Below are 57,671 nucleotides of genomic sequence, written 5' to 3'. Positions count from 1 at the left end.
AGGAATGCTGCTTTCAGTTTGTGGTCGATCTAACAAACCAAAACTTAAACGATTGGTGAGACTGCGTTTTTCCCCATCTGCAGAGCTTTGTTGCTGCTCTGCCTCTGTTGAAGTCTGCGCTTCACGTCCAAATACACCTAAAGTTGCGCGGTTAATCCAGCTGCCTTCACTGCGTGCAGCACGAAGATTCACGCTACCATCCGCTTTAACCAGGTTTGGATAATTGAGCTTTAACACTTCAATATATTGCTTTGAAGTTTGAGTATCACCTAGTTTGTCATAACCATAGGCAATTGTGGCTAAAGCTTCAGGCACTTGCGGCGTTTGTGGATAGTGTTCAACCACCCATTGTGAGCGTTCAACTGCAGCTAACCATGCCTTGCGTTTGATATTAAAACGCGCTGCATTCATCTCGGCTTCAGCTAACTCTGTACCAATAAATTTCATACGCTGTGCTGCATCGACTGCATAGGTGCTCGATGGGAAGCGACGAATGAAATCGACAAAGTTTTGATAAGCCACTTTTAAATAGCTGACATCACGATGGGCCTGCTTTAATGAGGTATAACGTAATAGACCCTCATAGTTTTGTTCCATATTCGCGACACCACGAACATAGTAGGCATAGTCCACATTTGGATGCTGTGGATTTAAACGAATAAAACGTTCGGCAAGGGCAATTGCACCTTCATAATCTTTTTGTTGAAATTTAACGTACAACAATTCTAATTGTGCTTGTTGCGCATAATCACCTGTAGGGTAATAAGTATCTAACGCTTCAAGGTGCTTAGCCGCGTCAGTATATTGACCACGTTCAAGGGCTTTTTCAGCTTTTTGAATATAAACTTGCTCGCTAGATTGTGGTCCTGTGTCCACAACATCTTTCTTTGGATTACTGCTACAGCCCACTATTGCCGACGCAATGCCTAAAGATAAAGCAAGCATTGTCATTTTATAACGTGGTAACGACATAAAAATTCCTCTGTTAATACGGGCAATGAGCTACAATTGCACTATTAAACCACTTTTGTCTGAATGAGCAAATGAGTCAAGCACAATCTTCTAATTCTAATTTCCCTGAAACTGATTTCAATTTACTTGAAGATTCTGAGGATGCAGATAACCATACTTCAGACTCAACTGCAACACGTTTATCGTTGCAATTTCAATTGGATGAAAGCTATTTAGGGCAACGTATCGACCAGGTTGCAGCTCTGGTTTGGAACGATTTTTCCCGTGAAAAATTGAAGCAGTGGCTGAAAGATGGCCATTTGTTGGTAAATGGTAACACTGTCAAGCCCAAGTATAAATGTGAAGGCGATGAGCTTTTAACACTCAATGTTGAGTTGGAAGTTCAAACCAAAAGCTTGCCTGAAGATATTCCATTGAATATTGTTTATGAAGATGACGACATTATTGTCATTAATAAACCGGTCGGCATGGTGGTTCATCCAGGCGCGGGCAACAGCTCGGGTACCTTGGTCAATGCCTTGTTGCATCATTATCCTAAATCGGCTGAGTTGACACGTGCGGGCCTCGTGCACCGTATTGATAAAGACACCAGCGGTTTGCTGGTGGTTGCGAAAAACCTGGAATCTCAATTTTCATTGAGTAAGCAGTTGGCGAAGAAAACCGTCTACCGTATTTATGATCTGGTGGTTTACGGCAAAATTATTGCCGGTGGCACCATTGATGAGCCAATTAAACGTCATCCGGTTGATCGGATTAAAATGGCCATCTTGCCGGGCGGTAAGGATGCGGTAACCCATTACAATGTGAAAGAGCGCTTCCAGCATTTCACTCGTGTTGAAGCACGTTTGGAAACGGGTCGTACCCATCAAATCCGTGTGCATTTTAGTTATCTTGGATATGGCCTTGTCGGTGATCCGGTGTATATGAGTCGTGTACGTGTTCCTGCAGGTGCTTCTGACTTGCTGGGTGATACTTTACGTGGCTTTAAACGTCAGGCCTTACATGCATCAAAACTTGGCTTGGTTCATCCACGTTCAGGTGAAGAGATGATGTTTGAAGCACCTTGGGCAGATGACTTTGCTCAGTTGGTTGAAGTGTTACGTAGCGAAAACAAAGCCTACTAAGCTATTTTATCGCCTGCTATGAATCATAAGGAAAGAGACATGCAATTTGTTCAAGGGCTTCCACAATGCGTATTTGTTGGGCAGACACGAGTGCATCATCAAAAAACTCAACCCTCTGCTCAACCTGAACTTGCAGGATTTAACCTGGCATTGCATGTCCATGATGATGCAAAGCGTGTACAACAGCATCGTATAGCGTTACTACAGGAGTTTGCTGAATTCGGAGTCGATAAAGTCACCTGGATGACGCAAACGCACAGTACCATTTGTCATACCATCAATGAAGAAATTCCTTTTCAGGCACTTGAAGGTGATGGTCTGGTCACCCAGCGTAAAGCGCATGCTTTAATGATGATGACTGCGGATTGTTTGCCTGTCGTGCTTGGCAATGCGGATGGCACGGAAATCGCGAATCTGCATGCCGGTTGGCGAGGTCTGGCCAATGGTATTGTTGAAAATACTATTGCGACCATGCAAAGTCAGCCGACGTGGGCATGGTTAGGTGCTGCGATCAGTCAGCCATGTTTTGAAATTGGTGAAGAAGTCAAATTCGCTTTTTGTTCAAAATATCCTGAACTGGAGCGTGCTTTTAAAGGCAGTGAAAAACCCGCCAAGTTTTATGCTGACTTGTATGCTATCGCACGATTTATTCTGCAGCAACACGGTGTTGAAGTTGTACTTGGTGGTGACCAGTGTAGCTACCAGCAAACGGAAGAATACTTTTCTTATCGCCGTGAAGCAAATACTGGACGCATGGCCACATTCGTGTTTATGGCTTGAAACTGTTAAACTTGCTTAAAATTTACTGCTTTTATTGATATGTCTTTATCTTCGAAATCTCTTGCCATCGTTTATCACAGTCCCTATGGACATACTGCAAAAGTTGCCTCTTTTATTGCGCAAGGTGCAGAGCAAACAGGCATTCATGTACATTGCATGAACATCGAACATGTCGATTGGGATGTACTAGATCAAGCTGATGCGATTGTTTTCGGTTGCCCAACTTATATGGGAAGTCTAACTGCTGCTTTGAAGTTATTTATGGAGCAGTCTTCCAAACGCTGGTTGGCACGCACATGGCAAGGCAAAATTGCAGCAGGTTTCACCAATGGTGGTGGATTGAGCGGTGACAAGTTAGCAGTATTACAACAGATTAATTTGTTTGCCATGCAACATGGCATGTTGTGGACAGGCTTGCCGATGATGCCCACCGGGCGGAGTGCGCAGGATTTGAACCGGATGTCGAGCTTTTTAGGCTTAATGACCCAGTCTGATAATGCCCCTGTAGAAATAACCCCGCCACAAGGTGATTTAGATACGGCAATCTGGTTTGGTGAATATATTGGCTTATTGATGAATAAACTAAAATAAACCCAGATTGATTTAAATATTAAAAAACCTCCAGATGGAGGTTTTTTGTTTTATAGATAAAAAATTATTTATGGAAAATTCGAGCCTTATCGCGTTGCCAGTCACGGTCTTTTTCAGTGGCACGTTTATCGTGAAGTTGTTTACCTTTTACTAAAGCAATTTCAAGCTTGGCATTTGGCCCTTTCCAGTAACAGGCCAGTGGAACGCATGAATAACCTTTTTGGTTAATCGCACCCATCAGCTTTTCAATTTCACGTCGGTTCAACAAAAGTTTACGTGTACGCGTAGCTTCAGGGACTACATGTGTCGATGCGCTCAGTAAAGGCTGAACCTGTGCACCAAACAAGAAAGCTTCACCATTTTTAAAGGTAATATAGCTTTCTACGATGGTCATACGACCTGCACGCATTGATTTGACTTCCCAGCCTTGCAATGAAAGACCAGCTTCAAACTTCTCTTCAATAAAATAATCGTGGCGGGCACGTTTGTTGAGTGCAATAGTTCCGCCGTTATTTTTTTTAACTACAATACTTGCTTTCGCCATAATCTGATACTTCCAATCTTACTGCTATTGTACCGCAACTCGAACCAAGATGAAGTTTTTTAAATTTATGAGGATTATTCACTAAAAAAACAAGTTTTTGTTAAAATAAGCATCTATACAATAAACTAGAGTACAAATGGATGTCTAAAACTCGCGTTATTTATCCGGGCACATTCGATCCAATTACCAATGGTCATATCGATTTAGTGTCACGTGCAGCGAAAATGTTTGATGAAGTTGTGGTTGCAATTGCCATTGGTCATCATAAGAATCCAGTCTTTAGTTTAGAAGAGCGAGTGGATTTAGCGCAGAAATCGTTAAGTCACTTGCCCAATGTAGAATTTGTCGGCTTTGATGGTTTGTTGGTAAATTTTTTCCGGGAACAAAAAGCCACTGCAGTGCTTCGTGGTTTACGTGCAGTATCGGACTTTGAATATGAATTTCAATTGGCCAATATGAATCGTCGGCTTGATTCAAATTTTGAAGCGGTGTTTTTAACCCCTTCAGAGCAATATTCTTTTATTTCATCTACGTTGGTACGTGAAATTGCCCGTTTAAATGGTGATGTGACCCAGTTTGTACCGCAAGCTGTGGTTGACGCCTTTAAACGGAAACAGCAACAAGGTTGGTAGCGTGTCTTTATATATTACCGATGAATGCATCAATTGTGATGTGTGTGAGCCGGTGTGCCCGAATGAGGCCATTTTCATGGGTGAAATCATTTATGAAATTCACCCCGATTTATGTACCGAATGTGTCGGGCATTTTGATGAACCACAGTGTCAATTATTCTGTCCAGTCGATTGTATTCCAAATGACCCAGAGCATGTGGAGTCGCAAGATCAATTGATGGATAAATATAAAAAACTGATTGCTCAAAAAAGCACAAGCAATTAGTGCTGAAGTTTGATAAGATGCGCCCCGAAGTGAGCTAGACGATCGCTGCTGTGTAGATCTTCGTGATTGAAACAGGGGAGGAAAGTCCGGGCTTCATAGGGCAGGGTGCCAGGTAACGCCTGGGCGGTGAAAGCCGACGGCAAGTGCAGCAGAGAGTAGACCGCCATCTTTGCAATTTCCCTTCGGGGAGACCAAGAGAGATGGTAAGGGTGAAAGGGTGCGGTAAGAGCGCACCGCGTGTCTGGTAACAGTTCACGGCAAGGTAAACCCCACCAGAAGCAAGACCAAATAGGAATCCTGAGGCACGGCCCGTGCTGGATTCGGGTAGGTCGCTTGAGCGTACGAGTGATTGTGCGCCTAGAGGAATGATCGTTCACGACAGAACCCGGCTTATCGGCTCACTTCACCAATTTTTTTACAATTATTGTGTGATATTTCTTGACATACAGTATGTTGAAATAGATAATACGCGCACAGTTTTGGCTATGTAGCTCAGTTGGTTAGAGCACCGCACTCATAATGCGGGGGTCACAGGTTCAAGTCCCGTCATAGCCACCATTTTCATAGGTCACGCTTCTATAAGCGTGACTTTTTTTTATGCCTAAAATTTATATTTAAAATAATTTATTCACACTGGATGGTGCTTGCTGCTAATTTAATTTTTGGAAATTCCTGATGGTATTTTTCTAGAATAGCGTCTTTCTTCTCTGGACCGAACACCATCAATTGTAATTGACTAATTTTATGTTCTGTTAAATGCTGATATGCACAATGGAATGCAATCTGGTTTTGCGTGGCAATCGCTAATTTTTGATCTTCTGGAATTTGTTCAATTCGATACAATTTTTGTTGTGCTTTACTGAGCTGTACCAAGCTACGCTTTTGTTGCATGCTTAGCAGTTGTTGATTGTTGATCCAGCGTGCCACATCCATACGTACCCCATTATAATCTACGAATATTGGGGAAATCACTTGGCAGGAGGTAGTGATGAAGGTCATTAAACCGATAGCGATTAATTTGCATGGGTTCATCTTTATCTCAATCTTTCAGTGTTTTAATTTTGCGGTTAAATTGAAAATAGCATGAATAAATAGCCGTTTTGTTTAAATATTAACTGAAAAATTTTAAATTGCTTAAAGTCTGAACACTTGTAAAATAAAGGGCTTGACGCTACTCGCTGAAATTTAGATAATGCGCACACAGTTTATGGCTATGTAGCTCAGTTGGTTAGAGCACCGCACTCATAATGCGGGGGTCACAGGTTCAAGTCCCGTCATAGCCACCATTTTTATAGACCACGCTCTCAGCGTGGTCTCTTTTTTTGTGGGTCAAAAAAGTATTGGCTTATATAAAAATAAAAAAGACGAGAAAAGAATTACAATTTATCTTGGATATATTGCTCAATAAATTGATGTGTGGTCTCGCTTAAATAAAAAGGCGAGATTAGTTGCTGCAGAATCCCGTCTAATAGTCCTTGTTGTTCTAGAGCCTGAATGGTATGCGGCAAGAAGCGTAATGCTTCCTGATGCAAATCAGCTTCATTTAAGCCAACAGACTGCAATAATTCCTGCATGTTGTAATCGGCAAAATAATCATAAAAAACCGCCACAACATCCAGAATAACCTGTTGTAAGTATTCACCTTGTCTCAACTGTCGCCATGTTTCATAGACCAGTATGAAAAACTCTTCAAAGTCGATGGCCTGGAATTGAGAGAAAGTTTCTTTTAAAGTTCTTTGTTTAATATCATCCCATAAATGCAGGCTGATATCGGCAAGTTCTTCATTCGGCAATAAAATGATGTTGCCTAGCTGTTTTACTAAGGTTTGAGCAAGTTGCTGTTCAAGTTTGAGTTCAATATTTTGTTGCTGGTCTTGAATAAAACTCAGTATTTTGGAACCTAGGCCATATTTGTGCGTATTGAGTTTGCGTAAATGATCGAGCCAAGGGGTGTTGCTTTCAAGGATTTGATTGGCTAGCTGCAAACTCACGTGGTTTACTTGTGGATTGTGCTGCAGGTTGGCTTGGATGTAATGACGCAACTGGTCTAATTCAAGGAGCTTGTACAGCCATAATTCAAAAGACTCATCAGAAAATAGCTCATTGATTTGAGTGTGGCTATTAATGGCAAGATGATGAATTCTTTGTGCGATAAGGCCGATAAACTCTAAAATTTCTGCGCCTAAATTCAATTCAAAAGCATATTTTTGAACCACATCTTGTAAGGCTTCAAGTTTAATACATTGTTTTAAGAGTATTTGATCTGAATGGGTATAAATGTGATGAATAAATTTTTCTATATATAAGTTATTTTGTTCTGCGAATAATTGTTTTTTAATAAAGCGAGTTTGCTCAAGCATAAGCGCTTGAGCAAACTGTTGAGCAAAGTCCTGCTTAAGCACCCGGTGCCCATCCATTCATGATTGGATAACGACGTTCACGGCTAAATGAGCGTGAGCTAATACGCGGGCCAATCGCAGCTTGACGACGTTTGTATTCGTTACGGTCGACCAGTCGAATGACTTTTTCAACCACTTCTTTTTTAAAGCCTTTAGCAATGATGTCATCTTGGCTCATATCTTCTTCAATATAGGCATAAAGAATCGCATCAAGTACGTCATAGGCAGGTAAAGAATCTTGGTCTTTTTGGTCAGGGCGAAGTTCGGCAGAAGGTGGACGAGTAATCACACGTTCAGGGATTACTGGGGTTTCTGAAATGCTGTTACGATATTTAGCTAGTTCAAACACAATCGTTTTATAAACGTCTTTGAGAACGGCATAACCGCCTGCCATATCGCCATACAGTGTGCAGTAGCCTACAGAAAGTTCTGATTTGTTACCGGTAGCCAATACTAGATTGCCGAATTTATTCGATAATGCCATCAACAGTGTACCACGTGAACGTGCCTGTAAGTTCTCTTCAGTCGCATCCGCAGGGCTGTTGCCGAAGAATGGATACAGGGTTTGCATAAAGCTGTGAACAATAGGATTGATTTCGGCAATACCGAAAGTCACACCCATATTCTTTGCTTGTGCGGCAGCATCTTCAACACTGATTTGAGCGGTGTAAGTATACGGCATCATCACGGCTTGGACTTTATCTGCACCAATCGCATCAACTGCAATTGCAAGTGTTAATGCAGAGTCGATCCCGCCAGATAAACCGAGAATCACACCTGGGAAGCCAGAGCGTTGAATGTAATCACGAGTCGCTAAAACCAGACCTTGATAAATTTCAGCCATGGTATCTAAAACAGGAGTTACGGCTCCAACTTTATAAGCTTGTTGTTCAGCTGCATATTCAGCGTAATAAAGATCTTCTTTAAAGCTTGGTGCCTGTAAAGCAATGCCGCCATCTTTATTGATCACAAAACTGGTGCCATCAAAAATAAGGTCGTCTTGACCACCGACTTGGTTGGTATAAACCAAATTAATGTTCAATTGTTTAGCAAGCTCGCTCATGGTGGTAAGACGATGTTGCGGTTTACCCACTTCATAAGGTGAAGCATTTAAGACTAAAGCGGTTTCAACATTCAGTTGTGATAATTGATGTACGGTACTCAGCGACCAGATATCTTCACAAATCAAAACGCCAAATTTATGACCTAAGTATTCAAAAACAAGGTGTTGATGTCCTTCGCTGAAATAGCGTTTTTCATCAAATACACTATAGTTTGGCAAGTTCTGCTTGTTATAAATACCCAGTACTTGACCATCTTTCATGACAGCTGCCGCATTATAGCGGTGACCATCTTCTGTTTGATTGACAAAACCAAAGACCATGACTATGTCTTTCACTTGGCTAAGTTGCTCAAATGCTTTTTGAGTACGTTTAGCAAGGCTAGGGCGGAGTAATAAATCTTCCGCAGGATAGCCAAGGGTTGAAAGCTCTGGGAAGATAATTAAATCAGCTTTTTGTTTTTTGGCTTCATTTACCTGTTCAAGCATTTTTTGAGCATTTGCTTCGATATTGCCAATATGCGGAGAGAATTGTGCAAGGGCAATTTTAAAACTTTTCATTCCAACTTAATCCTATACCTATAGGGATATATACACAGACTTGTGATTTATTATGGCTATTGGTTCAACGCTGTGTACGCGACGATAAACAAATAGATGTTTAATCAATAATTAGCAATTCGATACTATATACGAATTGCGGCATTTGTTGAGAAAAAAACAAAAAAAAATCCGAATTTAGACAAAAAAACTACAGCGGTTAATGGGAGAATAAGAACGCTAAAATGCATGATTATTGCCCGATCAGATGACATTATTTATGAAACCTATATTGCATACTTTGAATCAGTTGTTTGAAGTTAAAAATCGTAAATTAACCCCCGGTGAAAGGCAGCTTGCACAGTCTGTTTTTGGTACGCATTTGCAGCTGGATGCAATTAGAATTGTGGCGCATCGGGCTGTTTTGAAGAATTATGCGATTAGTCCAAATGGATATATTTATTTCAATCCGAAAAACTGGTGCGAAGACTTCTCGAAACTGTCCTTAGCTAAACAGTCATGGTTAATTCATGAACTGACTCATGTTTGGCAAATTCAGCAAGGTTTGGCTGTGGTACGTAAGGCAATATTTGACCGTAAATATCGTTATGTCTTGGAGCAGGGTAAGTTGTTTTTGCAGTATGGCATTGAACAGCAGGCGCAGATGGTGCAGGATTATTTTATTAAAAAATCACGCGGGCAAGAGTGTCAGGCCTATGAGGACTGTATTCCGTTTTTGTCTCAAAAAGCGTGAGCTTGGATGAGCTTAAAATAACAAAGTGGTTTATTGGGTATTAAGAAAAATTAAAGCATTTTTGCGTCATAAAAAAACCGCCCGGAAGGGCGGTTTTTTTAAATCGTAGAATTCTTTCGAATTAACGACCTTGGATGTCACGTTGAACTTCACCAGTGTAAAGTTGACGTGGACGACCAATTTTGTAAGCACCGCTGTGCATTTCTAACCAGTGGCTGATCCAGCCAACTGTACGTGCAAGAGCGAAGATTACAGTAAACATTTCAGTCGGGATACCAATCGCTTTAAGGATGATACCTGAGTAGAAGTCTACGTTAGGGTATAAGTTACGTTTGATAAAGTATTCGTCAGACAACGCAATACGTTCAAGTTCCATAGCAAGCGCAAGTTGTGGATCGTTGATGCCAAGAGCAGCAAGAACTTCATCACAAGTTTCTTTCATTACTTTCGCACGTGGATCGAAGTTTTTATAAACTCGGTGACCGAAGCCCATAAGTTTAACTTCTTTAGTTTTCACTTTTTCCATGAAGCCAGCAACGTTTTCTACAGAGCCGATTTCATCAAGCATCTTAAGAACAGCTTCGTTCGCGCCACCGTGAGCAGGACCCCAAAGTGCAGAAATACCCGCAGCGATACATGCGTAAGGGTTAGCACCAGTAGAACCAGCTAAACGTACTGTAGATGTAGACGCATTTTGTTCATGGTCAGCATGAAGCGTAAAGATACGATCCATTGCTTTAGCAAGAATTGGGTCAACTTTGTAATCACGATCTGCAGGAGTCGCGAACATCATGTGAAGGAAGTTTTCAGCGTAGTTCAAGTCGTTACGTGGGTAAACGAACGGTTGACCGATGGTGTACTTGTAGCTCCAAGCTGCCAAAGTAGGAACTTTAGCAATCAAGCGGATTGCTGTAATTTCACGGTGGTCAACATTTTCGATGTCTAGGTTGTTGTGATAGAACGCAGAAAGCGCACCCACTACACCAACCATGATCGCCATAGGATGCGCATCACGACGGAAACCATTGAAGAAACGGCTAACTTGATCGTGAACCATAGTGTGGTTACGAACTTTAGCGTCAAATTCTACTTTTTGTTCAGCTGTTGGGAGTTCGCCGTTTAACAATAAGTAGCAAGTTTCTAGGTAGTCTGCTTTAGTTGCTAACTGGTCGATCGGGTAACCACGGTGTAAAAGAACACCTTTACCACCATCGATGAAAGTGATTTTAGACTCGCATGCAGCAGTAGCCATAAAACCAGGATCAAAAGTGAAGTGACCTGCGGCCAACACATCTTTAACGTCGATTACATCTGGGCCCAATGTGCCGCTGTAAATTGGTAATTCAATTTCTTTGCCATCAAGCTGTAAAACGGCTTTTTTGCCAGTTGCTTCAGACATTCAATAGATCTCCTGTCCTGGTGAATGTTTTATCTGACTCGTAGTACTAATCTTTTAATGCGCGAATCAGATGGATCAAAAATTTGCTATAAGATTAGTGAGTACTGAAATTTTGTCAATTATACTTATGGATAAAAAGAGACGCTCCCACAGGGGGTGGTCAAAAAACAATCCGGTAAGCACACGGAAAATATCAGTATCGACGCAGTATAATAAGTCATATAAAGATAAGTTGCAGAAAAAAATATGCATGCTGTTGGAATTGTAAGCAATTTTTAATTGTTAAAAACTCTAGGTGTTTTGGGTTTTTAAGATTTCTTATATAACTAAACTATTCTAATTACCATAACTTACCGATATTGCTTTAAGGGAAGTGTTGCTTTCTTATTCATAATAAAAAGCGATTAATCATTCGAAAAAAAGCGTGCGTTTGTATAAAAAATAACTTGTTTAATGGGGTGTAAATGCCTATTAATTCATCAATTGTGTAAGAATAAGTCACTTTTTTGTTTAAAAGTTAAACACAATAAGAATGAAATATGGAGTTATGCACAGACTAAGTGGTTATTTCGTTTCATGATGTTGCTCATATGTGCTTTTGCATAAATACCCTATATTTATTTAAAAAATATATAGGCAATCTTCCTCATTTATCATTATATAAAAGGATAACAAGCCATTAGGGTGATTTATTCATCTTTAGTCTAAATATATTGATTTAATTATAAAAGCAAAAAACGATCAATCAAATAGTATTTTAATTAATAAAAACCAAGCATATAGCTATGTTTTGTTAGATGTATTTTGTCTACTTTAACAGGGTAATTCATGTTAATGATTCTTATTTAGTGGTTTTTTGTAGAAAAGGTAAATGTGATTGTTTGTATTTTAATAGTTCACGTTTTATAATTCCCTGTCGTTTTAAGTTTAGGTATTGCTGGATACTGCAAATACCTAACAATGCTAGCTTTCCTTCGAATTAATTCCAACAAACTCCGGATGGAGTTTTTACTTACAGGATGCCCGCTGTGAAAAGCAACAGACCTGTCAATTTGTCCATGGGTCAAGTTTTAGAAGTAAACTTAAAATCCCCTGTGGCTATTGCATCAATTCTACACCGTCTTTCTGGTGTCATCGTATTTTTACTCGTACCGGTACTTTTGTGGCTTTTAGACAAATCATTGTCTTCGGCTGAAGGTTTTGCTCAAGTTCAAGCAATCTTCGGTAGCTTCATTGTGCGTTTCATCGTATGGGTATTTGTAGCCGGTTTAATATTCCACTTTATTGCGGGTGTTAAGCATTTACTTGCAGATATCGGCGTTGCCGAAGAACTGCAAAGTGGTCGTATAGCAGCTACTATTTCATTGATCTTGTCTGCAATTGGTATTGTTGCAGCATTTGTATGGATTGTTCTCTAATGAAAAGTGCTACAGGTTTTACGGGTTCAGGTTCTCGCGATTGGTTTATCCAACGTGTCAGTGCTGTTGTATTAGCTGTTTATACTGTTGTGGTATTTGGTTGGATCCTTCTTAATGGCGGATTTAACTACGAACAATGGTTTGGCTTTATGATGACATTACCAATGAAGATTTTATCTTTGTTGGCAGTCTTATCTCTTGTCGCACACGCTTGGATCGGCATGTGGCAGGTATTCACTGACTATGTGACTACTCGTCAAATGGGTCCTTCAGCTTCAGGTTTACGCCTAGTGCTGACATCAGCAGTAATTATTGCTGTATTTGCATATGCAATCTGGGCGATCCAGATTTTTTGGGCGAATTGATAGGAAAATATCATGGGCGCGATAACCCCTAAAGAAGATTATACAAACATTCAACACCTCACTTTTGATGCAGTCATTGTTGGTGGTGGTGGTTCAGGTATGCGTGCTTCATATCAACTTGCTCAAGCGGGTTTGAATGTTGCAGTACTGACTAAAGTATTCCCAACACGTTCGCACACTGTTGCGGCGCAAGGTGGTATTGGTGCATCTCTTGGTAATATGCAAGAAGATAACTGGCACTACCACTTCTATGACACGGTAAAAGGTTCGGACTGGTTAGGTGACCAAGACGCGATCGAATTTATGTGTCGTGAAGCGCCTAAAGTTGTTTATGAACTTGAACACATGGGTATGCCATTTGACCGTAATGCGGACGGTACGATTTACCAACGTCCATTCGGCGGTCACTCTGCGAACTACGGTGAAAAACCAGTTCCACGTGCATGTGCTGCAGCTGACCGTACAGGTCATGCGCTTCTTCATACGCTTTATCAAAGCAACGTGAAAATGGGTACGCAATTTTTCGTAGAATGGATCGCGCTTGATCTGATCCGTAACGAAGAAGGCGATGTGCTGGGTGTAACTGCAATTGACCAGGAAACTGGTAATATTGCGGTATTCCAAGCAAAAGCGACATTGTTTGCAACGGGTGGTGCGGGTCGTGTTTACCGTGCATCTACCAATGCGTATATCAATACTGGTGACGGTCTTGGTATGGCGGCGCGTTCAGGTATTCCATTGCAAGATATGGAATTCTGGCAGTTCCACCCAACGGGTGTTGCGGGCGCAGGCGTATTGTTGACTGAAGGTTGTCGTGGTGAAGGTGCAATCCTTCGTAATAAAGACGGCGAACCGTTCATGGAACGTTATGCTCCAACTTTGAAAGACTTGGCACCACGTGACTTCGTATCACGTTCTATGGACCAGGAAATTAAAGAAGGTCGTGGTTGTGGTCCTAAAGGTGATTATATCTTGCTTGATATGACGCATTTAGGTGCTGATACCATCATGAAACGTCTTCCATCTGTATTTGAGATTGGTAAGAAGTTTGCAAACGTAGACATCACCAAAGAGCCAATTCCTGTAGTACCGACAATCCATTATCAAATGGGTGGTATTCCAACGAATATTCATGGACAGGTTGTTGTTCCTGAAGGTGTTTCGGATACTAACTTTGCAGCAGGCTATGACAAGAGTGGTGACGTTTACTCAAGCAATGGCGGTGAGCGTAACTATACAAAACCTGTTAAAGGCTTCTATGCAATTGGTGAATGTTCTTGCGTGTCTGTACATGGTGCAAACCGTTTAGGTACGAACTCACTGCTTGACTTGGTTGTATTTGGTAAGGCTGCCGGTGAACACATCATCGATTACGTGACTAAACATCACGGTGATGAGTATCAACCGCTTCCGACGACTGTGTTTGAAAATACAAGAAAGCGTATTCGTCATTTGGATGAGTCAACTTCGGGTGAAAATGCTCAAGAAGTTGCTGATGCAATTCGTGACATCGTTCAAGACCATGCAGGCGTATTCCGTACTCAAGCATTGCTTGATGAAGGTGTGAAGCAAATTCTTGCGCTTGAACCGCGTGTTCGCAACATTCATTTAAAAGACAAATCTAAAGTATTTAACACTGCACGTGTTGAAGCTCTAGAAGTTGAAAACTTGTATGAAGTGGCTAAAGCAACCTTGATTTCGGCTGCTGCTCGTAAAGAATGTCGTGGTGCACATACTGTTGTTGATTATGAATTACCAGCAGATCACCCAACTTACTCTTACGGTCGCCGTGATGATGAATGGATGAAGCATACTTTATGGTTCTCTTCAGACAATCGTCTTGAGTACAAACCAGTCCGTTACAAGCCAGTATCGGTTGATGCGATTCCACCAGCACCACGTACATTCTAATCAGGAGAAGTAAGATGAGTAGAGGTACTCGTACATTTAATATCTACCGCTACGATCCTGACAAGGATAAAGCACCGTACATGCAAACTTTTAAACTTGAGTTGACTGACAAGCACCGTATGTTGCTTGATGCTCTTCTTGCGTTGAAAGTACAAGACGAATCTTTAACGTTCCGTCGTTCATGCCGTGAAGGTATTTGTGGTTCTGATGGTGTAAACATCAACGGTAAAAATGGTTTGGCGTGTCTTTGGAACCTAAATGATTTACCGGAAGTGATTACCATTCGTCCTTTACCGGGTCTACCTGTAGTAAAAGACTTGGTTGTTGATATGAATCAGTTCTACGACCAGTACAACAAAATCCATCCATTCTTGATCAATAATCAGCCTGCGCCAGCGAAGGAGCGTTTACAGTCTCCTGAAGAGCGTGAGCATTTAAATGGTCTTTATGAATGTATTCTTTGTGCATGTTGTTCAACTGCATGTCCATCATTCTGGTGGAACCCGGATAAATTCTTGGGTCCTTCAGCATTGTTGAATGCATACCGTTTCATTATTGACTCGCGTGATACAGCAACTCAAGATCGTTTGGCTCGTCTTGACGACCCATTCAGCTTGTTCCGTTGTAAAGGCATCATGAACTGTGTATCAGTTTGTCCTAAAGGTCTTAACCCAACTAAAGCGATTGGTCACATTCGCAACATGTTGTTAGACCAAGCAGGCTAATCTGTCGCAGTCAAAAAAAAGCACACCGTATGGTGTGCTTTTTTTATGTTTTAAATATCGTAATGATTTATGGGTTTATGCAAAAAATGTATGCAATGGGTAGGGGTGATTAGCATGTGCATCGAATCAAATGACTAGTATTGTTTAAAAATAAATCGAAATGACATGAAAGCTTAATTAAATTGTAGTTAAGTTGTTCGAATTGATAATTAAAGCGTCAATCTCAAGTTTGAATCTACAAAGTTGAGATTAAAATGTTAAGATATAACGTAAATAAAGAGGGCCAGTTTAAATATTGTGCTCTCTTTTATTGTATTGGGTTTGCTGGCTTAGGACTATGGTCTACATTGAATCCAATTATTAAATAAAGCACCATAGGTTAGTTGAAAAATCTAAGTATGTATTTCGCTAATTTATGGAAGGTATGTGTCAAAAAAATTAATTGTAACGAGATAACATGTTACGATTTGACACATCGCTATATTTAAAAAAAGCGCCTTATTTATGTACATTTTTTCAACATTTTAGAGTGTATATAAGGTTTATAAATAGAGATTAACCGTTTTAGAAAAAATAGGTCGCGTAGTTATTTTTTCTAAGTCGATTTGCAAAAAATTGCTCGGTTTCGGTCGAGTATTTAAATGAGTGATGATGCCAATGAGGGCGTTATGATTCATTATTCACATTGGGTTATTCCTGATGTAGTGATAACGCCTCATGGCTTATGCCTTATGGGGACTAGTGTCATGTTACCAATTTGACATTATTAATCATGGGTTCGCTTAAAAAGCATCCTGAAAATGTTTTTGCAATAGGAAATGGGTCCACAAATGCAAGAAGTTGCTGACGCTTTGCGTCTTGACACTGAACTAAGCGCTGACAGTGCAGCGTATATTGAAGAACTTTATGAACATTATTTGACGTCACCAGACTCGGTTGGAGCTGACTGGCGTGAATATTTCGATAAATTCCCTAAAGGTGATCAACCACATAGCAATGTACGTGAGCAATTCCTTTTATTAGGTCGCAATTCAAGCCGCGTACAACCTGTTGTTCAAAGTTCTGTAAGTTCTGAGCATGAACGTCGTCAAATTGGCGTTTTACAACTTATTGCTGCTTATCGTAATCGTGGTCATCAAAAAGCAAAACTGGATCCACTAGGTTTGGCAAAACGTGAAGACGTGCCTGACCTTGATCTTGCTACGCACGGTTTAACCAAATCCGATCTCGATACAGTATTTAACACAGGTAACCTTGCACTAGGTAAAGCAGAAGCGACGCTTGGTGAAATGGTTGAATCAATGGAAGCCGTTTATTGCGGTTCTATTGGTACTGAATACATGCACATCGTTGACACTAAAGAGAAACGTTGGATTCAACAACGTCTTGAAGGTGCGAAAGGTCAATTTAACTTTACTGCAGAACAGAAAAAACACGTCCTTGAACGTTTAACTGCAGCTGAAGGTCTGGAAAAATTCCTGGGTAACAAATACGTTGGTGCTAAACGCTTCGGTGTTGAAGGCGGTGAATCATTTATCCCGATGGTAAATGAAATTATTCAACGTGCAGGTGCTGTAGGTTGTAAAGAAGTTGTGATTGGTATGCCACACCGTGGTCGCCTTAACCTTCTTGTTAACATCATGGGTAAAAACCCGGCAGATCTTTTTGGTGAATTTGAAGGTAAATCAATTCATAAAAAAGGTTCTGGTGACGTTAAATACCACCAAGGCTTCTCATCTAACGTAATGACTCCGGGTGGCGAAGTTCACTTGGCATTGGCGTTTAACCCATCACACTTGGAAATCGTTGGACCTGTAGTTGAAGGTTCTGTACGTGCTCGTCAAGTGCGTCGTAAAGACATTGGTGGCGATGATGTATTGCCAATCATCGTACATGGTGATGCAGCATTTGCAGGTCAAGGTGTAAACCAAGAAACCTTCCAGATGTCACAAACTCGTGGTTATACAGTGGGTGGTACCGTTCACATCGTGGTAAATAACCAGGTGGGCTTTACAACATCTGATCCACGTGATGCACGTTCTACAGAATACTGTACCGATATCGCGAAAATGATTCAGGCACCGGTATTCCATGTGAATGGCGATGATCCAGAAGCTGTGATTTTCGTGACTCAATTGGCACATGATTTCCGTCATACTTTCCGTAAAGACGTTGTAATTGACATGTTCTGCTACCGTCGTCGTGGTCATAACGAAGCGGACGAGCCAGCAGCAACACAGCCAATGATGTACCAAGTGATCAACAAAAAAGTGACTACACGTACACTTTATGCAGATCAACTGGTTAAAGAAGGTGTTCTTGACCGTGCAGCTGCTGATCAAATGGTTGAAAATTACCGCGCAGATCTTGAAGCAGGCAAGCACGTTGCCAACGCACTGGTATTAGAACCAAATACAAAAATGTTTGTGGATTGGACCCCTTATTTAGGTCACGAATACACAGATGTTTGGGATACCACTTTCCCAATCGAACGCTTGAAAGAACTTGGCGCGAAAATGCGCGAGCTTCCTGAAGGCTTCGTGATGCAACGTCAAGTCGCGAAAGTGATTGATGAACGCTTAAAAATGCAGACTGGTGAAATGCCATTGAACTGGGGTGCTGCTGAAACTTTAGCCTATGCAACCTTGCTTGATGAAAGCTACATGGTTCGTATTACAGGGGAAGACGTAGGTCGTGGTACTTTCTCTCATCGTCATGCGAAGCTACATAACCAGGTGGACGGTTCAACCTATATTCCGCTTTGTCATATCAAAGAGAACCAGCCACGTACTGCAATTTATGACTCGCTTTTGTCTGAAATGGCCGTACTTGCATTTGAATATGGTTATGCAACCACAATTCCACACGGTTTAATTATCTGGGAAGCACAATTTGGTGACTTCGCGAACTGTGCACAGGTTGTGATTGACCAATTTATCGCTTCAGGCGAAACCAAATGGGAACGTGTATGTGGTTTAACCATGTTGCTTCCACACGGTTATGAAGGTCAGGGTCCAGAGCACTCATCTGCACGTTTAGAGCGTTTCTTGCAGTTATGTGCTGAAGACAACATGCAAGTGATTACACCGACTACACCTGCACAGATTTTCCATGCTTTACGTCGTCAAGCGGTTCGTCCAATCCGTAAGCCATTGATCGTGACTTCACCGAAGTCATTGCTTCGTCACAAACTTGCAACTTCTACTTTAGAAGAGCTTGCAACGGGTACATTCCAAACTGTGATTGATGAAGTAGATCAAATCAACCACGCTGACGTGACTCGTTTAGTCCTTTGTGGCGGTAAGGTTTACTACGACTTGCTTGAAAAACGTCGTGCAGAAAATTTAAACAACACTGCAATCGTTCGTATCGAACAATTGTATCCATACCCAGAACAACGTATTGCTGAAGTACTTGCTTCTTATCCAAACCTAAAAGAAGTGGTTTGGACTCAAGAAGAGCCGAAAAACCAAGGTGCTTGGTTATTCATCGCACCGCGTCTATATGACGATGTGATGAAATCTGCTAAACAAGTTCGTATCAGTTACGCAGGCCGTCCAGCATCTGCTGCGCCAGCTTGTGGTTCACCTTATTTGCATGCAAAACAACAAGCTCAGCTAGTAAATGACGCATTGGCGATCGTAGCTGAACAATCAGGAGATTCTAAATAATGGCAACCGAAATTAAAGCACCGGTATTCCCAGAGTCAGTTGCAGACGGTACGATCGCAACTTGGCATAAACAACCAGGTGAAGCTGTATCACGTGATGAAGTGATCTGCGATATTGAAACTGATAAAGTTGTTTTAGAAGTTGTTGCTCCTGCTGACGGTACAATCGCAACCATCATTAAAGGTGAAGGCGAAACTGTTCTTTCTAGTGAAGTGATTGCTCAGTTTGAAGAAGGTGCGGTTTCTGGCGCTGCTCAAACTCAAGCAGTTCAGTCTGAAGGACAAGTTGAACAAGCTGCGTCTCAAACTGAAGCAGGTGCTGCACCTGTTGTTGAACGTGCTCAACCTGTTGCTGATCAAGCACCTGCGGTACGTAAAGCATTAACTGAAACTGGTATTGCTGCTGGTGATGTTACCGGTACTGGTCGCGGTGGTCGTATCACTAAAGAAGATGTTGCAAGCCATCAAGCTAAACCAGCAGTTCCTGCTGCTGCGCCATTAAGCGTTGCTGTTGGCGAGCGTATCGAAAAACGTGTTCCAATGACTCGTTTACGTAAACGTGTTGCTGAACGTCTTCTTGCTGCTACACAAAGCACTGCAATGTTGACGACGTTTAACGAAGTGAACATGAAACCAATCATGGAAATGCGTGCTCAATACAAAGATGCATTCGAGAAACGTCATGGTGCACGTCTTGGCTTCATGTCATTTTTCGTTAAAGCGGCAACTGAAGCACTTAAACGCTACCCAGCGGTAAATGCTTCAATTGATGGCGATGATATCGTGTATCACGGTTACTATGACATCGGTGTTGCTGTATCTTCTGAACGTGGTTTAGTGGTTCCTGTACTTCGTGATACAGACCGCATGAACTATGCTGAAGTTGAAAACGGCATCCGTGGTTTTGCTGCAAAAGCACGTGACGGTAAATTGGGTATTGAAGACATGACTGGCGGTACGTTCACTATTACTAATGGTGGTACTTTCGGTTCATTGTTATCTACTCCTATCTTGAACACGCCACAAACTGCAATCTTGGGTATGCACAAAATCCAGGAACGTCCAATGGCTGTCAATGGTCAAGTTGAAATTTTACCAATGATGTACTTGGCACTTTCTTATGACCACCGTTTAATCGATGGTAAAGAAGCTGTAGGTTTCCTTGTGGCAATTAAAGAATTGTTAGAAGAGCCAGCTCGTCTTATCCTTGATCTTTAATTCTAAAGAATAAATCCATGGGCTTAGGGCGATCCTCTAAGCCCATTTTTGGAGATAAAAATGTCTCAACAATTTGACTTAGTTGTAATTGGCGGTGGACCAGGTGGTTATGAAGCGGCGATTCGTGCGGCTCAACTTGGTTTCAAAGTTGCGTGTATCGAAAAGCGTATTCATAAAGGCAAACCATCTTTAGGTGGTACTTGCTTAAACGTGGGTTGTATCCCGTCTAAAGCTTTACTTGATTCTTCACATCGTTATGAAGATACAGTTCAGCATTTAGATGACCATGGTATTACTACCGGTGAAGTTAAATTTGATCTTGCTAAAATGCTGGCTCGTAAAGACAAAGTTGTAGATCAATTGACTGGCGGTATCGATCAATTACTTAAAGGTAATGGCATCGAGTGGTTAAAAGGTACGGGTAAACTGCTTGCAGGTAAAAAAGTAGAATTTGTGTCTCACCAAGGTGAAACTCAAGTTTTAGAGCCTAAATACGTGATTCTTGCGACGGGTTCTGTTCCTGTAAATATTCCAGTGGCTCCTGTAGATCAAGATTTGATCGTTGATTCTACTGGTGCGCTTGAATTCCCAGAAGTGCCTAAGCGTTTAGGTGTGATTGGTGCTGGTGTAATCGGCCTTGAACTTGGTTCAGTATGGCGTCGTTTGGGTGCGGAAGTTGTTGTATTTGAAGCAATGGATGCATTCTTACCAATGGCTGATAAAGCTTTGGCAAAAGACTTCCAAAAACTGTTGACTAAGCAAGGTATGGATATCCGTATCGGTGCAAAAGTTGCAGGTACTGAAATCAACGGTCGTGAAGTAACGGTTAAATACAACCAAGCTGGCGAAGACAAAACTGAAACTTTCGACAAGTTGATCGTTTGTGTCGGTCGTCGCGCATATGCTGAAGGTTTATTGGCTGATGATTCAGGCATTAAATTGACTGAACGCGGTTTGGTTGAAGTAAATGATTGGTGTGCAACTTCTGTTGAAGGCGTATACGCAATTGGTGACTTGGTACGTGGTCCAATGCTTGCGCATAAAGCAATGGAAGAAGGCGTAATGGCAGTTGAACGTATTCACGGTCATGCTGCACAAGTGAACTATGACACGATCATTTCTGTAATTTACACACACCCAGAAGCGGCGTGGGTAGGTTTAACAGAACAGCAAGCGACTGAAAAAGGTCACGAAGTTAAAACCGGCCAATTCGGTTTTGCTGTGAACGGTCGTGCTTTAGCTGCGGGTGAAGGTGCTGGTTTCGTTAAGTTTGTTGCTGATGCGAAAACAGATCGTCTACTCGGTATGCACGTGATTGGACCTGCTGCGTCTGATATCGTTCACCAAGGTATGATCGCGCTTGAGTTTGTATCTTCAGTTGAAGATCTACAGTTGATGACTTTCGGTCACCCAACTTTCTCTGAAGTGGTGCATGAAGCTGCACTGGCAGTCGATGGACGCGCAATACACGCGATTCAACGTAAGCGTAAGTAATTAGAAAAAAGAGCGACTTAGGTCGCTCTTTTTACATTTCATGGTTGTTTTTATTGGAACAATCATCTAAAAATAAAGATAACGATTTTAAAAAATGCCAATACTGCTTTGACGGACGTCTGGGTATTGGTGGGTCATAACAAAGCAAAGAAGTAATAAAAGGTTATTCGATGAATTTACATGAGTATCAAGCAAAAGCGTTATTAAAAAAATATGGTATGCCTGTTCAAGAGGGTGTACTGGCAACTAATGCAGCAGAAGCTGTAGCAGCATTTGAGCAACTCGGTGGTAAGTTTGCCGTAATGAAGGCTCAAGTTCATGCTGGGGGACGTGGTAAAGCAGGTGGGGTTAAAGTCGTAAAATCAAGCGATGAAGCTGCTGAGTATGTAAATGGCATTATTGGTACACGCCTTGTGACTTACCAAACCGATGCCAATGGTCAGCCGGTAAATAGTGTTCTTGTGTGTGAAGATGTCTATCCCGTTGAACGTGAATTGTACCTGGGTGCAGTGGTTGATCGTTCTAGCCGCCGCGTCACTTTTATGGCATCGACCGAAGGCGGTGTTGAAATTGAAAAAGTGGCAGAAGAAACCCCAGAAAAAATTATTAAGGTGGAAGTGGATCCTTTGGTGGGATTAATGCCTTTTCAAGCGCGTGAAGTGGCCTTTGCACTTAATTTAAAAGATGGACAAATCAACCAATTTATCAGAATTATGACCGCTGCTTATCAGGCATTTATTGAAAATGATTTTGCCCTGTTTGAAATTAATCCACTTTCAGTTCGAGAAAATGGCGATATCCTGTGTGTTGATGCCAAAGTGGGGATTGATTCAAACGCACTTTATCGCTTACCCGAAATCACAGCAATGCGTGATAAATCTCAGGAAAATGAGCGTGAATTAAAAGCTTCTGAATTTGATCTGAACTATGTTGCTCTTGACGGCAACATTGGTTGTATGGTCAATGGTGCAGGTCTTGCGATGGCCACCATGGACATCATCAAATTATATGGTGGTCAGCCTGCGAACTTCCTTGATGTTGGCGGTGGTGCAACCAAAAACCGCGTTATTGAAGCATTTAAAATCATCCTTTCCGATTCTTCCGTACAAGGTGTGTTGATCAATATCTTCGGTGGTATTGTGCGTTGTGACATGATTGCAGAGGCAATTATTGCAGCAGTTCAGGAAGTACATGTCACTGTACCTGTGGTTGTTCGCCTAGAAGGCAACAATTCAGAGTTGGGGGCAAAATTACTCGATGAATCAAGTTTGAAATTAATTTCTGCGAATGGTCTGGCTGATGCTGCAGAAAAAATTGTTGCTGCAGTGAAAGCGTAAGGGAGTATCAATCATGAGCGTATTAGTAAATAAAGACACCACCGTGTTGGTACAAGGTTTTACCGGTAAAAACGGAACTTTCCATTCAGAACAATCGATTGCTTATGGCACCAAAGTTGTTGGTGGGGTAACACCAGGTAAAGGCGGTCAAATACATTTAGGCCTTCCTGTTTTTAATACCATGAAAGAAGCAGTACGTGAAACAGGTGCAACTGCAACCTCTATTTATGTACCTGCACCTTTTGTGCTGGATTCAATTATTGAATCGATTGATTCAGGTATTGAGCTAATTGTGGTGATCACAGAGGGCGTACCAACTTTGGATATGCTTAAAGCCAAACGTTATCTTGAAATTTATGGTAATAATGCACGTTTAATTGGTCCAAACTGTCCGGGGATTATTACACCAGGTGAATGTAAGATTGGCATCATGCCGGGTCATATTCATCAACCGGGTAAAATCGGCATTATCTCGCGTTCAGGGACTTTGACTTATGAAGCTGTCGCGCAAACCACGAAACTGGGTTTGGGTCAGTCTACTTGTATCGGAATCGGGGGTGACCCAATTCCAGGTATGAACCAAATTGACTGCTTAAAACTGTTTCAAGAAGATCCACAAACCGAAGCCATTATTATGATTGGTGAAATTGGTGGAACGGCTGAAGAAGAAGCTGCGGAATATATTAAGTCACATGTGACCAAACCTGTAGTGGGTTATATTGCGGGTGTAACTGCACCTAAAGGTAAACGCATGGGGCATGCAGGTGCGATTATTTCAGGTGGCAAGGGCACTGCGGAAGAAAAATTTGCTGCTTTTGAAAAAGCAGGCATGGCATATACCCGTAGTCCAGCAGAATTGGGTTCAACTATGCTCCAAGTGCTGAAAGATAAAGGCTTAGCTTAATTTTTAGCGAAATAAAAAAAAGCTCTCATTTGAGGGCTTTTTTATTCAGTGGTATTTTTAAAATTATAGAAAATAAATTGATAACCAGTTTGAAATAAAACTTGTATATGTTTGAAAATTTAATTTTAAAAATTGTCGAATTGATAAGAGGATAGAAACTGTACTATCTATTATAAATAGAAATACTCTCTTATAGAAAAAATATAAACAGATAAATATTAAATTTTTCACGGTTAAAATAAAGTGATAATTATCACATTAATATATTAAAACACAAAATGAAACACAAAAAAGGGTTGATGTCAGTAGGTTTGAGGGTATTGTTTATTGGATTGCAACAATTAATAACAATGAATGATGAAGATGAATATTTTAAATATGAATAAAATTAATTCTAAATTAAATGTACTTACACTCTCTTGTGGCACTTTACTGTTTTCTACATTCCTGCATGCAGAAATATTGTATAGAGACACGGTTGATCCGCAACGTGAAGAGACAGTGAGTTTGATTAAGCAAGGGCAAGTAGATGCAGGTCTACAAAAACTCAGACAATTATTAATACTTCAACCCAATAATCAGAAACTGATTGCTGATTTTGTTGTAATGTCATATGAAAGTCAAAAATTTACCGACCAAGATATTAAATATCTTTCGGGTATACAAAGTAACCAATTTCCAGAATATGCCAAAGTCAATGTTCTAAAAGCCCTGCGGGATTTAAGAAAATTTGAATTAGCAGAACAATGGGCAAAAAAATTCGCTCAAACCGATCAAAATCAAATGTGGGTGGTGTGGATAGGTGTATTGCAGGCCGAAGCAGGAAAAACTGTTCAGGCAAAAAAAACTCTAGCCCCGCTTGATATTAATTATATTGACCCTGATTATTTAGCCCAGCTCGCTTATGCCTATCGAATTTTAAATATGCCGGTTGAGGCATTAAATGCAGCTAGCTTAGCCGTTGAAAAAAATCCAGATAGTAGCAGTGCACAAGAACAGTATGCATTGGCACTTATGGTAAATGCTGATTATGCCAAAGCTGAAAAATATATTCAAAATAACCAAATACTCACGCAACAACCTCAACTTAGAACCAATGCCAAAATAAGTGAATTTACCCAACGCATTCAAAATGCAGTGCAATATTACAAGGCTGCAACGTATCGTGATCGTGGAAATATTGCTTATAAACAACTCAATCAAGTTATAGAAGATATGGCAAAGTATGAACCAGAACTGCCTAATGATCCTAATATCAAACGTCAATTTTATTATGAATATATATATGCTTTAAATGAGAGAAATTTGTCTAGAGAAGTACTTGCACAAATCCCAAAAATTGGATTACCTATCGAGCAAATGCCTCCTTATGTACGTCAATCGATTGCAGATGCGTATTTAAAAAATAGGCAATCTAAATTGGCTGAGGCACAATATAAAAGTTTGCTGAAGGAAAAAAACTATCAAACTTATGAAGTTTATTCAGGTTTGTATTACGCATTAATTGAACAAGAAAAGTATAAGCAAGCCAATAATTTACTGTTAGAAATGGACAAAATGTTGCCTACTTATCGATATAGTAATGCAAAAGGAGTCGATAGAGTTACTCATGATGACCGTATGGAATATATTAACTTAGTCGGACTCAATTATGTTTATCGCCATGAGTATGCTAAAGCGGAACAATATTTTGAAAAACTAGTCGCAAAAGCACCCAATAATGTGGTTTATCAAAGTAATCTTGCACTGGTACAGCGTTGGCGCGAACAACCACAGCGCTCTGAGTGGACATTGGCGCAGTGGGATGGCGTTGAACCAGTTGATTCATCCATACGAATTAATCATTTAGAGAATATGCAGGCATTAGGTGATATTTCGGAATGGCGTAAGCAGAATGCTTATCTCATGGAAGCCATACCAGGAGATTCGGGTGTTATAAAAAGTAAAAAAGAACTTAATGATCGCAATCATGCCTCCATTCAGCATCAAAGTACTTTCTCAAAAAATGACTCTGATAATACTGCTGTGCTCAATCGTTTGAAGGGGAGTCGCGAACAAGAGAATTTAACCCGTATTAATACCCCATGGTTTTTCGAGACTTTTCGTGCTTATGCTAATCATAGCAATCGTTGGGCGAATTATGATGATGGCAAAATTAATGATCAACGTGTGGGGGTTGGACTTGAATGGGGGTCACACCGTAAAGCCGTAAATATCCTGCTTTCTCAAAGTGTAGAAGGTCAAAACGATCGTTTTGGTGTAGAAGTGGATTGGTCGCAATGGTTAAATGATCATTGGCAGTATGTTTTAGGTTTTAATAGTCAGGCCGATATTCCATTACAAGCCATAAAAAAAGGCAGTGAAGGTCAATCTTATACTTTTGGTCTGAACTGGAATCACAATGAGTCTCGTGAAGCGGGTACAACCTATCAACTCACTGATATTGATGATGGAAATACACGTCAGGAAGTTACAGCCTACTTTAAACAACGGATTTTTGCAGCACCGCATAATATTACCAGTTTAATTTTAGGCGGGTATTACAGTCAAAATGATGATGTGCTCGTCGATTATTTCAATCCTAAAGAAAGTTATAGCGCAGAACTAACTTTACAACATGACTGGATCACTTGGCGTAGACATGACAGAAATTTCACACAACATTTCGAAGCAGCCATTGGAACTTTTGGGCAAAAAGGATTTTCCTCCAAACCGATTTATAACGCATTTTATCAACATGATTGGCAACTTTCGCGGACCTGGAATTTGAACTACGGCATAGGATGGGGAACACATCCTTATGACGGTGTAGATGAAAAAAGAACCTACGCAGTGGTTGGTTTTAAGGGGAATTTTTAATGAGAAAAATTGCAACAGTTTTATTTGCTGTAGTGTTGACAACAAATTTAACAATTCCTAGCGTGAGTCTGGCTCAAAATGTGAAAAATTCAGCAATTGAGATGCCAGATAATCTGTTTGTAACCCTTACTTTTCATGATGTACGAGATGATGTTGCTAAGGCCGGGGATTCAGATCTTTATGCAATTAGTACTAAAAATTTAGCGCAATATTTTGCCTGGATTCAACAAGAAGGCTGGCATCCCATTCGCTTGGAAGACGTATGGCAAGCCCGCCAAAAGAAAAAAAGTTTGCCACCTAAATCGGTATTATTAACCTTTGATGATGGTGCATTAAGCAGTTATACCCGGGTTTTTCCATTATTGAAGCAATATAATTTTCCAGCGGTATTTGCAATTCCAACCAGTTGGATTAATGGCAACACTAAAGATGCCTATGCTGCCTATGGTGAAAATAATTTAATGAACTGGGATCAAATGCGTGAAATGCAAGAATCAGGTTTAGCCGAGTTTGCTTCACATTCAGACAATTTGCATAAAGGTATTCTTGCCAATCCACAAAAAAATATGCAACCCGCTGCAATTACGCGTGAATATCTACCTAAGGTTGATAAATATGAATCTGAACAGGAATATCAAGAGCGAGTTATTGCAGATTTAAAAAAGTCTAAGGAGAATTTAGACTTTCAACTGGGTATTAATAGTCTAGCTATCTTTTGGCCCTATGGGGCAGTGACTAAAGAAAGTGAACAACTCGCGGCACAGGCAGGATTGCCAATGTCCTTTAGCTTGGGCAGTATGTCTACGCTTGTGGACTCGGGCACAACATATCAACGTGGCTTGATTATGGATAATCCAACACCTGAAATGATTCATGAGGAAATGCTGGATTTTTTGACTTTTGCACGTGCGCTATATAAGCAACGTAAAAGTATTATTGGTTTCGATTTATCCGAAATGGTGAGTCCGAATAATCAAGTGTTTGATCAAAAACTCGGACAGTTATTAGATCAGGTGAATGCGTTAAAAACCGATACGATGGTATTAAAAGCAGTGGCTGATGAAAATGGTGATGGAAAAGTAGACGTTGCTTATTTTCCAAATCAGCAGCTGCGTATGCGCCAAGATTTACTGAACCGGACAGTTTGGCAAGCGCGTACACGAATTAGTAATCGAGTTTATGCAGAACTGCCTATTAGCCTGGAAACAAAACAAGGTTTTAAGCTTGATGAGTTGACAGCTGATTTAGTTAGGAATAATTCTTCAATTGAAGGTTTGATGATAGAAATGGGTGATGATTTCTTATGTGGTGTACAAGATAAAATTTGGGATGCTGCTTGTAGCCAGAAAATGAACCAAGTTTTTCAAATTAAAGAAAGAGCTAAAGAAAAGGCGAAGTATTACACGAATATTAGTAATAACTATCAAACTGCATTGAAAATGACATTAAAAGATAAGCATTTAGATGGTTTAAAGCTCTTACTTGATCAGTCTCTAGCACAGGGCGATTTCCTATATCTGGAATTTGATCCAGTTCGCGATCCTAAAATATTTAAAGCCATGCAAAAACAGTTACAACAATTGAATCTTAAACAGAAACAGTATTTGATTGTGAGTTTTACAGTTGATCCAAATGCATCTAAAAGTGAATGGAAAGAATATCAGTACGATTATCAAACCTTAAAAAAATTATCTGTACAAAAAATTGGTATTAATAACTATCACTTAAAAGATGGACAGAAGATTCAGGAAAATCTTTATCGGGAATTAAGCACCAATGGTAGTCCATTAACTTATCGAAATCCTTTTGAAGGCAACCTTGCCAAGGAGATGAAATAATGGAAGAGTTAAGTCAGTTTAGATTTAGTGATTTTTATTTTGGCTTTGCGTTTTTCTATCCCTTATTTATGGCATGGATTTGGATAGCGGGTGGTATATGGTTTTATTTAAAGCATGAACGAAAACAACCAGCAATACCAGCAGCTAGCGAACATGCCTGCAGTATTATTATTCCTTGTTTTAATGAAGAAGCACAGGTTCGAGATACTATTAAATTTGCGATGCAAACCCAATATCCAAATTTTGAAGTGATTGCGGTAAATGATGGCAGTCGAGATAAAACGGCTGAAATTTTAGATGAGCTTTTACTGCAATATCCAAAACTTAGAGTAGTTCATTTGGCTGAAAACCAAGGTAAAGCCTACGCGCTTCGTGCAGGTGCGATGGTGAGTCAAAATGAATATTTGGTCTGTATTGATGGGGATGCCTTATTACACCCGCATGCTGTGTTATGGATGATGTACCATTTGACAAAGTATCCTCGTGTTGGTGCAGTCACGGGTAATCCACGTATTGTGAACCGGTCCAGTATCCTTGGTAAAATTCAGGTCGGTGAATTTTCATCTATTATTGGCTTGATTAAACGTGCACAACGAACCTATGGACGTATTTTTACCGTGTCGGGTGCAATTGCGGGTTTCCGTAAAACTGCATTGGATCGCATTGGGTATTGGCGAGATGACATGATCACAGAGGATATTGATGTGTCTTGGCGTTTGCAGTTTGATCATTGGGATCTACAGTATGTGCCCAAAGCATTATGTTACATCTATATGCCAGAAACATTGAAGGGTTTATGGAAACAACGTTTACGTTGGGCACAAGGTGGAATTGAAGTCCTATTTGCTTATTCCTTAAGCTTATTTAAATGGAATTTGCGCCGGATGTGGCCGATTGCACTGGAATCCATTATCAGTGTGGTTTGGGCATATGTGATGACGGGTATTATTGTCTTATATTTATATGGTCTGTTTTTCTCTTTGCCGGGAGAGTGGGCAATTCAATCGCTCTTTCCTCAATGGTATGGAGTCATTCTAGGAATGACTTGTCTTGTTCAATTCTTTGTCAGTTTGTGTATTGATAAACCCTACGATAAAGACCGAATCTTCAGGAACTATTTTTGGGTCATTTGGTATCCTTTGTTCTTCTGGATTCTCACCATGTTGACCACGGTCGTTGCATTACCTAAAACAATATTCAAAACTCAAAAGCGTGCTCGATGGGTCAGTCCAGACCGTGGTTTTAGAGGAGAGGTGAAAAATGACTAATATAGATAAATTTCATATTGTTAAAGATGAGTCGAAGTTGGAGCTTCCTGCTTATATTGATCAACCAGAATATGTACGAAATAAATCAGTGGGTTACAGTTTGCAAATTGCAGGTTGGTTTGTTTTTATGTGGTTGTTTATGCCACTGCTGACAGTGTTCTTCTGGTGGATCGAAGGTGAAACGATTTATCAACAATTGGTAATACAGGCAGCACCCGATAGCCAGCTGAGTCTAATGAATATCCTTATTATGATTGGTACCTTTATTTGTGTGCTGTTGCTTTGGGCAACATATAACTGGATTCGTTTTTATAAGCGTGAACGCCGTAGTATTCCTTTAGCTGTAGATGAACAACAGCTTGCCAGGAGTTTTAAGGTTAATAAGGTCGATATTTCAAATATGCAACAGGCAAAGAATCTAACCCTTTATTATGATAATAAAGGGAAGCTAGAATTTTTTGAGGTTAATCATCAGATAAAAAAGCGTGTTTCAGCTTAGATGGATGAGGATGTTGATTGACAAAATCATCAGGATAATAACCAATATGTTTTACCCCATGTTTTTCTAAAAACTTGATGGTTTCGGTAATTTCTTGGGTAGAGATTTTCTGATTATTTTTCCAATTCACAGCTTGAAGTTCAAAGATGGTACGACTCAATTCTGGGTCGTATTTTTTTGACTGTTGAATCAAGTCTAAATAGAATTGCTGATGATCATCGGCTTCTTCCATGTAGGGCATCGCCATGATGGCATTGTAATCATAGTATTGATATGTGCTGCGCATAGACTGGCTAAACCAATTTTCACTGACAGGATTCAATGCCACGGGTGCATACATATTCCGTGCAGTAAGAATGTTGGGTTGCTGTTGTTTAAGTATCTTGCTTATACCTTCAGCAAATTGGTCAAGATATGCTGTTTTGAATTGGGCTAATGGTGCTTGTTTTGGAGAATTGTGAAGTTTTGATACCTGCTCTGAATTAAACCCCCATGCTTGATACATCTTATGGGCAGGAGCAGAAATATCTTCATAATCACTCAGGGTAATATCATCATGATAGAGCACACCATCCACTGAATTGGACTTCATAAAATCTAAATAAATTTCAGAAACGTATTTAATATTTTGTTGAGCAAATGGCGAAACCCGAATATAGCCCTGTTTCCCACCTTCACTATGTGAAACATAGGGAATATGGTAGCTTTTTGGAAATTCCCAAGCCATTAAGGGTAGCCATGCATAGATATGCTGCACTTGAGTCTTGCTACGAATTTGCTTCACAAGGAGTGGAAAAAGATTTTCTCTTAATGGGATGTGACGGTTTTTAAAGTAAACCTGATCTGCCGAACCATTCGCGTCTGGATCAGCAAAAGCCTGTAAAAAAATGGTATTGGGCTGAATCTGCTGAATCCGTTCTATTAAAGTCCGAATATTCTCATGTTGCTGTTTTTTGTCCTTGTCATATACGTAATCAATATCGATATGCATAATGCGCATCTGATCAATTTTGGTGATTTTTTTTGCAGATGGGGCTGATTTTTTGACGGTATTCTGCTGAACAATCTCATCAATGGGGTGATTTTTAATTTGAGTTAAATTCGCAGAGTTTGCAGACAAAGGTAGACAGCCTATACTTAAATAAAGGCAGTGAGTGAAAAGATTTTTATATATTTTTTTAAAATTTATCATTTTTTATACTCGTTTTTAAGCTTATTGTTCATTCTATAGCCCCTTTGTTGTTTTGAAATTCAGAAACCGGTCGTGGCTACTCTTGTTATCAGATTTAGGTTGATAAAAGTTATTGAGCTTGAAGCAAATCTTGAATTGAAAGCTTTTTCATTTTGAATATGACATCTAGGACATAGGGATTGTTATTTAAAATCTTCCATAAATTTTGGGGAACAATTTGCCAGTTAAAACCAAATTGGTCTTTACACCCACTGCTCCAGTCTTCAGTACCATGTAAGGTGATTCCATTCCAGTAATAATCAATTTCAGAACGACTTTCACAAATCACCATAAAAGAAATAGAAGGATTGGTGGTAAAAGAGGGGTCACCATTAATACCAACAAATGGGACACCTGCAAATTTTACTTTTACCGCAGTGTAATGTTGTTGAATAATTTGACTATTTCGGAAAATGGAGCAATACCATCCTAATACAGCTCTGGCATTTTCTTTAAACCGCAAGGCGGGATAAATAGAGTAAGTCATTATTATGCTCTGTATAGGCAATCTCAGCAGATAATGTAGCGTTCTACAGGTGTAATTCAAGTAAGTTTATGCAGAGTAATTGTATAAAATTTATTCAATTTAAAATCAAAAAATGCAGCCTACTTAGACTGCATTTTTTGATTTTTGAAGACTTACTTAGGTGTAGTCACTTGAGGCTTTAAACTTTGCGTTAAACCATTAATATCACCACCTTGAATACCCAGCTCATTCATCAGGCTATCAATGAGCGGGGCTTGCGTGCGGTAACGTAAGGCGCTGTTTACCACTTGATCAGACAAGGCAATTTGCCCTTGATCTGAATAACCATCACCTTGGGCACTGCTACCACCCATGCCACCTAAGCCATTGACTTGCAGAATCTTAATATCATCAATATTTTCCATAGGCTTAACGCTTTCACGGATAATCTCGGGTAAATATTTTAATAAGGCCAAGCGAATCTGCATTTCCACCTGTTCGGTAGACAAGATGTTATTGGCTTCATTGACAGCGCGGGTACCTTCAGCATCGACTTGGTATTGTTTTTCCATCGCTTGTGCCAACAGAATTTTAGCATCTGCTTCACCTTTGGCTTTCAGGCGTTCTTTTTCAGCATCGGCTTCTGCAGCAATACGAATAGCTTCTGCATCATCAATCGCTGCTTTTTTACCTGCTTCAGCGGCTACGGTAATGGCAATCGCATCTTTTTCTGCGGCTTGTTTTGCCGCAACCAGTTCAACTGCTTTTTGACGTTCTGCACGTTGCGTTTCACGTACAGTAATCACTTCTTCTTCGGCTTTTACCGCTTCTGCACGGGCACGGTCAGCTGAGGCTTTGGCTTCGGATTCTTCGCGAGATTTTTCGGCAATCGCAATGGCACGAATCTGTTCAGCCAGTTCAATGGTTTTCTTTTGTTCCACTTCGGCTTGTTGAATAATTTGTGATTTTTGAATGTTTTGATTTTCAACATCACGTGCCGCAGTAATCCGTTTTAAATCGACTTCACGCTCGGCAGCAATTTGTGCTTCTTCCGCTTCACGTTTTTTTGCAGCTTCTTGCATTGCAATTTCTGCCTGTTGTTCTGCTTTACGAATTGAAATTTCACGTTCTTGCTGCATTTTTGCATATTCTTCTTCACGCAAAATTTGCAAGCGTGCCTGTTCCGCTTCCAGATTCTTGGTTTTAATGGCAAGGTCAGTATCTTGTTCAATGTGGTTACGCTTACGACGACGGTCTTCGATGGTTTCTGTGAGTTTGGTTAAACCTTCGGCATCGAATGCATTTTGCGGGTTAAAGTATTTAAAACCAGTTTGGTCTAAACCAGTCAGTGATACTGTTTCAAGTTCTAACCCATTTTTAAATAAATCTTCGGACACCACTTGCTGAACTTTTTGCACGAAATCAACACGTTTTTCATGCAGTTCTTCCATTGCCATTTCAGCTGCAACTGCTCGTAATGAGTCAACAAACTTGCCTTCGACTAGGTTCTTTAATTCATTCGGTGACATGGTTTTTTGACCCAAAGTTTGGGCTGCAGTTGCAATTGATTCTGCTGTAGGTTTAACCCGAACGTAGAATTCTGCCATCACGTCCACACGCATACGGTCACGGGTGATCAGGGCTTGGTCATCTGCACGACGAACTTCCAGACGCAGGGTGTTCATGTTGACCGGGATAGTTTCATGCAGCACAGGCAGTACAATGGCACCGCCACCTAAAATGACTTTTTCCCCACCAAAACCTGTACGTACAAAAGAAATTTCTTTGCTTGAACGTTTGTACAGTCTGGCAATAATGATCCCGATAATAATCAGTGCGGCAAAAATCACACCCGCGATGATTAAGATATTGTATAAATTCGACATTGGCATTGTTATCTCAATTGTTTTATTAAAAGTAAAAAATTAAAGGATAATGGCTTGAAAGCCAATTTTAGTTCTTTGGGTCAACACCACAGATTGACCTTGAGTGAATATTTCATTTTGTTCGGGTTCAACTAACACATAATGGGTTTGTCCAAACTGATCTTGAACTTTGGCCTGTGCAGGAGAATTGATTTTGGCTTCCCCTAAAATAATCACCGCCGTACGTCCAATCAATTCTTCACTATAAATAGCAGTGGTTTCATCTTGCGGTAAAATTCTGGCAATGATCATGGCGCTATAACGGATCAATGGCATGCTTAAGAACAGGCAGGCAGGTGCAATAATCCAGGCGCTAAAAAAGTGTGCGGTAAAATGATGGAAAATGCTTTGGATGATAAAACCGCTTAAACTATAAACGGTTAGGAAAATAATCAGCCAGACAAAAAGTGGCACACGACCCAAATACAACCAATCGAGCACTTGGGTAAAAATACTCTGATCGGTATCGATGCCAATTTCAGCATGTTGTGCAGTGCTTAAATCATCCGGTAAAAATTGCTCCAAGAATCCTTGCGAGCCACCACCCAGTAAAAGCAAAATCAGTTCTAAAATGCCCAATAGCAACATCAGGCAAAGAGAAACGCTGAAAATGAGGTTGGAAGGATGAGTAATGAGTTCCCACATTATTTTTTATCTCTAGATATTTGTTCGCATAAATTATTCAAGTTATTGGTTTTTGTTTAAAAATAAACTTATTTAAAGATAGCATTGAAGAATAAATTTGTCTAAAAAAACAAATAAATGAATTAATGTTTATGTAAATGTGAAGTCAGTTGTTGAGCAGGTTTATTATCTTATGAAGGAACACTCTTAGTAAAGTTTATAGAGGAGGATTTAAATTACCCATCCTGTAAAAGGGTAAAAAAGTCAAAGCCTAAGAAATACCGATCATCCATACTTACTATAAGGTTAGTTGAATGAACGGTATCTCCAAACAATCGGGTCTTGAAATTTAAGCAGAGCTTAATTCAAACAGGTTTGAATCCGGACTTTCATGTCTAAGGCTTGTTGCACAATAAAGCTTTTCATCCAATTGACTTGTTGTCCCATTGGATTGGTTTTAATTGCAGTATTGAGGAAATCTAATTGGGGTTGGTTGAACAATTGATTTTCAATTGCTTCTTCAAGTTGTGCGCTATTCGCTGCAAGTGGAAGACTGACCAAATAGAATGCTTTGGGATAGTTATAAAAGGCATACAGTAAGTTAAATGCCTTTTGATCGGCCTTCAAATTTCCCGCACCAATTTCGTAGCTTCGATCCTGATTGCTATGGGTCACTCCAATCAAAAAATCAAAATGATTATCCGAAAGTCGTAGACCAAATTGAAGCCCGATTTGGTCAGCAGTAAGCTCATGTTGAACAAAGTTATTCAGGATAGAACCATCATCATTTAAGGGTTCTTGAAGGACCAGTAAATGATTGTTGTGTTGATAGATATAGCCGGCAAGTTGTGCATGTTCTAGGCTAGATTTAACGGTGTCGATAGTACGCGTAGGCATAATTCAAAAGAACATAGGAGAGGGAAGAGAGTTTCGATACTGTATGGAATTTACCAGCCGAATAAAATATAGATTTTAGATAAAAAAGCGATCAGCTTAGATTTTGTACATTTTAATATTTGGTTGTGGTCGTCGCTAGGCTTAAGTAAAATAACAAAACATTATTTAAGTGAATCATTAATAAAAACTTATACTCATTATTAGCTAAGCTTTATATGACAATTTTGCATATCAATATAATAAAACAAGCAATAGTTGGGATAACTAAATCTTTATAATGAATATATATATTTTTAAAAGTGTAATAAGTACACGTTGATCTGAGCTGGTGTTGTCAATGTCCATAAATGAGGAAAGACTTACTCATCTTAAACAGCTTGAAGCTGAGAGTATTCACATTATCCGTGAAGTGGCTGCCGAATTTGAAAATCCGGTGATGTTGTATTCCATTGGTAAAGATTCTGCAGTCATGCTGCATCTTGCTTTAAAAGCATTCTATCCTGCAAAACTCCCATTCCCGCTACTGCATGTAGACACGGGCTGGAAGTTCAAAGATATGATCACATTCCGCGACAACATGGCCAAAACCCATGGGTTCGATTTGATCGTGCATCAGAACAAAGAGGGTGTTGAAGCAGGGATTAATCCGTTTGATCATGGTAGTTCTAAATATACCGACATCATGAAAACTCAGGGCTTAAAACAGGCACTTGATAAATATGGTTTCGATGCCGCTTTTGGTGGCGCGCGCCGTGATGAAGAAAAATCACGTGCTAAAGAACGTGTCTATTCTTTCCGTGACAGCAAACACCGTTGGGACCCGAAAAACCAGCGTCCTGAACTTTGGAATCTTTACAACGGTAAAGTGAACAAAGGCGAAAGTATTCGTGTGTTCCCGTTATCAAACTGGACTGAGCTTGATATCTGGCAATACATCTATTTGGAAAGCATTCCATTAGTACCACTTTATTTGGCTGCAGAACGTCCTGTGGTTGAACGTAGTGGTACACTGATTATGATTGATGATGAACGTATGCCTTTACAAGAGGGCGAAGTTCCACAAATGAAATCGGTACGTTTCCGTACTTTAGGGTGTTACCCGCTTACGGGTGCAGTTGAATCAACTGCCAATACCTTGCCGGAAATTATCCAAGAGATGCTCTTGGCGACCAGCTCAGAACGTCAAGGTCGTATGATTGACCATGATGAAGCAGGCTCGATGGAGAAGAAAAAACAAGAAGGTTACTTCTAATTTTTCGATCTGAAACCGATTTCTAAAGTATGTGGAGTTTGAGCGATGTCTCATCAATCTGAACTGATTAGCCAAGATATTTTGGCGTATTTGAAACAACACGAAAATAAAGACTTACTGCGTTTTTTGACCTGCGGTAACGTGGATGATGGTAAATCGACTTTAATTGGTCGTTTGCTTTACGATTCAAAATTGATTTATGAAGATCAATTGCAAGCCGTTACCCGTGACTCTAAAAAAGTCGGTACCACAGGCGATGCACCTGACTTGGCCTTACTTGTAGATGGTTTACAAGCTGAACGTGAACAGGGCATTACCATTGATGTGGCGTATCGTTATTTCTCTACAGAAAAACGTAAGTTCATCATTGCCGATACTCCGGGGCATGAGCAATATACCCGTAACATGGCGACAGGTGCTTCAACTTGTGACCTTGCGATCATTCTGATTGATGCGCGTTATGGTGTACAAACTCAGACCCGTCGTCATACTTACATTGCAAGCTTGCTCGGTATTAAGAACATTATTGTTGCGATTAACAAAATGGACTTGGTGGAATTCTCTGAAGCACGCTTCAATGAAATTCAGGCCGATTATGCCAACTTCGTGAGCCAATTGGGCGACCGTAAGCCAAGCAACATCATCTTTACGCCAATTTCTGCATTGAATGGCGATAACGTGGTGAACAAGTCTGAAAATACGCCATGGTACAAAGGCGAAACCTTGATGGGTACGCTTGAGTCTGTCGAGATTAACCGTGATACCGCGAAACGTGATTTCCGTTTCCCTGTGCAGTATGTAAACCGTCCTAACCTCGACTTCCGTGGTTTTGCGGGTACGATTGCGCTGGGTGAAATCAACGTCGGTGATAAAGTTGTAGCATTGCCATCAGGTAAGTCTTCAACGGTTAAAGAGATCGTGACCTATGATGGCAACCTTGAACATGCCTTTGCAGGTCAAGCGGTGACATTAACGTTAAACGACGAAATTGACGTATCACGCGGTAATATGTTGATTCGTGCAGATCAGGGTATTCCTGCCATTTCACGTTCGGTTAAAGCGACTGTGGTCTGGATGGCGGATCAACCGCTGGTAATTGGCAAGTTGTATAACATCAAAATTGGTACACAAACGGTTCCTGCCAAAGTGACTGGCATTAACTTCCGTACCAATGTGAACACGCTTGAACAAATGCAAGTGGATCATCTTGATCTAAACGCGATTGCCAATGTGACTATTGAGTTTGATGCGCCAGTAGTGTTTGACCGTTATCAAGACAGCCGTTATACAGGTTCGTTTATCTTCATTGATCGTTTGAATAACGTCACGATTGGTGCGGGGATGGTGGAAGAGTCTGTTGAATGGACTGCACATAGCAATCCAGTAACAGCGGAAGACCGTGCAGCACGTTTAGGTCAAAAACCTGCGTCAATTACTGTATCGACTAAAGCATTGGAAAATGCGCAAGCGCTTGAAAACCTGTTGCTTCAACAAGGGATTGTCGCAATTGCGAAAGCTGATCTTGATGCTGCGCAAGTTACACTTCTTCGTGAAACAGGTATTGCAGTGATTACTACTGTTGCAGAAGCAACAGATGTAAGCTTCACGCAAGAGTCTGTTGAAGAATTGGCTGAGAAAATTGTGGAATTAGTTCGTCTATAAGACTGAGCTGATTTAAAAGAAAACCCGTCTTTATTGCGGGTTTTTTTATTTAGGAGATATTTATTTTGATATTGGGATCATCCAAGCTAGATAAAATTGTTTTATAAATCTCGAAATTTTCTTGGTCATGACAAACAAAATATACATGCTCGATATGTTCAAAACTTGGCAGGCTTGAAAGTACAGTACCAATCGCAATTTCAGCAGCTTCTTGTTTAGGGTAGCGATACACACCTGTTGAGATACTAGGAAAGGATACTGTCTTGGCTTGTACTTCATTGGCTTTGATTAAGCTATTTAAATAGGCTTTGCATAATTCTTCAGTTTCATTTTTTGTGCCACCTAGCCAGCGTGGGCCAACTGTATGAATCAGAAATTTGGAAGGTAAATTTCCTGCAGTCGTCACTACAGCATGTCCATTAGCAAGGCTACCACCAATTTCATCATGGATACGTCGGCACTCATTTTGCATTTTAATACCAGCTTTCTTTTGGATTATGTAATCCAAACCACCACCACCTAAAAGTGATTTGTTGGCTGAATTTACAATTACATCGACTGTAAATTCAGTAATATCTGTATTAATGAGAGTAACTAATTTCATCATTGGATGGAGTTTGATTTACATAATTGGTTAATAATGAAATGGCTTAGTTCTAAAATTTGTTCAGTCACAATATCAATATCAAGTGATGTATATTTCCAAGTAAATCTTTTGTATTCGATATTTTTTGCAAAAAACCAAGTTGATTCTTCACTCTTATTGAATAACTCTGATTCTTTAAAAGTTGAAATAAGATTTTGGTAGTTTTCTGGATGTTGAATACAAAAATGAACTTTACATGGTAAACCTGATTTATCTTGTTCTACTTCAAGGGTAGGACAAATCCAATTATCAATTTTGTAGTTTCCAAACCAATATTCGGGATTATTATTGTATTTTCCTGGATCGGATCTGCGTTTAAATTGAGATTGTAAATTCTCTTCTAGTTTTTGAAAAATATAATTTTGCAAATCTTGAAATACTTGATTATGCAGTTGAAATAAATGAGCTATTTCATTGCTATTATTTTTGATGAAAGAAAAATTTTCTAAATTCATTGAATCCTCGTAGTAATTTTCTAGGTGCAGAATGAACTCGCGTGCAAACAAAAACCATTTATTGTAAGGATTTTCAAAAGATTTTTTTGTTAAATTAAACTTAAAATTCTTTGTTAAATCTTGATATGAAATCCCGTTCCATTGATTAAAATCACTTAAACCATCTAAGCAAAGAACCACTGGAACAATTGTTTTGCTATTTTTTGCTCGATCCTTTGCATATTCAAGATAGCTGTCTATAGGGTTATTTTGATGATGATGAATTTTACATTCGATGATAAATAAATGGTCTTCAGTTTCAATGAGTAAATCAATACGTTTTAAATCTTGTGTGCTGATCTCTGTTTCTACTTTCAAGGGAGAGCTGTAATTGTTTAAATCAACATTATGTTTTAGCTTGAGGCTTTGAATAAAGCTTTCGAAAAAAAGATCACCTAGTCCATGTTGATTATTGGGATTTAAAAAGAAAGCTAATAGTTCGGTTGTAGGGTTTTCATAGTGTTTTCTAGCAGCAGTATCAAAGAAAGTTAGTTCTTTTTCTGTGGGTTTGTATTGTCTGGATTTTTCTAAAAGTTCTTTCAATGCATCAAGTGAGTATTGACCTGCCATGTAGATGCCATAAATCTATAATTATATGAAGATGTTCTTTTATTTTGATTTTAAATGCAAGGGATAGGTTAAGACTGAAATAGAAATAAAAATTTAAATTAGAAATATGATAAGAAATCTCTAGAAAAAACTAATTGTGTAACTTTCTTATTTAAGTAGTGCAACTTAAAAACTAAGCAGGGTATTTTTCAGGGTGATGAACTCTATTAAGACATAAGTCAGACTCATCTTCAAAGTACACTGTATCTATGTTCAAATACATGAAACTTGAAAAGTATTGAATAGATCAGGAAGAAATCATGTCACAAGCCAACATGCAGCAAGTCATCATCACAGAACCGGGCGGTGTGGAAAAACTTGCCTATGAAACTGTTGCAGTACCAACAGCAAAAGCAGATGAGGTTTTAGTTAAAGTTCATGCTTTTGGTATTAACCGCCCAGATATCTTGCAACGTCAAGGCTTGTATCCAATGCCTAAAGGTGTAACACCAGTTCCAGGTTTGGAAGTTGCAGGTATTGTTGAATCCGTAGGTAGCGATGTCACCAAATTTAAAGTCGGTGATCAAGTTTGTGGCTTAACCAATGGTGGCGGTTATGCAGAATATTGCGTTGTACCTGAAAGCCAAACCTTGGCTATTCCTGAAGGCGTAAGCTTTACTCAGGCAGCCGCGATTCCTGAAACTTTCTTTACCGTGTGGGCAAATGTATTCCAGATGGGTAAAGCCAAAGCAGGGGAAACCGTATTGGTTCATGGTGGTGCTAGCGGTATTGGTACGACTGCGCTGATGCTGTGTAAATCCCTTGGCATCAAAACTTTTGCAACTGTGGGTTCGGACGACAAAGTTACGGCTATTGCAGATTTAACCACAGCGATTAACTATAAGACTCAAGACTTCGAGCAAGTGATTAATGAACAAACCGATAATGGCGGTGTAGATGTGATTTTGGATATGGTCGGTGCGCCATATTTGGAACGTAACCTGAATTTGCTACGTCGTGATGGTCGTCTGGTCTATATTGCTTTCTTGGGTGGTGCTAAAGTTAAAGATGTGAAACTGGGTCAAATCATGATGAAGCGTTTGACTATTACCGGCTCAACCATGCGTGCACGTACCACGGCTGAAAAAGCGGAGATTGCGCAAGGCTTGCAAGAAACCGTCGCACCATTATGGGCAAAAGGTGAATGTCTGCCGATGATTTATAAGACATTTAAGTTTGACCAGATTCAGGAAGCACATGCTGCTATGGATACAGGTGAGCATGTGGGTAAGATTGTTGTTGAAATCATCTGATTTTTCTCCCATTAAATAAGATAAGCCAACGACTGTTGGCTTTTATTTTGCATAAAACAAGATAAGTAATTCAAATTAATTTATTGAAAAACAGTGATGATATTTTAAAAAATGGTAAAAAGTGTCAAACATTTGACACAACCTGTCAAAACTAAGGAGTAAATTAGCACTTAGATTAATCTGACCAAATTGTTTGGTTTTAGTTGAAAATTAATGCAATAGAGGGAATGTATTATGAAAATAGTGTCAGCTCCATATACTCATGCCCATAGCTTCCGTGCATTAAAGCGTCTGCATAAAGCGATTATTCGTAATCAGGTATTACCTTGCAATCTGCATAAGCTTTATCAAGCCCTGCTTCATTTAGAGCGTTATGTCGAACGGCTCAATCATAAACGTTCTAAAAACCGTGCTACAAGTCGCATTAAAGCGTAATTTGAGCATTGCCTATTAGTCTTAAGTTGAAGTAAATATTTGAAATTTAGTTTTTATTTGGCTGTATAATTTTTTTCATAATTTAAAAATTTTAAGCATTTTATGCACTGTGCTGTAAAAGCACAAAGAGGGTATCTATGAAGGGCAATGCGTCAACGCATGAGCGCCTTGCGGAACGTTTGGCAAGTATTTTAACCAAACTAAATATAGGGCATCAGTTGAGTGTACAGGAGCTGGCGCGTGAGTTTCAGGTCAGTACCAGAACCATTGAACGTGATTTTGATCGACTAAATTCTTATCTTCCGTTAATACAGGATGCACAAACCAAAAAATTCTATCTGGAATCTTCTTATCTCGGGCGTTTCAAATTACAGGATATTAAAAATTTCGCGCAATTGTCGGGAATTAATGATTTGTATCCTTCTTTGGATATTTCATTTTTAAGGGAGTTATTTGATAACCGCGCCAGCCTGGTGTTTTCTGCCAAAGGCTACAATTTTGAAGATGCGACGCAGTATGCTGAACACTTTAAGACACTGACTGGCAGTATTCAAAAAAGACAGCAAATCGCGTTGTTTTACAGAGGTCAAATTCGGGTTGTAAAGCCTTATCGGTTGATTCATCACATGGGTAACTGGTATTTGGCGGCGGTACGCAAGCAGGAGCTGCGGGTTTACCGTCTTGGTCGTATTGAAAAAATTATCTGCAGCCGTCGACTTTCACAGTTTGAACATGATCAGGCTGTTCTGCAGCAATTAAAAGATGAAGATGGCATTTGGTTTCAGCACGAAAAACAGGAAGTGATTTTATCTGTACATCCCGATGTTGCAATTTATTTTAAGCAACGCAGAATTTTTCCCGAACAAGCAGTTTTAAATGAATCGGAAACAGGAGAATTGGTAATTTCATGTCAGATTCGGCATCAGAAACAGTTGAATCCATTGGTGCGTTACTGGATTCCTTATCTGAAAATTCTCAAGCCGGCACATTTACAGCAAGAACTGGATGATAGCTTGCAAGGTTATTTAAAAGAAGCTCAGTAATAAATAACGGCAAAAATGAAATAGCGAGAAGTCTGGAAGAAATTCCAGACATAAAAAAAACCAGCATTAAGCTGGGTTTTTTATTGCACCATTTTAAGGAGTATTAAAATGGTGCCCGAGGCCAGACTCGAACTGGCACGCTTTGTGGGCGGGGGATTTTAAATCCCCTGTGTCTACCGATTTCACCACTCGGGCATTTTTAACAAGATTGGAGGCGGAGGTCGGAATCGAACCGGCGTACACGGAGTTGCAGTCCGCTGCATGACCACTCTGCCACCCCGCCATCTCTTGTTGCTGCGTATATTATCAAGCTCTGAAAAAAAAACAATAGTAGATTTATGCAGATGTGCAGAAAAGCAGCATATAACGGAAAATATTTAAAATATTCATGTAGAATGTGCGAAATTGATTCATATCAACACTTGGGAGAAGTGCCGTGGCATTAGTTCTAGACGGTCGTGCATTGGCGAAGCAAATTGAAGCTGACTTGTTTACTCGCGTAGAAGCGCTGAAAGCAAAATCAGGTCGTACTCCAATTCTTGCGACGATTTTGGTAGGTGATGATGGTGCATCTGCAACTTACGTGCGTATGAAAGGCAATGCTTGCCGTCGTGTCGGTATGGATTCATTAAAAGTTGAGCTTCCAAAGGAAACTACAACTGAAGAATTACTTGCTGAAATTGAAAAATTAAACGCAAATCCTGATGTGCACGGTATTCTGTTGCAACACCCAGTACCAGCTCAAATTGATGAGCGTGCATGTTTTGATGCAATCTCGCTTGAAAAAGATGTTGATGGCGTAACTTGCCTTGGTTATGGTCGTATGGCAATGGGCGAAGCAGCCTATGGTTCAGCGACTCCTGCCGGCATCATGACCATTCTGAAAGAAAACAACATTGAAATTGCCGGTAAACATGCGGTGGTTGTAGGTCGTTCTGCGATTTTGGGTAAACCCATGGCTGCAATGCTGCTTGAAGCAAATGCAACAGTAACGATTTGCCATTCACGCACGCAAAATTTAGCTGACTTTGTTAAACAAGCGGACATTATCGTTGGTGCAGTAGGTAAAGCTGAACTGATCCAAAAAGACTGGATCAAACCAGGTGCTGTGGTTGTTGATGCTGGTTTCCATCCACGTGATGGCGGTGGTGTGGGTGACATTCAACTTGTAGGTATTGAAGAAGTGGCTTCTGCGTACACGCCTGTTCCAGGTGGTGTCGGTCCAATGACCATTACCACTTTGATTCGTCAAACGGTTGAAGCTGCTGAAAAAGCTTTGGGTTAATTTAATCCTCCCTAACTCTCCTTTTTCAAAGGAGGGAATTTACATCTAAAATCCTATTGTTTAGTAGTAGGTTTCCCCTCTTTTTTAAAGAGGGGTTAGGGGAGATTCCTTTAAGATATAAATACCAATTAAAAGAATTCCAATGAGCTGTACTTTCCAATTCCCCAAAGCCCCAGAACATCTTATCCAAGCCTTACATAAGGTGATCCCCGGTTGTGAGTTGATGGCGCAGCAATTGCCTGAAACCCCCATTTCACTGTGGCTGATTCCACCCGTTTTCCCAACGGATAAACTGGATGATGAGGTGATTCGCCGTATCTGGAATGATACGCCATACTGGATCTTCTGCTGGGCATCAGGGCTTGCAATGGCTCAGTGGTTATTAGCAGAGCCGCATCACGTCAAAGACAAGGTGGTGCTCGACTTTGGTGCTGGATCGGGCGTAGTGGCGATTGCAGCGAAAATGGCAGGGGCTAAACGCGTTATTTGCTGTGATATAGATCCAATCAGTTTGGATTCATGTCGTGCCAATGCTGAATTGAATGAAGTGGAGCTGGAATATCTGGATGATTTGTATAAGGCAGAACAAGTCGATGTACTGTTAGCCGCAGATGTGCTCTATGATCAGTGCAACCGCTTTTTCCTGGATGAATTTTTGAAATTTGCCCCTGAAGTATGGGTGGCAGATAGTCGGGTGAAAAACTTTAGTCATCCTAAATATCAAAAACTAGATGAACGTAGTGCCACGACTTGGCCAGACCTGGATGAATCTAAAGAATTTCGAAATGTCAGTTTTTATAAGACGCTGTAAACAGCGTCTTTTTTATTTAACAAGTCATTTAAAGCGATTAAGAGCAAGTATAACGAACCACGCTCAATGTGCTTGGATGAGTAGCATCTAAAGTGTTACGAGTTGCCATGTCTTCACTATTGTATAGGTCAGGGGTGTTGCTTAAACTCACACTGGTGCGACTGTGACCAAGTTGACGACCATATTGTGGAGTTTGTATTGTGGGATTGGCAATTTCACTAATGCTTAAAATATCTATTTTGTATTGTTTATTTGAACCCAATACTTTTTGACAAGCACGTTGTAATTTTCTCTCATCCACTTGTTGGTTTTTGCGACCTGACAAAGTATAAGCCAGGGTTGCACGACCATTGGACTGACTTTCAATCTGATATCCGACATTACCATTATATGGACGTGGTGTGCTTTGACACGCAGCAAGTCCAAGCGCCATAAAACCTAAGCCAAGCAATTTATATGTATTGTTCATCTTCAAAAGTTCCAAGCGTTGTTATTCTATTGAGTATGCCATAAGCCTGCTTTTTTAACGATGCGATCAAGACGTATATCCAATAAAAAAGCTTTCCAATTGTGACAACTTGAAAAGCTTTTTTAGATGAATAATCAGCTAAATACGCTGGGTTCAGTCATCGCTAATCATGCTGTATTTTTTGATGTCTTTCATAAAGATATAAGTAATTAGAGACAAGCCAATCATGAAGGTAATGTAATAGAAGAGGTAGTTTTCATGACCTGCATTTTTAAAGCTCAGGGCAACCCGTTCTGCTGTACTCCCAAATAAAATATTGGCAGTTGTAGTGGTTTTTTCAAAACTGGGAGTATTAGCCAGATATTTTTTTTAAATAAGTCGTAAATGTATTGAAGGCTAGCGTACTGCTGGCAGTCAACATGATCATAATAAAGGCTTGTTTGGGATATTGAGTAAATAAAGCCAGTACATCTGATTTAGGTCTATCATCACGATGTTTTTGCTTCTTCATGTGATTTTAGCCTGGGCATCATTTTGATTTTAAAAGTTTAGTACATTTAAGTCATTATTTTATTCAATAGAACAGGCAAATAAAAAAGCCTCTCATCTAGAAAGGCTTTTAAAAATGACTTTGGATTAATGTTCTTTAATTTCTGAGTGGTGCTTGGTATCTTTCATAAAGATATAAACAATCAATGAGATAAAAATTAAGATAGTGACGTAAATAAAGAACCAAGACTCATGTCCAGCTTGCTTAAAACTCAGCGCGAAAAACTCTGCTGTCCCTCCAAATAGCGTATTGGCAAGTGCGTAGGGAAGCGCGACACCGAGTGCACGGATATGCGCAGGGAAAAGCTCGGCTTTCACCACGGCATTAATTGAGGTATAGCCTGTGACAATCACCAATCCGGCTAAACAGATCCAGAATGCGGACCAGTAGTCTTGGGTTTGGCCTAATTTATCAAACAGGAAATAGGTAAATAATACGCCCAAAACCCCGAAGGAAATCATTAGCGGTTTGCGTCCGATTTTATCCGACAAAGCACCTGCAAATGGCTGTAAACACATGAAAATGAATAGCGCCAGCGTAGTGATTTGAGTGGCTTCAGGTTTGCTAAACCCAGAGGTATTGACTAGATATTTTTGTAGATAAGTGGTGTAGGTATAGAAGGCCACCGTACCGCCAGCGGTTAAAAACAGTACTGTAAATGCCTGTTTGGGATAATGCTTGAACAGCGCAAACATACTCGATTCAGGCTGGCTTTTATCTTGTTGCGCATTTTTAAAAGATTGGGTTTCGAGCAGACCACGTCGAATATAGAACACGACTATGGCCAAGCAAGCACCGATAAAGAATGGAATGCGCCAACCCCAATCATGCAGTTGTTCTTCAGTCAGTACGAACTGCAAAATCAGTAGAACGCAGAGTGCGGTAAGCTGACCTGCAATTAAAGTAACGTACTGAAAACTGGAAAAGAACCCGCGTCGGTTTCTTTCTGCCATTTCACTTAAATAGGTGGCACTGGCACCATATTCTCCACCGACACTTAAGCCCTGAATGAGTCGGGCGACCACTAAAATAATTGGCGCAAAGATTCCGATTTGGTCATGCGTTGGAGATACTGCAATCATCAGAGAACCAATACACATTAAAGTCACAGAAAGAGTGAGACCTGATTTGCGTCCTTTTTTGTCCGAGTAAATACCCATGATCCAGGCACCAATTGGACGCATTAAAAAGCCGACTGCGAAAATGGCAGCAGCTTGAAGCAATTGTGCAGTTTGACTGCCTTTGGGAAAGAATGAATGGGCAAAATATAATGTAAATGCGGCATAGACATACCAGTCATACCACTCCACCAAGTTACCTGCTGAGCCACCCAGAATGGATTTGACCCGTGTTTTGGTATCCAGATTTACTGGAGGAACGTTTTGTTCAATCATGTGACCAAGTCCATTTTGGTATTGTTTTTAAGATGTTAAACCTATTGTTTTAACGGTATAAGCGTAGCAGTTTCTAATTTTGTATAAAAAATGTTCTAACTCTAAGTGTTTGAAAATTAATTAGTTAAAAGACATAGTTAGATTGATGATTTATATGCGTTGTTTATTTTTGTTGGGATAGCCCCATTATTATTTTATATTCATCCCATTGACTCATGATTTCCAAGTGTCATTTCACTTTAAATGGTGTTAAGTTTCCTAGAACAATAAGAAATTTAAGTCAGCTGTTTTAATAAAATTAGAGGAGGTGAACATGCAAGTGAGTCATCCGGTCTATGATGTAGTGGTGGTTGGTGGAGGCATTAATGGTGTCGGTATTGCGGTCGATGCTGCAGGGCGAGGGTTGTCTGTCTTTTTATGTGAAAAGGATGATTTAGCCAGCCATACTTCTTCTGCAAGCAGCAAGCTTATACATGGTGGTTTGCGTTATCTTGAACATAAAGAGTTTCGTTTAGTTCATGAAGCGCTGGTTGAACGCGAAGTTTTATTGGTCAAAGCACCGCATATTATTCGTCCCTTGCGTTTTATCATGCCTCATCAGCCGCATTTACGGCCTGCATGGCTGATTCGGACCGGTTTATTTGTTTATGATCACTTGGGTAAACGAGAAAAATTAGCAGGCTCAAAGCATATTAATTTTGATCCAGCAACCAGCCCTTTAAAAGAAGAGATAACGCAGGGTTTTGAATATTCAGACTGTGCTGTGGATGATGCGCGTTTGGTGGTTTTAAATGCGATGCAAGCACATGAACTAGGCGCGCATATTGTTACTCAAACGCGATGTACATCTGCATACCGTGAAAATGGCTTGTGGGTAGTGCATGTGGAAAATGCGCAAGGTGCTTATCAAGTTCAAGCCAAAGCATTGGTGAATGCTGCAGGGCCGTGGGTCGCGCAATTTATTCAACAGAACTTAAAACAAAAATCACCTCATGGGCTTCGACTCGTTCAAGGTAGTCATATTATTGTGCCAAGAATATATGAAGGCGATAAAGCCTTTATTCTTCAAAATGATGATCAGCGGATTGTTTTTGCGATCCCTTATCTGGATCAATACAGCTTAATTGGTACGACGGATCACGAATACCAAGGTGATTTAGATCGGGTCAATATTACCCAGCCTGAAATTGATTATTTGCTGGATGTTTATAATGATCATTTTAAGCATCAGTTAACTCCTGAAGATATTTTATATACCTATTCGGGTGTCCGTTCTTTATGTGATGATGAGTCAGATAATCCTTCTGCAATCACGCGCGACTATACTTTGGCCATATCTCATGAGCAGAAAAATGATGCGCCGTTGCTTTCGGTATTTGGAGGAAAGCTGACGACTTATCGAAAGCTTGCTGAATCTACAATGCTACATTTGCAACCTTTCTTTCCGACAATGAAAAAGCCGTGGACTGAAAAAGCATTATTACCTGGCGCAGAAAACCTGGTTTCAGTTGAGCGCTTAATTCAGGAAATCATGCAAAGCATTGAAGATGTGTCATTACAATTGGCTTCGCGCTGGGCGCATGCCTATGGTTCACGGGTATGGAAATTTATAAACGGTATTACAGCGACGGATGAACTTGGTGAAGATTTTGGACATGGTTTATTTACTAAAGAAGTTGATTATCTTGTAGATCAAGAGTGGGTCAGAACCAGTCAAGATATTTTATGGCGCAGAACCAAGCTAGGCTATCAATTTACGGATGATGAGATTCAGGTATTAGATCAATATCTTGCGAAATTGCTGGTGAAAAGATCGCAGGATAGTGCAGCTTAAATTTTTTAAACATGAAATAAAAGACCGTTAAGACGGTCTTTTATTTGAGTCAAATTGCAGTGTTGATCTTCAATTAAATTTTTAGCTCAGACTGTGTTTAACTTTCTGTTTTGAATTGGTTTAAATTTCGACGCCGCCCAATGCTGCACAATTCACAGGCGTATTCCACTGAACTGCAGTACCCCAAATCACAGGACGTACAACACGCCAAGGTCAGAAACCGAATCTTTAGCTTGCATTATAGTTGATGACGACGTTGCCACCGACTTGATGTGCACGCTCTGCAAAGCGTGGATACAGTTCTACGACACTGCCGTAAGTACCTTTAGCTACTTTAATGCGTTTTTTAATTTGAAATTGGCTAGAGTCTGGCGTGCCTTTGATGTAATAGGTGTGAAGAGAGGACTGTTCTGCAGTCGCTGCTTGAGCCCCATAGCTAGACTGGGCAAGCTGTAAGTGTGAATGTTTTTAACATGAAATTTACTATTTTATTATATAAAAAAAGGCCACCGAAGTGACCTTTTATCAATTAATTCATAAATTAAGCAGATTTTTTAACAGCTTCTAAAAGTTCGTTTTGACGAGCTTTAAGTGCTTCTGGTAAGCGTTCACCAAGTTTGTTGAACAATTCAGTGTGGCTTTCAAGTTCTTTGATCCATTGATCTTTATCTTGAGAAGTCACAAGGTCAAATTGTTCTTTAGTGAAATCAGAACCAGTCCAGTTCAATTGTTCGTAAGTAGGAACCAAACCGATTGGAGTTTCAGTCGCTTCAGCACGGCCTTCACAACGATCAATCATCCACTCAAGAACACGCATGTTTTGACCGAAACCAGGCCATACGAAGTTGCCTTCAGCATCACGGCGGAACCAGTTTACGTTAAAGATCTTAGGAAGTTTGTTGCCAGCAGCTTCAGCTTTAACCGCTACTTGTTCACCCATTTCTAACCAATGAGAGAAGTAGTCAGCCATGTTGTAGCCCGTGAATGGAAGCATCGCAAACGGATCGCGACGAACTACGCCTTGTTGACCAACAGCGGCAGCAGTTGTTTCAGAACCCATAGTTGCTGCTTTATAAACACCATCAACCCAGTTCAATGCTTCAGAAACTAGAGGCACTGTATCTGCACGACGACCACCGAAGATGAACGCAGAGATTGGCACGCCCGCTGGATTTTCCCAGTCAGCATCAATAGAAGGGCATTGACCCGCAGCAACAGTGAAACGCGCATTTGGATGAGCAGCTTTTTCACCAGCAACGTGTGGCTGACCTTTCCAGTTAGTCAGGTTAGCAGGTGCTTCTTTAGTTAGACCTTCCCACCAAACTTCACCGTTATCAGTCACAGCAACGTTGGTATAAATGACGTCTTTGCTTAAGGTAGCCATACAGTTCGGATTGGTCTTGGTATTTGTACCAGGCGCTACACCGAAGAAACCAGCTTCAGGGTTGATTGCATATAAGCGACCGTCTTCACCTGGTTTGATCCAGGCAATATCGTCACCTACAGTTTCAATTTTCCAGCCTTCATAACCTGCTGGTGGAATCAACATTGCAAAGTTGGTTTTACCACAAGCAGACGGGAATGCAGCTGCGATGTAATGTTTTTCACCTTGTGGATTGGTCACGCCAAGGATCAGCATATGCTCAGCTAACCAGCCTTGTTGACGACCCATAGAAGATGCAATACGTAAAGCTAGGCATTTCTTACCCAACAATGCGTTACCGCCGTAACCAGAACCGTAAGACCAGATTTCACGCGTTTCTGGGTAATGCACGATGTATTTTTCAGGGTTGCAAGGCCATGCAACGTCTTTTTGACCTTCTTCTAGCGGAGCACCCACAGTGTGTACGCAAGGAACGTATTCACCGTCAGTACCAAGAACGTCATAAACAGCTTTACCCATGCGAGCCATTTTAGACATGCTTACTGCAACGTAAGGAGAGTCAGTTAATTCGATACCGATGTGTGCAATATGGCTACCTAAAGGCCCCATAGAGAAAGGTACAACGTATAAAGTACGTCCTTTCATTGAGCCATCAAATAAACCGTTAAGGCGAGCACGCATTTCAGCTGGAGCTTCCCAGTTGTTTGTCGCACCTGCATCTTCTTGTTTTTCTGAGCAGATATATGTGCGACCTTCAACACGAGCAACGTCAGAAGGATCAGAATTAGCTAAATAAGAACCAGGGTGCTTTTCTTGGTTAAGCGCTTGCATAGTGCCGTTAGCGATCATCAGGTCAACAAGACGTTGATATTCTTCTGCGCTACCGTCACACCATTCAATTTTCGCTGGCTTCGTTAATTTTGCAATTTCTTCAACCCATGCAATAAGCTTAGGGTGACGAACGAATTCTGGTGCGTTCACTTTGGTCATGGTGAGGCCTATCTCAAATGTGTACAATTATGTGTACAAATAATAATTAGAATGAAGGGATACAACATTCCAATTTAAGTATAAAAAAAAGTGGCTGTATTAAAGCATAAAATCATCAAAAAAATAAGACTAAAGAAGTATGGGGAATAGGTTGGTAGATTATGTTCGTTCTTATTTATTATTTATTAAAACAATAGCTTACGAGTTTTTCATTGCCTTGTTTCTGATATTTTTAATTGTTATGAGTGTTATTTATTTTAATTATGTTTTTTAAAAACAGTAGCTTAGTATTATTTTTTTCATGAGGGTTATTATTGATTAAATAAATGGTGGTAATTCGAATTTTACATAAACAGGCTTTTAATTGCCGATAAATTGGACAAAATTAGAGCAATTACTTCAAAAAAGTATAGAAAATGTCAGAACCCTTAAAGCCATTGTCTCTTATTTATAATGAAAAGTCAGGATTTCATGCTGCAAATAAAGATGAAGTCTATGAACAACTTATGGCATGTTTAACGGCTTATGGCTATGAAATTCAAGCTTTTGAAATTGGTGCAGAAGCAAATTTTGATCATTTGATGAAGAAAATAATTTTACGGCATCAACAGGCGAGTGAAGTGGGTGTGGTCGTTGCAGCGGGTGGGGATGGAACCTTGAATGCTGTTGCTGCACAACTGATGGGAACGGATATACCCATGGGAATTTTTCCACTGGGAACCTTTAATTATGTAGCGCGATTACTCAATATTCCACTGGATCTATTAAAAGCTGCTGATACCATTGCTAAAGGCAAGATCCGTGAAGTGCATGTTGCACAAATCAATGATCATATTTATTTAAACAATGCCAGTTTGGGCTTATATCCTTTATTTATTCAAAGACGTGAATTATACAACCAGCGTTTTGGTCGTTTTGCTTTAAATGCCTATACCTCGGGTTTGGATGTGCTGATTCGCGATCGTAAAGAGCTGAAACTTGAAGTGGAGGTAGATGGGAGAAAATATCCTGTAAAAACACCCTTAATTTTCTTCGGTAATAATCAGTTGCAACTGGCAGAGATGAATTTGCGTATTGCGGAATCTGCTGCAAAAGGTAAGGTGACGGGTGTGGTGGTCGCCAAAAGCGATAAACGTACCTTGTTTAAAATGTTATGGCAATTGATGAGGGGCAATCTGGATCAAGCACCCGATGTGTATAGCTTTTCTGCAGATGAAGTCAAAATTTATTCAAAACGAAAAAAATTAACTGTGGCTTTAGATGGTGAAATTGTTGAAATGCAGCCGCCGCTTAAAATTTCAGTGCGTAAAAATGCATTAAAAATAATGGTTCCTCATGATTCTGCACCTGTCTGATTTACATTTTGGAACAGAAAATACTGCCTGTATGGCGGCAATCCGTCTCTTTTGCCAAGAGCAACCTCTTGAAGCTGTGGTGGTGAGTGGCGATTTAACCCAGCGAGCGCGCTATACGCAGTTTTATGACTGCAAACAGTTTTTGGAAAGTCTAAATCTTCCATATCTGGTGGTACCAGGTAATCACGATATTCCGCTGTATCATGTGTGGAACCGCATCTTTAGTCCATTTACCCGTTATAAATTATTCTTTGGTCACATGGAAAATACCTTAGAAACTGCACATTTTTATATTATTGGAGTGAACAGTATTCGAAGACGTTATCACACCCGCGGACATATCTCTTTGGAACAAATCCAGCAAATTGACCAGTCGTTAATGATCGCTCCAGCACATAAAATAAAACTGATTGTTGCGCATCAGCCTTTTTATACTCCACCGAATGATCCGCATGGGGTAAAAGACTGTCCAATGTTGGGACGTATGGCTTTAGAATCCTGGAGCCAAAGCGGTTTAAATGGTTTATTACATGGACATCTGCATCAATCGGCGGTGTATGACTTAAACCAGATTTATCGTTTAGGTGCAGTACATCCTGTACTGGATATACATGCCGGTACAGCGACTTCTTACCGGTTACATCGTGGCTTGCCAAATAGTTTCAATGTCATTCAGGCAAATGCAGATGTGCAGCATTATTATTTTGATGAGCAACAAAAAGAATTTGTATTAGATGAACAAAATGCTGAATAAATGAAGAAATATTGAGAGTTGAATAAAAAAAATACAAAAAACAGCATTTTTTTTTATTTGCCCCCTTGAAGCGTTTTTTTCCATCCCCACAAAAGTGACATCGAAATTATTTTGATGATGACCGATGGAATAACAAAGTCATCATTACTTCACTATAAAAGACTTAGTCTGATGGAGTTTCCAATGAGCAACATTCGTCCATTACATGATCGCGTAGTTATTCGTCGTGTTGAAGAAGAAACTAAAACTGCTGGTGGTATTTTACTTCCAGGTTCTGCTGCTGAAAAACCGGCTCAAGGTGAAATCATTGCAGTAGGTAATGGTCAGATTACTGACAATGGCGTACGTGCTTTAGACGTTAAAGTCGGCGACAAAGTATTGTTCGGTACTTACGCAGGTACAACTGTAAAAGTACAAGGCGAAGAACTTCTTATTATGAAAGAGTCTGACATTTTAGCCGTCTTAGAAGGCTAATTCAGACCTGTTCCATTCAATCAAATTTTTGAAAATTAAAATATTTGGAGTAAAGCATGTCAGCTAAAGAAGTAAAATTTGGTGATTCAGCGCGCAGCAAAATGATTGCAGGCGTAAACGTACTTGCAGATGCGGTAAAAGTAACTTTAGGTCCTAAAGGTCGTAACGTGGTTATCGACCGTTCTTTCGGTTCACCACACATCACTAAAGATGGTGTAACGGTTGCCAAAGAAATTTATCTAAAAGATAAATTCGAAAACATGGGTGCGCAACTGGTTCGCGAAGTATCTTCAAAAACCAATGACATCGCAGGTGACGGTACAACAACTGCAACTGTACTTGCTCAAGCAATTTTGAACGAAGGGATCAAATCAGTCACTGCGGGTATGAACCCAATGGATTTGAAACGTGGTATCGACCTTGCAGTTCGCGCTGTAGTTGAAAATATTAAAGCCACTGCTAAACCTGCTTCTGATACTAAAGCGATTGAACAAGTCGGTTCGATCTCTGCGAACTCTGACACCACTGTCGGTAAACTTATTGCACAAGCAATGGAACGCGTGGGTAAAGAAGGCGTAATCACTGTTGAAGAAGGTTCAGGCTTTGAAGATTCGCTTGACGTTGTTGAAGGTATGCAATTTGACCGCGGTTATATCAGCCCGTACTTTGCAAACAAACAAGACACTTTAACGGCTGAACTTGAAAACCCGTTCATTCTTCTCGTTGACAAGAAAATTGGCAACATCCGTGAATTGATCAGTGTATTAGAAGCGGTTGCTAAAACAGGTAAACCACTGCTTATCATCGCTGAAGATGTTGAAGGCGAAGCGTTGGCTACTCTTGTAGTAAACAACATGCGCGGTATTATCAAAGTATGTGCTGTTAAAGCACCTGGTTTTGGTGACCGTCGTAAAGCGATGCTACAAGACATCGCAATCTTGACTGGCGGTACTGTAATTTCTGAAGAAATTGGCATGTCACTTGAGCAAACTACTTTAGAACATTTAGGTACAGCGCATAAAGTAACTGTTTCTAAAGAAAATACTGTTCTTGTTGATGGTGCAGGTGATGCGGCTCAAATCGCAGATCGCGTTCAACAAATTCGTGCTCAAATTGAAGAATCTACGTCTGAATACGACAAAGAAAAACTTCAAGAACGTGTTGCTAAATTAGCAGGCGGTGTTGCAGTGATCAAAATCGGTGCTGCAACTGAAATTGAAATGAAAGAGAAAAAAGACCGTGTTGACGATGCACTTCACGCGACTCGCGCTGCGGTTGAAGAAGGTGTTGTTGCAGGTGGTGGTGTTGCGCTAGTACGTGCAGCTAAAGCACTTGATGGTGTGGTTGGTACAAACGATGATCAAAATGTAGGTATTAACATTTTACGTCGTGCAATCGAAGCGCCGCTTCGTCAAATCGTTGCAAACGCAGGTGATGAACCATCTGTCGTGATCAATGCTGTTAAAAATGGCGAAGGTAACTTCGGTTATAACGCTGCGACTGGCGAATATGGCGACATGCTTGAAATGGGTATCCTTGACCCAGCAAAAGTAACGCGTTCTGCACTTGAGCACGCTGCTTCTGTTGCTGCATTGATGCTTACAACTGAATGCATGATTACTGATATCCCAGAAGACAAACCAGCAATGCCTGATATGGGTGGCATGGGTGGTATGGGCGGTATGATGTAATTCATACTGATCATCCGGTCTGAAAAAATCCCCGCATTTTGCGGGGATTTTTTTATCAATATTCAAATTATTTAATTTTAATATAAGCAGCTTGATAGGTTTCAGGATAAATAAATGAGACCAGTTCATGTTGGGTTTTATTGGGTTTAACAGGAGAGAGTGGATCATTTTCAATGATAGAAATATGTTCGTTATTCTTAGCATCCACTAAAACAATATCGCTGTCGCGTAATTTAAGCGGTTGATCTGAATGATTATTAATTTCAAAAAAATAGGTTAATTTTGTACTTTCAATGCCATTAGATTCTATTTTTTCTGATTTAAATAAATCAGCCTGAATATCTACATATTTGAGTGCATTATTCACTTCAATATTTTGTACTTGTGGAATTTGGTATTTTTCAAAATTTTTGAATTGGGTTTTATTTTGATCCAGGGGTTCTATTGAATGATCATGCAAAGAAAAATAACGATTTTGTTTGGTTTTATTGTCAATGAATTGCAATAAATTTGAATTTTGCTCATCTAAAGTGAATGTGCCCGAAAACTCTTTTTGTTTAATCTTTTGCTTAAAGAAACTGATTTCCTTTAGGGTGTAAGTCTTGTTTTGATGAAGTTGGAGAGAAATGAGTTTCTTTTCACAAGCATCACAGGGAATAAATGCTTTGTAATGACCAACCCAATCGGGAGTTTGAACCTGTATCGGTTTTGAAGGCTGTTCAGGTAGATTAACTTTTTCATTCAGGGATGATGTGCTTGAATTATCGCAGCCACTTGAAAGTAACAGGGCAAAAAAACTAAGTGCAATCATCGTTTGTTTCATAATGATCTTTTAATGAGAATGATATTTTTCTAACCATAAGCATAACCGGATGATCTCGCTAGTATGAAGTCGCCAAATAAATGATTTATTTGTAGCAAATCGTGACGAGTATGCAAAATGGAGGGGCTAAAAAAGCCATATTTCAGGCTTTTTATGTAGGGGAATAAAGGAGCTCAATTAATTAAGATCTTTTTGTAATTTATAATTAAGTTTTGAATCCATGGCTTTTCCTGTGTTCATATCGCGCGCTTCTACAAAATTTTCACCGATAAAAAATTTACGATTTTCACCGGCTTTATCTAAGCGAATGATCGATGGATTATCCGGATCGAAGCTAAAAGTGCCTTTCACCTTAAATTGATTGCTTTTTCCTTTACCCAAATATTCTTGTGTTAATTCATAAGTTTTATCTTATCTAGTATATATTTTGTATATAAAAACAATCTTGTAAGTGCTTATAGAATGCATTAATGTATTATTTATAGAAGTTATCTAGAGTATTTAAATATATAAAATACTCTATTCTTGTTTACTCTCGGAGATAAAAAATGTCTGTTATTAAGCTTAAGATGGGAGTGGTTGATAATATCAATAGGCAGATAGTGGACATACCTGTTTTAATTGATGAGAATGAGAGGTGGATCAGGAAATTTGAACAACACTTATAAGTGATATTTTGCTCCCCAAATGATGTTATAAACATCAATATATGGAGTATTTTATGGCACGTAGACCAAGAAGAAATCATTCAAAT

General features: G+C 40.0%; 48 protein-coding genes, 4 tRNA genes, 1 other RNA gene and 2 pseudogenes (1 of these 55 running past the window's edge). 34 read left to right on the top strand and 21 right to left on the bottom strand.

Annotated elements, in window-relative coordinates; all coding sequences use genetic code 11:
- Positions 1-972, bottom strand: the 5' portion of a protein-coding gene (locus HLH16_RS11820) for an outer membrane protein assembly factor BamD (protein ID WP_171529466.1). Its footprint begins 60 nt before the window's first position; 972 of the gene's 1,032 nt are visible here — the first part of the coding sequence; the start codon lies at positions 970-972; the stop codon falls past the left edge of the window.
- 71 nt (positions 973-1,043) lie between these two features.
- Between HLH16_RS11820 and rluD the strand changes: the two genes are divergently transcribed.
- Genes rluD through HLH16_RS11805 form a run of 3 tightly spaced genes read left to right on the top strand, consistent with a single transcriptional unit; the run spans position 1,044 to position 3,467 of the window.
- Complete coding sequence (rluD, locus tag HLH16_RS11815) at positions 1,044-2,096, top strand: 23S rRNA pseudouridine(1911/1915/1917) synthase RluD (RefSeq protein ID WP_171529465.1); 1,053 nt, start codon at positions 1,044-1,046, stop codon at positions 2,094-2,096.
- Positions 2,097-2,135: 39 nt separating this feature from the next.
- Positions 2,136-2,876 carry a peptidoglycan editing factor PgeF gene (pgeF, locus tag HLH16_RS11810; protein WP_171529464.1) on the top strand — a complete coding sequence of 247 codons (741 nt, stop codon included), beginning with the start codon at positions 2,136-2,138 and terminating at the stop codon, positions 2,874-2,876.
- Between the two features lie 39 nt (positions 2,877-2,915).
- On the top strand, positions 2,916-3,467 hold the full coding sequence (locus tag HLH16_RS11805) for a flavodoxin family protein (protein WP_171529463.1): 552 nt from the start codon (positions 2,916-2,918) through the stop codon (positions 3,465-3,467).
- 64 nt (positions 3,468-3,531) lie between these two features.
- On the opposite strand, the gene smpB is transcribed toward HLH16_RS11805, so the two are convergent.
- The gene (gene smpB, locus HLH16_RS11800; RefSeq protein ID WP_131288808.1) at positions 3,532-4,011 is read right to left on the bottom strand and encodes an SsrA-binding protein SmpB; all 480 of its coding nucleotides are present in this window, start codon (positions 4,009-4,011) and stop codon (positions 3,532-3,534) included.
- Between the two features lie 140 nt (positions 4,012-4,151).
- On the opposite strand from smpB, the gene coaD reads away from it, so the two are divergent.
- The 4 genes from coaD (at position 4,152) to HLH16_RS11780 (ending at position 5,466) form a co-directional block, all read left to right on the top strand.
- Positions 4,152-4,643: a pantetheine-phosphate adenylyltransferase gene (coaD, locus tag HLH16_RS11795; protein ID WP_171529462.1), complete on the top strand. Its 492-nt coding sequence runs from the start codon at positions 4,152-4,154 to the stop codon at positions 4,641-4,643.
- A gap of 1 nt (position 4,644) precedes the next feature.
- A complete protein-coding gene (locus HLH16_RS11790; protein ID WP_171529461.1) occupies positions 4,645-4,908 on the top strand; it encodes a YfhL family 4Fe-4S dicluster ferredoxin in 264 nt (87 codons plus the stop codon).
- 26 nt (positions 4,909-4,934) lie between these two features.
- Positions 4,935-5,317: RNase P RNA component class A (gene rnpB, locus HLH16_RS11785), an RNA gene on the top strand.
- Between the two features lie 72 nt (positions 5,318-5,389).
- Positions 5,390-5,466, top strand: a tRNA-Met gene (locus tag HLH16_RS11780).
- Positions 5,467-5,532: 66 nt separating this feature from the next.
- Here HLH16_RS11780 and HLH16_RS11775 read toward each other — a convergent pair.
- On the bottom strand, positions 5,533-5,940 hold the full coding sequence (locus HLH16_RS11775) for a hypothetical protein (protein WP_171529460.1): 408 nt from the start codon (positions 5,938-5,940) through the stop codon (positions 5,533-5,535).
- Between the two features lie 177 nt (positions 5,941-6,117).
- Here HLH16_RS11775 and HLH16_RS11770 point away from each other — a divergent pair.
- A tRNA-Met gene (locus tag HLH16_RS11770) sits at positions 6,118-6,194 on the top strand.
- Between the two features lie 90 nt (positions 6,195-6,284).
- Here the strand turns inward: HLH16_RS11770 and HLH16_RS11765 are convergent.
- Together HLH16_RS11765 and HLH16_RS11760 are read right to left on the bottom strand one after the other, a co-directional pair.
- A complete protein-coding gene (locus HLH16_RS11765; protein WP_350643980.1) occupies positions 6,285-7,310 on the bottom strand; it encodes a hypothetical protein in 1,026 nt (341 codons plus the stop codon).
- Complete coding sequence (locus HLH16_RS11760; RefSeq protein ID WP_171529458.1) at positions 7,303-8,928, bottom strand: NAD+ synthase; 1,626 nt, start codon at positions 8,926-8,928, stop codon at positions 7,303-7,305. Before HLH16_RS11760 ends, HLH16_RS11765 begins: the two co-directional genes overlap by 8 nt.
- A gap of 247 nt (positions 8,929-9,175) precedes the next feature.
- On the opposite strand from HLH16_RS11760, the gene HLH16_RS11755 reads away from it, so the two are divergent.
- Positions 9,176-9,661, top strand: a complete 486-nt coding sequence (locus HLH16_RS11755; RefSeq protein WP_171529457.1) for a type IV secretion protein Rhs — start codon at positions 9,176-9,178, stop codon at positions 9,659-9,661.
- Between the two features lie 121 nt (positions 9,662-9,782).
- Here the strand turns inward: HLH16_RS11755 and gltA are convergent, their stop codons facing one another.
- The gene (gene gltA, locus HLH16_RS11750; protein WP_171529456.1) at positions 9,783-11,060 is read right to left on the bottom strand and encodes a citrate synthase; all 1,278 of its coding nucleotides are present in this window, start codon (positions 11,058-11,060) and stop codon (positions 9,783-9,785) included.
- A 1,019-nt stretch (positions 11,061-12,079) separates the two neighbouring features.
- Between gltA and sdhC the strand changes: the two genes are divergently transcribed.
- From sdhC to pgaD, 13 genes are all read left to right on the top strand, one after another.
- A complete protein-coding gene (gene sdhC / locus HLH16_RS11745; protein WP_165541302.1) occupies positions 12,080-12,478 on the top strand; it encodes a succinate dehydrogenase, cytochrome b556 subunit in 399 nt (132 codons plus the stop codon).
- Positions 12,478-12,843, top strand: coding sequence for a succinate dehydrogenase, hydrophobic membrane anchor protein (sdhD, locus tag HLH16_RS11740; protein ID WP_131288887.1), 366 nt, complete (start codon positions 12,478-12,480; stop codon positions 12,841-12,843). Before sdhC ends, sdhD begins: the two co-directional genes overlap by 1 nt.
- A 12-nt stretch (positions 12,844-12,855) precedes the next feature.
- Positions 12,856-14,754, top strand: a complete 1,899-nt coding sequence (locus tag HLH16_RS11735) for an FAD-binding protein (protein WP_131288794.1) — start codon at positions 12,856-12,858, stop codon at positions 14,752-14,754.
- Between the two features lie 14 nt (positions 14,755-14,768).
- On the top strand, positions 14,769-15,479 hold the full coding sequence (locus HLH16_RS11730; protein WP_131288792.1) for a succinate dehydrogenase iron-sulfur subunit: 711 nt from the start codon (positions 14,769-14,771) through the stop codon (positions 15,477-15,479).
- A gap of 830 nt (positions 15,480-16,309) precedes the next feature.
- Positions 16,310-19,150: a 2-oxoglutarate dehydrogenase E1 component gene (locus HLH16_RS11725; RefSeq protein ID WP_214646695.1), complete on the top strand. Its 2,841-nt coding sequence runs from the start codon at positions 16,310-16,312 to the stop codon at positions 19,148-19,150.
- The gene (gene odhB / locus HLH16_RS11720) at positions 19,150-20,367 is read left to right on the top strand and encodes a 2-oxoglutarate dehydrogenase complex dihydrolipoyllysine-residue succinyltransferase (RefSeq protein ID WP_171529454.1); all 1,218 of its coding nucleotides are present in this window, start codon (positions 19,150-19,152) and stop codon (positions 20,365-20,367) included. Before HLH16_RS11725 ends, odhB begins: the two co-directional genes overlap by 1 nt.
- A gap of 60 nt (positions 20,368-20,427) precedes the next feature.
- Positions 20,428-21,861 (top strand): dihydrolipoyl dehydrogenase, encoded by a 1,434-nt coding sequence (lpdA, locus tag HLH16_RS11715; RefSeq protein ID WP_171529453.1) that lies wholly within the window; start codon positions 20,428-20,430, stop codon positions 21,859-21,861.
- Positions 21,862-22,031: 170 nt separating this feature from the next.
- Positions 22,032-23,198: an ADP-forming succinate--CoA ligase subunit beta gene (gene sucC / locus HLH16_RS11710; protein WP_171529452.1), complete on the top strand. Its 1,167-nt coding sequence runs from the start codon at positions 22,032-22,034 to the stop codon at positions 23,196-23,198.
- A 13-nt stretch (positions 23,199-23,211) separates the two neighbouring features.
- Positions 23,212-24,102 carry a succinate--CoA ligase subunit alpha gene (sucD, locus tag HLH16_RS11705; RefSeq protein ID WP_171529451.1) on the top strand — a complete coding sequence of 297 codons (891 nt, stop codon included), beginning with the start codon at positions 23,212-23,214 and terminating at the stop codon, positions 24,100-24,102.
- Positions 24,103-24,465: 363 nt separating this feature from the next.
- Positions 24,466-26,961, top strand: coding sequence for a poly-beta-1,6 N-acetyl-D-glucosamine export porin PgaA (gene pgaA, locus HLH16_RS11700; protein ID WP_250850274.1), 2,496 nt, complete (start codon positions 24,466-24,468; stop codon positions 26,959-26,961).
- On the top strand, positions 26,961-28,799 hold the full coding sequence (gene pgaB, locus HLH16_RS11695; protein ID WP_171529450.1) for a poly-beta-1,6-N-acetyl-D-glucosamine N-deacetylase PgaB: 1,839 nt from the start codon (positions 26,961-26,963) through the stop codon (positions 28,797-28,799). Before pgaA ends, pgaB (HLH16_RS11695) begins: the two co-directional genes overlap by 1 nt.
- Complete coding sequence (gene pgaC, locus HLH16_RS11690; protein ID WP_131288778.1) at positions 28,799-30,067, top strand: poly-beta-1,6-N-acetyl-D-glucosamine synthase; 1,269 nt, start codon at positions 28,799-28,801, stop codon at positions 30,065-30,067. The genes pgaB (HLH16_RS11695) and pgaC overlap by 1 nt, the downstream gene beginning before the upstream one ends.
- Entirely contained in the window at positions 30,060-30,566 is a 507-nt protein-coding gene (gene pgaD, locus HLH16_RS11685) for a poly-beta-1,6-N-acetyl-D-glucosamine biosynthesis protein PgaD (protein ID WP_171529449.1), read from the top strand. The genes pgaC and pgaD overlap by 8 nt, the downstream gene beginning before the upstream one ends.
- Here the strand turns inward: pgaD and pgaB (HLH16_RS11680) are convergent.
- From pgaB (HLH16_RS11680) to HLH16_RS11660, 5 genes are all read right to left on the bottom strand, one after another.
- Positions 30,532-31,686: a poly-beta-1,6-N-acetyl-D-glucosamine N-deacetylase PgaB gene (pgaB, locus tag HLH16_RS11680; protein ID WP_250850273.1), complete on the bottom strand. Its 1,155-nt coding sequence runs from the start codon at positions 31,684-31,686 to the stop codon at positions 30,532-30,534. The genes pgaD and pgaB (HLH16_RS11680) overlap by 35 nt on opposite strands.
- 181 nt (positions 31,687-31,867) lie before the next feature.
- Positions 31,868-32,284 carry a VOC family protein gene (locus HLH16_RS11675; RefSeq protein ID WP_171529447.1) on the bottom strand — a complete coding sequence of 139 codons (417 nt, stop codon included), beginning with the start codon at positions 32,282-32,284 and terminating at the stop codon, positions 31,868-31,870.
- A gap of 152 nt (positions 32,285-32,436) precedes the next feature.
- Complete coding sequence (locus tag HLH16_RS11670) at positions 32,437-34,155, bottom strand: flotillin family protein (protein ID WP_171529446.1); 1,719 nt, start codon at positions 34,153-34,155, stop codon at positions 32,437-32,439.
- 33 nt (positions 34,156-34,188) lie between these two features.
- Complete coding sequence (locus HLH16_RS11665; protein WP_171529445.1) at positions 34,189-34,833, bottom strand: YqiJ family protein; 645 nt, start codon at positions 34,831-34,833, stop codon at positions 34,189-34,191.
- Positions 34,834-35,172: 339 nt separating this feature from the next.
- The gene (locus HLH16_RS11660; protein WP_171529444.1) at positions 35,173-35,709 is read right to left on the bottom strand and encodes a hypothetical protein; all 537 of its coding nucleotides are present in this window, start codon (positions 35,707-35,709) and stop codon (positions 35,173-35,175) included.
- Between the two features lie 343 nt (positions 35,710-36,052).
- Here HLH16_RS11660 and cysD point away from each other — a divergent pair, with 343 nt between their 5' ends.
- Both cysD and cysN read left to right on the top strand, forming a co-directional pair.
- On the top strand, positions 36,053-36,961 hold the full coding sequence (gene cysD / locus HLH16_RS11655) for a sulfate adenylyltransferase subunit CysD (RefSeq protein WP_171458788.1): 909 nt from the start codon (positions 36,053-36,055) through the stop codon (positions 36,959-36,961).
- A gap of 45 nt (positions 36,962-37,006) precedes the next feature.
- Positions 37,007-38,623 (top strand): sulfate adenylyltransferase subunit CysN, encoded by a 1,617-nt coding sequence (cysN, locus tag HLH16_RS11650; protein WP_171529443.1) that lies wholly within the window; start codon positions 37,007-37,009, stop codon positions 38,621-38,623.
- 49 nt (positions 38,624-38,672) lie between these two features.
- Here cysN and HLH16_RS11645 read toward each other — a convergent pair whose 3' ends face one another.
- Entirely contained in the window at positions 38,673-39,227 is a 555-nt protein-coding gene (locus tag HLH16_RS11645; RefSeq protein WP_171529496.1) for a macro domain-containing protein, read from the bottom strand.
- Positions 39,227-40,333 carry a PD-(D/E)XK nuclease family protein gene (locus HLH16_RS11640; RefSeq protein ID WP_171529442.1) on the bottom strand — a complete coding sequence of 369 codons (1,107 nt, stop codon included), beginning with the start codon at positions 40,331-40,333 and terminating at the stop codon, positions 39,227-39,229. The genes HLH16_RS11645 and HLH16_RS11640 overlap by 1 nt, the downstream gene beginning before the upstream one ends.
- 299 nt (positions 40,334-40,632) lie before the next feature.
- On the opposite strand from HLH16_RS11640, the gene HLH16_RS11635 reads away from it, so the two are divergent.
- The 3 genes from HLH16_RS11635 to HLH16_RS11625 all read left to right on the top strand — a co-directional run bounded on the left by HLH16_RS11635 (position 40,633) and on the right by HLH16_RS11625 (position 43,103).
- On the top strand, positions 40,633-41,625 hold the full coding sequence (locus HLH16_RS11635; RefSeq protein WP_171529441.1) for an NAD(P)H-quinone oxidoreductase: 993 nt from the start codon (positions 40,633-40,635) through the stop codon (positions 41,623-41,625).
- A 234-nt stretch (positions 41,626-41,859) separates the two neighbouring features.
- Complete coding sequence (locus HLH16_RS11630) at positions 41,860-42,060, top strand: hypothetical protein (RefSeq protein WP_171529440.1); 201 nt, start codon at positions 41,860-41,862, stop codon at positions 42,058-42,060.
- A gap of 137 nt (positions 42,061-42,197) precedes the next feature.
- Positions 42,198-43,103 carry a helix-turn-helix transcriptional regulator gene (locus HLH16_RS11625; RefSeq protein ID WP_171529439.1) on the top strand — a complete coding sequence of 302 codons (906 nt, stop codon included), beginning with the start codon at positions 42,198-42,200 and terminating at the stop codon, positions 43,101-43,103.
- 109 nt (positions 43,104-43,212) lie between these two features.
- Here the strand turns inward: HLH16_RS11625 and HLH16_RS11620 are convergent.
- Positions 43,213-43,298: transfer RNA gene (locus HLH16_RS11620), tRNA-Leu, on the bottom strand.
- Positions 43,299-43,312: 14 nt separating this feature from the next.
- Positions 43,313-43,386 (bottom strand) — tRNA-Cys (locus tag HLH16_RS11615).
- Between the two features lie 153 nt (positions 43,387-43,539).
- On the opposite strand from HLH16_RS11615, the gene folD reads away from it, so the two are divergent.
- Together folD and HLH16_RS11605 are read left to right on the top strand one after the other, a co-directional pair.
- Complete coding sequence (folD, locus tag HLH16_RS11610; protein ID WP_171529438.1) at positions 43,540-44,388, top strand: bifunctional methylenetetrahydrofolate dehydrogenase/methenyltetrahydrofolate cyclohydrolase FolD; 849 nt, start codon at positions 43,540-43,542, stop codon at positions 44,386-44,388.
- Positions 44,389-44,530: 142 nt separating this feature from the next.
- Positions 44,531-45,199 (top strand): class I SAM-dependent methyltransferase, encoded by a 669-nt coding sequence (locus tag HLH16_RS11605; RefSeq protein WP_171529437.1) that lies wholly within the window; start codon positions 44,531-44,533, stop codon positions 45,197-45,199.
- 37 nt (positions 45,200-45,236) lie between these two features.
- On the opposite strand, the gene HLH16_RS11600 is transcribed toward HLH16_RS11605, so the two are convergent.
- From HLH16_RS11600 to HLH16_RS11590, 3 genes and pseudogenes are all read right to left on the bottom strand, one after another.
- Positions 45,237-45,668, bottom strand: coding sequence for a hypothetical protein (locus HLH16_RS11600; protein WP_171529436.1), 432 nt, complete (start codon positions 45,666-45,668; stop codon positions 45,237-45,239).
- Between the two features lie 153 nt (positions 45,669-45,821).
- Positions 45,822-46,173, bottom strand: a pseudogene (locus HLH16_RS11595) (alpha-ketoglutarate permease); the annotation flags it as partial.
- Between the two features lie 131 nt (positions 46,174-46,304).
- Entirely contained in the window at positions 46,305-47,612 is a 1,308-nt protein-coding gene (locus HLH16_RS11590; RefSeq protein WP_171529435.1) for an MFS transporter, read from the bottom strand.
- Between the two features lie 313 nt (positions 47,613-47,925).
- Between HLH16_RS11590 and glpD the strand changes: the two genes are divergently transcribed.
- On the top strand, positions 47,926-49,446 hold the full coding sequence (glpD, locus tag HLH16_RS11585) for a glycerol-3-phosphate dehydrogenase (protein WP_171529434.1): 1,521 nt from the start codon (positions 47,926-47,928) through the stop codon (positions 49,444-49,446).
- A gap of 541 nt (positions 49,447-49,987) precedes the next feature.
- Here glpD and HLH16_RS11580 read toward each other — a convergent pair.
- Positions 49,988-51,820 (bottom strand): phosphoenolpyruvate carboxykinase (GTP), encoded by a 1,833-nt coding sequence (locus tag HLH16_RS11580; protein ID WP_171529433.1) that lies wholly within the window; start codon positions 51,818-51,820, stop codon positions 49,988-49,990.
- Between the two features lie 416 nt (positions 51,821-52,236).
- On the opposite strand from HLH16_RS11580, the gene HLH16_RS11575 reads away from it, so the two are divergent.
- The 4 genes from HLH16_RS11575 (at position 52,237) to groL (ending at position 56,094) form a co-directional block, all read left to right on the top strand.
- A complete protein-coding gene (locus HLH16_RS11575) occupies positions 52,237-53,175 on the top strand; it encodes a diacylglycerol/lipid kinase family protein (RefSeq protein WP_171529432.1) in 939 nt (312 codons plus the stop codon).
- Complete coding sequence (locus tag HLH16_RS11570; protein WP_171529431.1) at positions 53,156-53,929, top strand: metallophosphoesterase family protein; 774 nt, start codon at positions 53,156-53,158, stop codon at positions 53,927-53,929. The genes HLH16_RS11575 and HLH16_RS11570 overlap by 20 nt, the downstream gene beginning before the upstream one ends.
- 183 nt (positions 53,930-54,112) lie before the next feature.
- Positions 54,113-54,403, top strand: coding sequence for a co-chaperone GroES (locus tag HLH16_RS11565; protein ID WP_016167026.1), 291 nt, complete (start codon positions 54,113-54,115; stop codon positions 54,401-54,403).
- A gap of 56 nt (positions 54,404-54,459) precedes the next feature.
- The gene (gene groL, locus HLH16_RS11560) at positions 54,460-56,094 is read left to right on the top strand and encodes a chaperonin GroEL (RefSeq protein ID WP_131288740.1); all 1,635 of its coding nucleotides are present in this window, start codon (positions 54,460-54,462) and stop codon (positions 56,092-56,094) included.
- A 67-nt stretch (positions 56,095-56,161) separates the two neighbouring features.
- Here groL and HLH16_RS11555 read toward each other — a convergent pair whose 3' ends face one another.
- Positions 56,162-56,917, bottom strand: coding sequence for a copper resistance protein NlpE N-terminal domain-containing protein (locus HLH16_RS11555; RefSeq protein WP_171529430.1), 756 nt, complete (start codon positions 56,915-56,917; stop codon positions 56,162-56,164).
- A 177-nt stretch (positions 56,918-57,094) separates the two neighbouring features.
- Positions 57,095-57,328 (bottom strand): annotated as a pseudogene (locus HLH16_RS11550) (copper resistance protein NlpE N-terminal domain-containing protein); the annotation flags it as partial.
- Positions 57,329-57,671 lie beyond the last annotated feature (343 nt).

The sequence above is a fragment of the Acinetobacter sp. ANC 5378 genome (assembly GCF_013004315.1).
In the GTDB taxonomy this organism is placed as follows: Bacteria; Pseudomonadota; Gammaproteobacteria; order Pseudomonadales; family Moraxellaceae; genus Acinetobacter.
This window is presented reverse-complemented; position numbering and strand designations above follow the sequence as displayed.

Excerpts from the sequence above, each read along its gene's own strand:
- HLH16_RS11600 (WP_171529436.1), bottom strand. The coding sequence starts at position 45,668 with ATGAACAATACATATAAATTGCTTGGCTTAGGTTTTATGGCGCTTGGA.
- sucC (WP_171529452.1), top strand. The coding sequence starts at position 22,032 with ATGAATTTACATGAGTATCAAGCAAAAGCGTTATTAAAAAAATATGGT.
- HLH16_RS11735 (WP_131288794.1), top strand. The coding sequence starts at position 12,856 with ATGGGCGCGATAACCCCTAAAGAAGATTATACAAACATTCAACACCTC.
- HLH16_RS11580 (WP_171529433.1), bottom strand. The coding sequence starts at position 51,820 with ATGACCAAAGTGAACGCACCAGAATTCGTTCGTCACCCTAAGCTTATT.
- HLH16_RS11565 (WP_016167026.1), top strand. The coding sequence starts at position 54,113 with ATGAGCAACATTCGTCCATTACATGATCGCGTAGTTATTCGTCGTGTT.
- sucD (WP_171529451.1), top strand. The coding sequence starts at position 23,212 with ATGAGCGTATTAGTAAATAAAGACACCACCGTGTTGGTACAAGGTTTT.
- lpdA (WP_171529453.1), top strand. The coding sequence starts at position 20,428 with ATGTCTCAACAATTTGACTTAGTTGTAATTGGCGGTGGACCAGGTGGT.
- HLH16_RS11605 (WP_171529437.1), top strand. The coding sequence starts at position 44,531 with ATGAGCTGTACTTTCCAATTCCCCAAAGCCCCAGAACATCTTATCCAA.
- coaD (WP_171529462.1), top strand. The coding sequence starts at position 4,152 with ATGTCTAAAACTCGCGTTATTTATCCGGGCACATTCGATCCAATTACC.
- HLH16_RS11665 (WP_171529445.1), bottom strand. The coding sequence starts at position 34,833 with ATGTGGGAACTCATTACTCATCCTTCCAACCTCATTTTCAGCGTTTCT.
- HLH16_RS11630 (WP_171529440.1), top strand. The coding sequence starts at position 41,860 with ATGAAAATAGTGTCAGCTCCATATACTCATGCCCATAGCTTCCGTGCA.
- gltA (WP_171529456.1), bottom strand. The coding sequence starts at position 11,060 with ATGTCTGAAGCAACTGGCAAAAAAGCCGTTTTACAGCTTGATGGCAAA.
- odhB (WP_171529454.1), top strand. The coding sequence starts at position 19,150 with ATGGCAACCGAAATTAAAGCACCGGTATTCCCAGAGTCAGTTGCAGAC.
- HLH16_RS11670 (WP_171529446.1), bottom strand. The coding sequence starts at position 34,155 with ATGCCAATGTCGAATTTATACAATATCTTAATCATCGCGGGTGTGATT.
- pgaA (WP_250850274.1), top strand. The coding sequence starts at position 24,466 with ATGAATATTTTAAATATGAATAAAATTAATTCTAAATTAAATGTACTT.
- rluD (WP_171529465.1), top strand. The coding sequence starts at position 1,044 with ATGAGTCAAGCACAATCTTCTAATTCTAATTTCCCTGAAACTGATTTC.
- HLH16_RS11575 (WP_171529432.1), top strand. The coding sequence starts at position 52,237 with ATGTCAGAACCCTTAAAGCCATTGTCTCTTATTTATAATGAAAAGTCA.
- smpB (WP_131288808.1), bottom strand. The coding sequence starts at position 4,011 with ATGGCGAAAGCAAGTATTGTAGTTAAAAAAAATAACGGCGGAACTATT.
- HLH16_RS11645 (WP_171529496.1), bottom strand. The coding sequence starts at position 39,227 with ATGAAATTAGTTACTCTCATTAATACAGATATTACTGAATTTACAGTC.
- pgaC (WP_131288778.1), top strand. The coding sequence starts at position 28,799 with ATGGAAGAGTTAAGTCAGTTTAGATTTAGTGATTTTTATTTTGGCTTT.
- groL (WP_131288740.1), top strand. The coding sequence starts at position 54,460 with ATGTCAGCTAAAGAAGTAAAATTTGGTGATTCAGCGCGCAGCAAAATG.
- pgaB (WP_171529450.1), top strand. The coding sequence starts at position 26,961 with ATGAGAAAAATTGCAACAGTTTTATTTGCTGTAGTGTTGACAACAAAT.
- sdhC (WP_165541302.1), top strand. The coding sequence starts at position 12,080 with ATGCCCGCTGTGAAAAGCAACAGACCTGTCAATTTGTCCATGGGTCAA.
- HLH16_RS11570 (WP_171529431.1), top strand. The coding sequence starts at position 53,156 with ATGATTCTGCACCTGTCTGATTTACATTTTGGAACAGAAAATACTGCC.
- HLH16_RS11590 (WP_171529435.1), bottom strand. The coding sequence starts at position 47,612 with ATGATTGAACAAAACGTTCCTCCAGTAAATCTGGATACCAAAACACGG.
- HLH16_RS11805 (WP_171529463.1), top strand. The coding sequence starts at position 2,916 with ATGTCTTTATCTTCGAAATCTCTTGCCATCGTTTATCACAGTCCCTAT.
- HLH16_RS11755 (WP_171529457.1), top strand. The coding sequence starts at position 9,176 with ATGACATTATTTATGAAACCTATATTGCATACTTTGAATCAGTTGTTT.
- HLH16_RS11675 (WP_171529447.1), bottom strand. The coding sequence starts at position 32,284 with ATGACTTACTCTATTTATCCCGCCTTGCGGTTTAAAGAAAATGCCAGA.
- HLH16_RS11640 (WP_171529442.1), bottom strand. The coding sequence starts at position 40,333 with ATGGCAGGTCAATACTCACTTGATGCATTGAAAGAACTTTTAGAAAAA.
- HLH16_RS11635 (WP_171529441.1), top strand. The coding sequence starts at position 40,633 with ATGTCACAAGCCAACATGCAGCAAGTCATCATCACAGAACCGGGCGGT.
- pgaD (WP_171529449.1), top strand. The coding sequence starts at position 30,060 with ATGACTAATATAGATAAATTTCATATTGTTAAAGATGAGTCGAAGTTG.
- HLH16_RS11725 (WP_214646695.1), top strand. The coding sequence starts at position 16,310 with ATGCAAGAAGTTGCTGACGCTTTGCGTCTTGACACTGAACTAAGCGCT.
- glpD (WP_171529434.1), top strand. The coding sequence starts at position 47,926 with ATGCAAGTGAGTCATCCGGTCTATGATGTAGTGGTGGTTGGTGGAGGC.
- HLH16_RS11730 (WP_131288792.1), top strand. The coding sequence starts at position 14,769 with ATGAGTAGAGGTACTCGTACATTTAATATCTACCGCTACGATCCTGAC.
- HLH16_RS11660 (WP_171529444.1), bottom strand. The coding sequence starts at position 35,709 with ATGCCTACGCGTACTATCGACACCGTTAAATCTAGCCTAGAACATGCA.
- cysN (WP_171529443.1), top strand. The coding sequence starts at position 37,007 with ATGTCTCATCAATCTGAACTGATTAGCCAAGATATTTTGGCGTATTTG.
- HLH16_RS11775 (WP_171529460.1), bottom strand. The coding sequence starts at position 5,940 with ATGAACCCATGCAAATTAATCGCTATCGGTTTAATGACCTTCATCACT.
- sdhD (WP_131288887.1), top strand. The coding sequence starts at position 12,478 with ATGAAAAGTGCTACAGGTTTTACGGGTTCAGGTTCTCGCGATTGGTTT.
- pgeF (WP_171529464.1), top strand. The coding sequence starts at position 2,136 with ATGCAATTTGTTCAAGGGCTTCCACAATGCGTATTTGTTGGGCAGACA.
- HLH16_RS11625 (WP_171529439.1), top strand. The coding sequence starts at position 42,198 with ATGAAGGGCAATGCGTCAACGCATGAGCGCCTTGCGGAACGTTTGGCA.
- HLH16_RS11760 (WP_171529458.1), bottom strand. The coding sequence starts at position 8,928 with ATGAAAAGTTTTAAAATTGCCCTTGCACAATTCTCTCCGCATATTGGC.
- HLH16_RS11555 (WP_171529430.1), bottom strand. The coding sequence starts at position 56,917 with ATGAAACAAACGATGATTGCACTTAGTTTTTTTGCCCTGTTACTTTCA.